At 34.0% G+C, this 57,671-nt stretch carries 59 protein-coding genes and 3 pseudogenes (2 of these 62 only partly in view); 40 read left to right on the forward strand and 22 right to left on the reverse strand.

Translation table 11 applies throughout. The features are described from left to right. Positions 1–1,155, reverse strand: partial view of a helix-turn-helix domain-containing protein gene (locus JFT95_RS06735; protein WP_201051782.1) — the 5' portion only. Its footprint begins 60 nt before the window's first position; 1,155 of the gene's 1,215 nt are visible here — the first part of the coding sequence; its start codon is at positions 1,153–1,155; its stop codon lies off the left edge, out of view. A gap of 118 nt (positions 1,156–1,273) precedes the next feature. Here JFT95_RS06735 and JFT95_RS06740 point away from each other — a divergent pair, with 118 nt between their 5' ends. After that, entirely contained in the window at positions 1,274–2,542 is a 1,269-nt protein-coding gene (locus JFT95_RS06740; protein WP_201051784.1) for an MFS transporter, read from the forward strand. A 109-nt stretch (positions 2,543–2,651) separates the two neighbouring features. Continuing rightward, a complete protein-coding gene (locus tag JFT95_RS06745; RefSeq protein WP_061688915.1) occupies positions 2,652–3,176 on the forward strand; it encodes an outer membrane protein assembly factor BamD in 525 nt (174 codons plus the stop codon). A 40-nt stretch (positions 3,177–3,216) separates the two neighbouring features. Here the strand turns inward: JFT95_RS06745 and JFT95_RS06750 are convergent, their stop codons facing one another. After that, complete coding sequence (locus JFT95_RS06750) at positions 3,217–4,110, reverse strand: LysR family transcriptional regulator (RefSeq protein WP_002086428.1); 894 nt, start codon at positions 4,108–4,110, stop codon at positions 3,217–3,219. 161 nt (positions 4,111–4,271) lie between these two features. Here JFT95_RS06750 and JFT95_RS06755 point away from each other — a divergent pair, with 161 nt between their 5' ends. From JFT95_RS06755 to JFT95_RS06775, 5 genes are read left to right on the forward strand one after another with little or no spacing between them, the layout of a single operon-like run. Next, the gene (locus tag JFT95_RS06755; RefSeq protein WP_098636146.1) at positions 4,272–5,264 is read left to right on the forward strand and encodes an ABC transporter ATP-binding protein; all 993 of its coding nucleotides are present in this window, start codon (positions 4,272–4,274) and stop codon (positions 5,262–5,264) included. Continuing rightward, positions 5,242–6,267 (forward strand): ABC transporter substrate-binding protein, encoded by a 1,026-nt coding sequence (locus JFT95_RS06760; RefSeq protein WP_002086426.1) that lies wholly within the window; start codon positions 5,242–5,244, stop codon positions 6,265–6,267. Before JFT95_RS06755 ends, JFT95_RS06760 begins: the two co-directional genes overlap by 23 nt. A 12-nt stretch (positions 6,268–6,279) precedes the next feature. Further along, the gene (locus tag JFT95_RS06765; RefSeq protein WP_201051785.1) at positions 6,280–7,950 is read left to right on the forward strand and encodes an ABC transporter permease; all 1,671 of its coding nucleotides are present in this window, start codon (positions 6,280–6,282) and stop codon (positions 7,948–7,950) included. Then, positions 7,947–9,209 carry an MBL fold metallo-hydrolase gene (locus JFT95_RS06770; protein WP_201051786.1) on the forward strand — a complete coding sequence of 421 codons (1,263 nt, stop codon included), beginning with the start codon at positions 7,947–7,949 and terminating at the stop codon, positions 9,207–9,209. The genes JFT95_RS06765 and JFT95_RS06770 overlap by 4 nt, the downstream gene beginning before the upstream one ends. 20 nt (positions 9,210–9,229) lie before the next feature. Then, positions 9,230–10,063, forward strand: a complete 834-nt coding sequence (locus JFT95_RS06775) for a hypothetical protein (RefSeq protein ID WP_201051787.1) — start codon at positions 9,230–9,232, stop codon at positions 10,061–10,063. Between the two features lie 53 nt (positions 10,064–10,116). Here JFT95_RS06775 and JFT95_RS06780 read toward each other — a convergent pair whose 3' ends face one another. Continuing rightward, complete coding sequence (locus JFT95_RS06780) at positions 10,117–10,539, reverse strand: YfmQ family protein (protein ID WP_002011948.1); 423 nt, start codon at positions 10,537–10,539, stop codon at positions 10,117–10,119. 131 nt (positions 10,540–10,670) lie between these two features. Here JFT95_RS06780 and JFT95_RS06785 point away from each other — a divergent pair, with 131 nt between their 5' ends. From JFT95_RS06785 to JFT95_RS06810, 6 genes are all read left to right on the forward strand, one after another. Next, on the forward strand, positions 10,671–10,787 hold the full coding sequence (locus JFT95_RS06785; protein WP_002031004.1) for a hypothetical protein: 117 nt from the start codon (positions 10,671–10,673) through the stop codon (positions 10,785–10,787). A gap of 65 nt (positions 10,788–10,852) precedes the next feature. Continuing rightward, entirely contained in the window at positions 10,853–11,014 is a 162-nt protein-coding gene (locus JFT95_RS06790) for a hypothetical protein (RefSeq protein WP_000109008.1), read from the forward strand. Between the two features lie 161 nt (positions 11,015–11,175). After that, positions 11,176–11,811 carry a cupin domain-containing protein gene (locus tag JFT95_RS06795; RefSeq protein WP_061675762.1) on the forward strand — a complete coding sequence of 212 codons (636 nt, stop codon included), beginning with the start codon at positions 11,176–11,178 and terminating at the stop codon, positions 11,809–11,811. Positions 11,812–11,911: 100 nt separating this feature from the next. Then, a complete protein-coding gene (locus tag JFT95_RS06800) occupies positions 11,912–13,003 on the forward strand; it encodes a serine hydrolase (protein WP_201051788.1) in 1,092 nt (363 codons plus the stop codon). 123 nt (positions 13,004–13,126) lie between these two features. Next, positions 13,127–13,702 (forward strand): histidine phosphatase family protein, encoded by a 576-nt coding sequence (locus JFT95_RS06805; protein WP_002030998.1) that lies wholly within the window; start codon positions 13,127–13,129, stop codon positions 13,700–13,702. A gap of 89 nt (positions 13,703–13,791) precedes the next feature. After that, the gene (locus tag JFT95_RS06810; protein ID WP_000461762.1) at positions 13,792–14,163 is read left to right on the forward strand and encodes a hypothetical protein; all 372 of its coding nucleotides are present in this window, start codon (positions 13,792–13,794) and stop codon (positions 14,161–14,163) included. 39 nt (positions 14,164–14,202) lie between these two features. Here JFT95_RS06810 and JFT95_RS06815 read toward each other — a convergent pair whose 3' ends face one another. Genes JFT95_RS06815 through JFT95_RS06825 form a run of 3 tightly spaced genes read right to left on the reverse strand, consistent with a single transcriptional unit; the run spans position 14,203 to position 15,798 of the window. After that, on the reverse strand, positions 14,203–15,123 hold the full coding sequence (locus JFT95_RS06815; RefSeq protein ID WP_088039143.1) for an alpha/beta fold hydrolase: 921 nt from the start codon (positions 15,121–15,123) through the stop codon (positions 14,203–14,205). After that, complete coding sequence (locus tag JFT95_RS06820) at positions 15,075–15,404, reverse strand: DUF3147 family protein (protein ID WP_002086410.1); 330 nt, start codon at positions 15,402–15,404, stop codon at positions 15,075–15,077. Before JFT95_RS06820 ends, JFT95_RS06815 begins: the two co-directional genes overlap by 49 nt. Then, on the reverse strand, positions 15,388–15,798 hold the full coding sequence (locus tag JFT95_RS06825; RefSeq protein WP_088039144.1) for a MarR family winged helix-turn-helix transcriptional regulator: 411 nt from the start codon (positions 15,796–15,798) through the stop codon (positions 15,388–15,390). Before JFT95_RS06825 ends, JFT95_RS06820 begins: the two co-directional genes overlap by 17 nt. Positions 15,799–15,922: 124 nt before the next feature. On the opposite strand from JFT95_RS06825, the gene JFT95_RS06830 reads away from it, so the two are divergent. Next, positions 15,923–16,750, forward strand: a complete 828-nt coding sequence (locus tag JFT95_RS06830; RefSeq protein WP_033710115.1) for a PP2C family serine/threonine-protein phosphatase — start codon at positions 15,923–15,925, stop codon at positions 16,748–16,750. 46 nt (positions 16,751–16,796) lie between these two features. Here the strand turns inward: JFT95_RS06830 and asnB are convergent, their stop codons facing one another. Continuing rightward, positions 16,797–18,620, reverse strand: coding sequence for an asparagine synthase (glutamine-hydrolyzing) (asnB, locus tag JFT95_RS06835; protein WP_088039145.1), 1,824 nt, complete (start codon positions 18,618–18,620; stop codon positions 16,797–16,799). A 269-nt stretch (positions 18,621–18,889) separates the two neighbouring features. Between asnB and JFT95_RS06840 the strand changes: the two genes are divergently transcribed. Both JFT95_RS06840 and JFT95_RS06845 read left to right on the forward strand, forming a co-directional pair. After that, a complete protein-coding gene (locus tag JFT95_RS06840) occupies positions 18,890–19,456 on the forward strand; it encodes a sigma-70 family RNA polymerase sigma factor (protein WP_016103094.1) in 567 nt (188 codons plus the stop codon). Further along, positions 19,453–20,559 carry a DUF4179 domain-containing protein gene (locus JFT95_RS06845; RefSeq protein ID WP_201051791.1) on the forward strand — a complete coding sequence of 369 codons (1,107 nt, stop codon included), beginning with the start codon at positions 19,453–19,455 and terminating at the stop codon, positions 20,557–20,559. The genes JFT95_RS06840 and JFT95_RS06845 overlap by 4 nt, the downstream gene beginning before the upstream one ends. A gap of 39 nt (positions 20,560–20,598) precedes the next feature. On the opposite strand, the gene JFT95_RS06850 is transcribed toward JFT95_RS06845, so the two are convergent. Further along, entirely contained in the window at positions 20,599–21,672 is a 1,074-nt protein-coding gene (locus tag JFT95_RS06850; protein WP_201051793.1) for a WD40/YVTN/BNR-like repeat-containing protein, read from the reverse strand. Between the two features lie 268 nt (positions 21,673–21,940). Here JFT95_RS06850 and JFT95_RS06855 point away from each other — a divergent pair, with 268 nt between their 5' ends. Beyond that, complete coding sequence (locus JFT95_RS06855; RefSeq protein ID WP_201051794.1) at positions 21,941–22,840, forward strand: cation diffusion facilitator family transporter; 900 nt, start codon at positions 21,941–21,943, stop codon at positions 22,838–22,840. Positions 22,841–23,033: 193 nt separating this feature from the next. Beyond that, on the forward strand, positions 23,034–23,204 hold the full coding sequence (gene fbpA / locus JFT95_RS06860) for a Fur-regulated basic protein FbpA (RefSeq protein WP_002012091.1): 171 nt from the start codon (positions 23,034–23,036) through the stop codon (positions 23,202–23,204). Positions 23,205–23,256: 52 nt separating this feature from the next. On the opposite strand, the gene JFT95_RS06865 is transcribed toward fbpA, so the two are convergent. Next, the gene (locus JFT95_RS06865; protein ID WP_002030983.1) at positions 23,257–23,928 is read right to left on the reverse strand and encodes a GntR family transcriptional regulator; all 672 of its coding nucleotides are present in this window, start codon (positions 23,926–23,928) and stop codon (positions 23,257–23,259) included. Positions 23,929–23,944: 16 nt separating this feature from the next. Then, a complete protein-coding gene (locus tag JFT95_RS06870; RefSeq protein WP_201051796.1) occupies positions 23,945–24,910 on the reverse strand; it encodes a DMT family transporter in 966 nt (321 codons plus the stop codon). 368 nt (positions 24,911–25,278) lie between these two features. Between JFT95_RS06870 and JFT95_RS06875 the strand changes: the two genes are divergently transcribed. After that, on the forward strand, positions 25,279–25,938 hold the full coding sequence (locus tag JFT95_RS06875) for a class I SAM-dependent methyltransferase (protein ID WP_201051799.1): 660 nt from the start codon (positions 25,279–25,281) through the stop codon (positions 25,936–25,938). 395 nt (positions 25,939–26,333) lie between these two features. Beyond that, positions 26,334–27,737 (forward strand): Na+/H+ antiporter NhaC, encoded by a 1,404-nt coding sequence (nhaC, locus tag JFT95_RS06880; RefSeq protein WP_002135474.1) that lies wholly within the window; start codon positions 26,334–26,336, stop codon positions 27,735–27,737. A 40-nt stretch (positions 27,738–27,777) separates the two neighbouring features. Here the strand turns inward: nhaC and JFT95_RS06885 are convergent, their stop codons facing one another. Both JFT95_RS06885 and JFT95_RS06890 read right to left on the reverse strand, forming a co-directional pair. After that, positions 27,778–28,167 (reverse strand): MerR family transcriptional regulator, encoded by a 390-nt coding sequence (locus JFT95_RS06885; RefSeq protein WP_080019756.1) that lies wholly within the window; start codon positions 28,165–28,167, stop codon positions 27,778–27,780. Between the two features lie 7 nt (positions 28,168–28,174). Next, entirely contained in the window at positions 28,175–28,885 is a 711-nt protein-coding gene (locus tag JFT95_RS06890; RefSeq protein ID WP_088039152.1) for an SDR family NAD(P)-dependent oxidoreductase, read from the reverse strand. 189 nt (positions 28,886–29,074) lie between these two features. Between JFT95_RS06890 and fumC the strand changes: the two genes are divergently transcribed. Continuing rightward, positions 29,075–30,463, forward strand: a complete 1,389-nt coding sequence (fumC, locus tag JFT95_RS06895; RefSeq protein WP_201051801.1) for a class II fumarate hydratase — start codon at positions 29,075–29,077, stop codon at positions 30,461–30,463. A 95-nt stretch (positions 30,464–30,558) separates the two neighbouring features. Here the strand turns inward: fumC and JFT95_RS06900 are convergent, their stop codons facing one another. Beyond that, complete coding sequence (locus tag JFT95_RS06900; RefSeq protein ID WP_002141207.1) at positions 30,559–30,981, reverse strand: PH domain-containing protein; 423 nt, start codon at positions 30,979–30,981, stop codon at positions 30,559–30,561. A gap of 132 nt (positions 30,982–31,113) precedes the next feature. Here JFT95_RS06900 and JFT95_RS06905 point away from each other — a divergent pair, with 132 nt between their 5' ends. Next, positions 31,114–31,305 carry a hypothetical protein gene (locus tag JFT95_RS06905; RefSeq protein WP_002141208.1) on the forward strand — a complete coding sequence of 64 codons (192 nt, stop codon included), beginning with the start codon at positions 31,114–31,116 and terminating at the stop codon, positions 31,303–31,305. A gap of 38 nt (positions 31,306–31,343) precedes the next feature. On the opposite strand, the gene JFT95_RS06910 is transcribed toward JFT95_RS06905, so the two are convergent. Next, on the reverse strand, positions 31,344–32,129 hold the full coding sequence (locus JFT95_RS06910; protein WP_002141209.1) for an MBL fold metallo-hydrolase: 786 nt from the start codon (positions 32,127–32,129) through the stop codon (positions 31,344–31,346). A 220-nt stretch (positions 32,130–32,349) separates the two neighbouring features. Between JFT95_RS06910 and JFT95_RS06915 the strand changes: the two genes are divergently transcribed. After that, positions 32,350–33,114 carry a DUF2087 domain-containing protein gene (locus JFT95_RS06915; RefSeq protein ID WP_002141210.1) on the forward strand — a complete coding sequence of 255 codons (765 nt, stop codon included), beginning with the start codon at positions 32,350–32,352 and terminating at the stop codon, positions 33,112–33,114. 99 nt (positions 33,115–33,213) lie between these two features. Continuing rightward, entirely contained in the window at positions 33,214–34,623 is a 1,410-nt protein-coding gene (locus JFT95_RS06920) for an MATE family efflux transporter (protein WP_002086395.1), read from the forward strand. A 53-nt stretch (positions 34,624–34,676) separates the two neighbouring features. Here JFT95_RS06920 and JFT95_RS06925 read toward each other — a convergent pair whose 3' ends face one another. Next, positions 34,677–35,375: a peptidase E gene (locus JFT95_RS06925; RefSeq protein WP_002031081.1), complete on the reverse strand. Its 699-nt coding sequence runs from the start codon at positions 35,373–35,375 to the stop codon at positions 34,677–34,679. 545 nt (positions 35,376–35,920) lie between these two features. Between JFT95_RS06925 and JFT95_RS06930 the strand changes: the two genes are divergently transcribed. The 6 genes and pseudogenes from JFT95_RS06930 to JFT95_RS06955 all read left to right on the forward strand — a co-directional run bounded on the left by JFT95_RS06930 (position 35,921) and on the right by JFT95_RS06955 (position 39,713). Then, entirely contained in the window at positions 35,921–36,319 is a 399-nt protein-coding gene (locus tag JFT95_RS06930) for a DUF3942 family protein (RefSeq protein ID WP_002031084.1), read from the forward strand. Positions 36,320–36,444: 125 nt separating this feature from the next. Beyond that, complete coding sequence (locus tag JFT95_RS06935; protein WP_002031086.1) at positions 36,445–36,861, forward strand: BlaI/MecI/CopY family transcriptional regulator; 417 nt, start codon at positions 36,445–36,447, stop codon at positions 36,859–36,861. Position 36,862: 1 nt separating this feature from the next. After that, a pseudogene (locus tag JFT95_RS06940) lies at positions 36,863–37,674 on the forward strand (M56 family metallopeptidase). Between the two features lie 54 nt (positions 37,675–37,728). Then, positions 37,729–38,442 (forward strand): cytochrome c biogenesis CcdA family protein, encoded by a 714-nt coding sequence (gene ccdA / locus JFT95_RS06945; RefSeq protein WP_201051805.1) that lies wholly within the window; start codon positions 37,729–37,731, stop codon positions 38,440–38,442. 18 nt (positions 38,443–38,460) lie between these two features. Further along, positions 38,461–39,015, forward strand: a complete 555-nt coding sequence (locus tag JFT95_RS06950; RefSeq protein WP_002031090.1) for a TlpA family protein disulfide reductase — start codon at positions 38,461–38,463, stop codon at positions 39,013–39,015. Positions 39,016–39,029: 14 nt separating this feature from the next. Beyond that, entirely contained in the window at positions 39,030–39,713 is a 684-nt protein-coding gene (locus JFT95_RS06955; RefSeq protein WP_061688932.1) for a prolipoprotein diacylglyceryl transferase family protein, read from the forward strand. Positions 39,714–39,761: 48 nt separating this feature from the next. Here JFT95_RS06955 and JFT95_RS06960 read toward each other — a convergent pair. Continuing rightward, positions 39,762–40,306 (reverse strand): annotated as a pseudogene (locus JFT95_RS06960) (helix-turn-helix domain-containing protein). Positions 40,307–40,455: 149 nt separating this feature from the next. On the opposite strand from JFT95_RS06960, the gene JFT95_RS06965 reads away from it, so the two are divergent. Both JFT95_RS06965 and JFT95_RS06970 read left to right on the forward strand, forming a co-directional pair. After that, complete coding sequence (locus tag JFT95_RS06965; protein WP_002141216.1) at positions 40,456–41,793, forward strand: D-serine ammonia-lyase; 1,338 nt, start codon at positions 40,456–40,458, stop codon at positions 41,791–41,793. Between the two features lie 154 nt (positions 41,794–41,947). Then, on the forward strand, positions 41,948–43,195 hold the full coding sequence (locus JFT95_RS06970) for a DUF445 domain-containing protein (protein ID WP_002086386.1): 1,248 nt from the start codon (positions 41,948–41,950) through the stop codon (positions 43,193–43,195). Between the two features lie 30 nt (positions 43,196–43,225). Here JFT95_RS06970 and exsE read toward each other — a convergent pair whose 3' ends face one another. The 4 genes from exsE to JFT95_RS06990 are packed head-to-tail and all read right to left on the reverse strand — an operon-like array spanning position 43,226 to position 46,227. Then, the gene (gene exsE / locus JFT95_RS06975) at positions 43,226–44,182 is read right to left on the reverse strand and encodes an exosporium protein ExsE (RefSeq protein ID WP_002141220.1); all 957 of its coding nucleotides are present in this window, start codon (positions 44,180–44,182) and stop codon (positions 43,226–43,228) included. After that, a complete protein-coding gene (locus JFT95_RS06980; RefSeq protein ID WP_002086382.1) occupies positions 44,179–45,249 on the reverse strand; it encodes a hypothetical protein in 1,071 nt (356 codons plus the stop codon). The genes exsE and JFT95_RS06980 overlap by 4 nt, the downstream gene beginning before the upstream one ends. Continuing rightward, complete coding sequence (locus JFT95_RS06985) at positions 45,242–45,685, reverse strand: hypothetical protein (RefSeq protein ID WP_002086380.1); 444 nt, start codon at positions 45,683–45,685, stop codon at positions 45,242–45,244. The genes JFT95_RS06980 and JFT95_RS06985 overlap by 8 nt, the downstream gene beginning before the upstream one ends. Then, on the reverse strand, positions 45,682–46,227 hold the full coding sequence (locus JFT95_RS06990; protein ID WP_307838321.1) for an RNA polymerase sigma factor: 546 nt from the start codon (positions 46,225–46,227) through the stop codon (positions 45,682–45,684). Before JFT95_RS06990 ends, JFT95_RS06985 begins: the two co-directional genes overlap by 4 nt. A 219-nt stretch (positions 46,228–46,446) precedes the next feature. Here JFT95_RS06990 and JFT95_RS06995 point away from each other — a divergent pair, with 219 nt between their 5' ends. The 5 genes and pseudogenes from JFT95_RS06995 (at position 46,447) to JFT95_RS07015 (ending at position 51,557) form a co-directional block, all read left to right on the forward strand. Beyond that, positions 46,447–47,085 (forward strand): response regulator transcription factor, encoded by a 639-nt coding sequence (locus JFT95_RS06995; protein ID WP_002012250.1) that lies wholly within the window; start codon positions 46,447–46,449, stop codon positions 47,083–47,085. Between the two features lie 4 nt (positions 47,086–47,089). After that, positions 47,090–48,189, forward strand: a pseudogene (locus JFT95_RS07000) (sensor histidine kinase). Positions 48,190–48,325: 136 nt separating this feature from the next. After that, positions 48,326–49,264 carry an ABC transporter ATP-binding protein gene (locus JFT95_RS07005; protein ID WP_002148977.1) on the forward strand — a complete coding sequence of 313 codons (939 nt, stop codon included), beginning with the start codon at positions 48,326–48,328 and terminating at the stop codon, positions 49,262–49,264. A gap of 36 nt (positions 49,265–49,300) precedes the next feature. Continuing rightward, on the forward strand, positions 49,301–50,410 hold the full coding sequence (locus JFT95_RS07010) for an ABC transporter permease (protein WP_002141223.1): 1,110 nt from the start codon (positions 49,301–49,303) through the stop codon (positions 50,408–50,410). 1 nt (position 50,411) lies between these two features. Next, positions 50,412–51,557 (forward strand): ABC transporter permease, encoded by a 1,146-nt coding sequence (locus JFT95_RS07015; protein WP_002086373.1) that lies wholly within the window; start codon positions 50,412–50,414, stop codon positions 51,555–51,557. Between the two features lie 44 nt (positions 51,558–51,601). Here the strand turns inward: JFT95_RS07015 and JFT95_RS07020 are convergent, their stop codons facing one another. Beyond that, on the reverse strand, positions 51,602–52,540 hold the full coding sequence (locus JFT95_RS07020) for an esterase/lipase family protein (RefSeq protein ID WP_002141224.1): 939 nt from the start codon (positions 52,538–52,540) through the stop codon (positions 51,602–51,604). 119 nt (positions 52,541–52,659) lie between these two features. On the opposite strand from JFT95_RS07020, the gene cls reads away from it, so the two are divergent. Further along, positions 52,660–53,871: a cardiolipin synthase gene (cls, locus tag JFT95_RS07025; protein ID WP_201051807.1), complete on the forward strand. Its 1,212-nt coding sequence runs from the start codon at positions 52,660–52,662 to the stop codon at positions 53,869–53,871. 53 nt (positions 53,872–53,924) lie between these two features. On the opposite strand, the gene pyrH is transcribed toward cls, so the two are convergent. Next, positions 53,925–54,668 (reverse strand): UMP kinase, encoded by a 744-nt coding sequence (gene pyrH, locus JFT95_RS07030; protein ID WP_002012233.1) that lies wholly within the window; start codon positions 54,666–54,668, stop codon positions 53,925–53,927. A 380-nt stretch (positions 54,669–55,048) separates the two neighbouring features. On the opposite strand from pyrH, the gene JFT95_RS07035 reads away from it, so the two are divergent. Together JFT95_RS07035 and aspA are read left to right on the forward strand one after the other, a co-directional pair. Next, on the forward strand, positions 55,049–56,320 hold the full coding sequence (locus tag JFT95_RS07035; protein WP_002012230.1) for a cation:dicarboxylate symporter family transporter: 1,272 nt from the start codon (positions 55,049–55,051) through the stop codon (positions 56,318–56,320). A 24-nt stretch (positions 56,321–56,344) separates the two neighbouring features. Further along, positions 56,345–57,671, forward strand: partial view of an aspartate ammonia-lyase gene (aspA, locus tag JFT95_RS07040; protein ID WP_002012229.1) — the 5' portion only. The gene runs 113 nt beyond the window's last position; only the first 1,327 of its 1,440 coding nucleotides appear in the window; its start codon is at positions 56,345–56,347; its stop codon lies beyond the right edge, outside the window.

Consider the following 57,671-nt stretch of genomic DNA (forward strand, 5'->3'; position numbering starts at 1 on the left):
ATAGCTATCTATCGCTTGAACTGCTTCTTTTGCTTCTTTCAGAGCAGATTTTTTATCTTGAAGTTCTATATAGCAAAGAGCACGATAAGATCCAGCTGTTAATAACCACGATTGATCAAGTGGATGACTCATATAATCCGGTATGATAGCATGCTCTAATACTTCTAAAGCTTCCTCGTAACGTTTTAAACCATACAAATATTTTCCTTTTTCAAGATAATACAATCCATCGTCTTGAAAAATTGGTTCATCTTTTAGTTTTTCTCGAAATTGTTCTAAATGTTTTAATGCGATTGTATATTCATTCGTAATTGTATTGTAGTAATAAGCTTTTAATATATCTATATTTGCAGCGGATAAAGTATCTTCTGTAAAAATAGCAAATTGCTCAGATTTTTTTATGTAATATAAATATCTTTCTTTATCCGCCGTAATGATTTTTTGATAAGATAAAATACGATAAAAATCATCTGTTTTATAATACACTTGATGTTTTTTGGAAAAGGCAAGTGCATCTAAGATGACTCTTTCACATTTTTCATAATTGCCATATGCGAGTAAAATAATTGCTTCTTTTAAGTATAACTGTATATGTGTAATAAGATCCATTTCTAAATTCTTCGTTTTATATTCATCACGAATAATGGTAATCATCTGTAAACATTCTTTATATTTTTTACGTTTGAAGAGCATATAGTAAAACAGTAGTTTCGTTTCAGTGCTTTCTCGATATAAAGTATATTTTTCAAATATAGAAATAGCGGTTTCGACGTAATATTCAATATTATAATCGTTCATAATAGCTGCCCCAGTTATGAACTGTTTATATATACGAGCCGTATTTAAAGTAGAAGGTAGCTCTTTTTGAACGATAGGTAGTAAAGTATCATATACTTCATCGCATTTATTTGTCTTTATTAGTTCCTCCATTTTTTGAATGAGTTCTACAATTTCTCCATCATCTTCTTCTAGTAAAAAACTCATTTCACATCCAAGTTTATTAGCGATGTATTGTAATGTTTTCATGGAAGGTGTAGCTTTTCCGTTTTCAATTTGACTTAGCATACTTTTTGTCAGTTCTGAACCTGCTAGCCCAGTTTGAGTAAGTTTTTTTTCTTTTCGTAACGTTTTAATTTTTTCACCGAGAGTAGCCATATAATTGCTCCTTTATAACCGAAAAGTTAAATATAATTAAACTTTTTGTTGTAAAAATTGGAAAGATGATTATATAATAAGTTTAACACAGTTTAACTTTTAAGGGGAGAGTGTCATAATGGGGGATGTAAGTATAGTTCCAAATGATTGGAAAATGAAGATTGCAACGAGAAATATTATTTTAATGATGATTGGAAAAATGACGTCCTTGTTAGGGGCGGGTATTTATACGTTTGCAATGGGATTATACGTATTAAAGACAACTGGTTCAGGAATGGGGTTTGCAACTACTCTTATTTGCGGATCAATACCAAGAATGATCTGTGGCCCAATTGCAGGTGCTGTAGCTGACCGTGTGAACCGAAGATGGCTTGTAATTGGCACTGATTTATTAAGTAGCTTAACAATGCTTATCATGTTTATTCTTGCTACTATATTTGGACCATCACTTCTGTTTATTTATGTATCAGCGGCATTATTATCAATTTGTGCAAGTTTTTATTCTGTTTCATTAACTTCGTCTATTCCTAATTTAGTAGATGAGGAGCGTATTCAAAAAGCGAGTGCTTTAAATCAGACGGCATCATCTTTATCGAATATTTTAGCGCCGATTATTGGAGGAGTTGTATTTGGTTTCTTTTCAATCAAAATATTTTTCCTGTTAAATAGTATTACATTCTTTTTAGCAGTTATTGTACAATTATTCATCGTATTTGATTTATATAAAAAAGAATTGGCCGAAAGTAAAGAGCATTTCTTGACGAGTATAAAAGAAGGTTTTTCATATGTGAAACGACAGCATGAAATATATGGTTTAATGAAAATTGCAGTAGGGGTAAACTTTTTTGCGAGTGCACTTTTCGTTTCGCTTCCATATATTATTATTAAAAATTTGCATTTATCCTCGAAGCAACTCGGTGTTGTAGAGGGAATGTTAGCAGTCGGGATGCTAATTGGTGCAATTGTTTTATCAGTACGTAAAGAAGTGAATAATCCGTTTCGCTCTGTTTATATTGGACTGTTTTTATTTGCGGGCTTGAGTTTATGCACAGTCTTTCCGTTGTTAGTGATCATTCCGAAAGTAGCAAGTTTTATTTACTATATCACTTTTATGATTTTAACTGGTATATCAATGATGGTTGTAAATATCCCGATGCAAGTACATATGCAAAAGACGACAGATCCAAACTATTTAGGACGTGTATTCGGTCTACTTGAAACAATTTCTACTGCAATCGCACCGCTTGGAATGATTGTATATGGATTATTATTAGATATGTTGCCAACTAGCATTGTTATGATGACATTAGGTGGAGGATTATTGTTAGTTGTATTAGTTGGAGTAAAGCAGCATATGGCGAAAAAACAAGTGGATGTATCGGTTTAAAAGAAAATTTTAACAATATAAAAATGACCATATTAGTATTTTAGTTTTTGAAACTATTTTTCATGTATGTTACAGTAAAGTAAGCAGGCAAAGAAAAGGAGAAAACATCATGAGAAAATTAAGTTTTGTAATGCTTTTTCTGTTAGTCGTAATGGCTGGATGTAGTAATTATGACACGTATATTGAAACAGGTATGCAATCATTGAAAAATGAAAAATATAGTGATGCGATTATGTGGTTTGAAAAAGCGGAAAAAGAGAAATCAGGGAATGAAGCAAAGGCATATAAAGAAGTCGCTCAGTTACTAGATCGTGGTGCGACAGCATTAAAAGACGGTAAGTATTTAGAAACGAAAGATATTGCAAATGAAGTGTTACAAAAGAAAAAAGATGATGCACTTGAAAAAGCTGTGACATCAAATGCAGAGAATATGCTTCAAAAAGCAAAAGATGTGGAAGAGAAAGTAAATGAAAGAGTAGCGAAACGAAAAAAGGTAAATGAAGAAGGAATCGATAAATTAATTAAAGCTGTTGATAGTATAGATGATGTAAAAGAAAAAGAGAAAAAAGTTTCAGAAGCATTAGATAAGGCTGAAGAGGCACAAGCGAAAATTGAGGATAAGAAAAACAAATAGAGTTATAGTTTAAAAGGCTGTCGTGTATAACGACAGCCTTTTAATTTTTTTCTGCAAAAGAAGTAATGCTATGTAGTAAAAAAGAAATTATTTTAGAATTCCATCTGTCCTCATGATGAATGGTATAAATATTACGCTGAAATTCAAAATCAGGGATCGGTATATAGCATAGCTCATTTCGTTGTACTTCTTGCTCAATAGCAAGTTTTGAAATAAAGGCAACCCCATTACCATATTTTAAAATTTGTTTCATCGTTTCTAATGAATCTAGTTCAATTTCTGATTGGAATGTAATGTTATGTTCTAACGTCCATTGTGTAAGTAAATCTCTCGTTGTAGATGGATTACGATGCAATAATATACGTTCTTTTTCGATATCTTGTAATGATACATTTGTTCTTTTAGAAAGATGATGTTCTTTGGAAAAGGCAAGAACAAGTGTATCAGGCATTACATTCATTTGTTTTAGAAGTGGTTCGTCAAACGGTGCCGCAGAAATTACCCCGAGATCAATTTCATGATTTTGTAGCATCGTTCGAATTTCAGGAGCTGTTTTTACTATGAGTGTTATTTTTATATTTGGAAATTCGCATTGAAATTGGTGAACAACTTCTGGTAAAAGATAAGTCGCTGGTACATAACTAGCACCAATTGTTATAGCGCCTTTATTAAAATCTTTAAACTCTTGTGTGACCCGCCTAGCTTCTTTCATAAGTGCATCTATTTTACAAGCATAATGATGCAACGCCTCACCAGCTTCTGTTAAGAAATACCTTCCAGAACGTAATTCAAATAAAGGTACACCAAGTTCCTCTTCTAAGCTTTTTATATGAAACGTAATAGTAGGTTGTTTAACACCAAGTTTTTCTGCAACGATAGTAAGCTTTTTGTATTTCTTAATAAGCACTACAATTTCTAATTTTAAGAGATTCATGATAAGTTGGCCCCTTTTTCTTCTAACTATAGAAAAAATCTATAGAAATAAATAGTTTATTAGAGATTTTTTAATTTAATCTTTACAGTACATTAACATTCAGTATAAAACTTCCAGATAGAATGAAAGCAGGTTAAGAATGAGGGGAGAGAGGTGAAACGATGGATATTAAAATTCATGGATTAGAAAAGGCATTTGGGAAAACACAGGCGTTAAAGCCGTTACAGATTGTAATGAAAAAAGGGGAATTCACCACACTTTTAGGACCTTCAGGATGCGGGAAAACGACTTTACTTAGAATGATTGCAGGGCTTGAGGAACCGGATAAAGGTGAAATATATTTTGGAGATAAGTGCATGTATTCTTCTGCTAAAAAGATAAAAACATCTCCTCATGAGCGGAATATCGGCATGGTATTTCAAGATTTTGCTTTATGGCCGCATATGACTGTATTTGAAAATGTTGCATTTGGTTTAAGGGCTACAAAGCAAACGAATCACTTAAGAGAAAAGGTAGAAGATGCGATAAAGCGAGTTCGTTTGCAAGGTATGGAGAAAAGATATCCGCATGAACTCTCAGGTGGACAGCAGCAACGTGTCGCATTTGCTAGAGCAATTGTAACGAAACCTCATTTTATTTTGTTCGATGAACCGTTAAGTGCACTCGATGCAATTTTGCGAGAAGAAATGCGATTAGAACTTATGGACATCGTTCATTCAATTGGTTTAACGGCATTGTATGTAACACATGATCAAACAGAAGCTATGTCAATGTCAGACCAAATTATTGTCATGAAGCAGGGTGAAGTATTACAAAAAGGAACACCAGAAGACATTTATGTGAAACCGTCTCATGAATTTGTTGCAAAATTTGTTGGTAAGGCAAATTGGCTTGTAGAGGGGAAAAAAATGATTCGTCCAGAGCATGTGAGCTGGACAAAAAATGACTTATGCGAAATGTATACAGGTGAAGTTCAGCACGTTACATATGTAGGAGAACGTTATGAAGTGAAAGTAAACATGGGGACACTCGGTGTATGGACAGCTTATTACAATAGTAAGCTAAGCGTTGGTAAACCGGTATCGTTATATGTACCAAAAAAATGTATTCATCATATAGGGGGAGAATCGTATGAAGAAATTCAGTTCGCTTAAGTCTTTATTTGTATGTACTTTACTATTTTCTGCTGTAGTAACAGGTTGTAGCTCAAAGACAGGCAGTGTAGATGCAAAAAATAAAAACGCTAATGAAAAGAAAATTGTTGTATATAGTGCAGGACCAAAAGGATTAGCAGAAAAAATTCAAAAGGACTTTGAAAAGAAAACAGGGATAAAAGTAGAAATGTTTCAAGGAACAACAGGTAAGATTTTAGCAAGAATGGAGGCTGAAAAGAAAAATCCAGTCGTTGACGTTGTCGTACTTGCTTCTTTACCAGCGATGGAAGGATTAAAAAAAGATGGGCAAACGTTAGCTTATAAAGAAGCAAAACAAGCTGATAAGCTTCGTTCTGAATGGTCGGATGATAAAGGACATTATTTTGGATATAGTGCTTCAGCATTAGGAATTGTGTATAACACAAAAAATGTGAAGACAGCACCTGAAGATTGGAGCGATATAACAAAAGGAGAATGGAAAGGGAAAGTGAATCTTCCAGATCCAGCACTTTCAGGTTCAGCTTTAGACTTTGTAACAGGATATGTGAAAAAGAATGGACAAGATGGATGGAATTTATTTGAACAGCTTAAGAAAAATGAAGTTACAGTAGCTGGGGCAAACCAAGAAGCGTTAGACCCAGTTGTAACAGGTGCGAAAGATATGGTAATTGCGGGTGTTGACTATATGACGTACAGTGCAAAAGCAAAGGGTGAACCGGTTGATATCGTATATCCAAAAAGCGGAACAGTCATTAGTCCACGTGCAGCAGGCATTATGAAGGATAGTAAAAATGTAGAAGGTGCAAAAGAGTTTATTGATTATTTATTATCAGATGATGTGCAAAAACAAGTTTCTAAAGCGTATTTGTTGCCAGGTAGAAAAGATATAAAAGCTGAAAATAGACCGAATGTAGAAGAGATTCCAGTATTAAATATTGATTGGAAAACAGTTGAGAAAGAACAAGATGAAATAGCAAAACAATTTAAGAAAGTATTTCAATAAGATGGTGATTACATGGTAAATCGATTCGTATCAGTAAGACAAGTTGGAATGACAGTAGCGTTGTTACTTGTGGCGATGTTAATCGTCATTCCGCTTTTTCTCATTTTATTTTCTAGTGTATATGAAAATAGCAGTTGGAATTTTTTAAAGCCTTTTGAAGTCATGCAGAGTGGTGGATTAGCTGGAATTTTTCTGAATTCGATGCTTCTAGGTGTACTCGTTGTAATAGGAGCTACAATATTTGCGTTTCCATTGGCGTTCATTATGAGCAAAACAGATGTAGGAAAGTATAGTAAGTTAGATATTGTTTTTATGATCCCATTTATGACCCCGCCCTATATCGGATCGATGGGATGGATTTTGTTCATGCAACCTAACGGTTATTTTGAACAATTTTTTCCGGCTTTAAAGCCGATTTCATCATCGTTTTTTAGTTTAGGCGGTATGGTTTTAATTATGAGTCTGCATTTATTCCCATTCCTTTACTTCATGTTGAAAAACACGTTACTTCAGATTGGGAGTAGTAAAGAAGAAGCGGCAGCAGTTCATGGCGGAAGTTTTTTCTATCGTTTAAGAAAAATAATACTACCGTTATTGTTATCAAGTTATGTAATGGGTGCTTTACTCATTTTCGTAAAGACGATTGCTGAATTTGGAACACCAGCTACATTCGGACGTAGAATAGGATTCCATGTGTTAACATCTGAGATTCATAAATTTATCTCTAGTTGGCCGATTGATTTTGGCAGTGCCACAGCACTATCTTCTTTATTACTTAGTGCGTGTATGCTCATTTGGTATATGCAAAATGTATTGAATCGAAAGTATACATATGCAATGGTTAGTGGAAAAGGTGTGAAATCTAAAAGGTATACTTTGTCTATATTTGCGCGCGTTATAGCATGGGTTTATGTAATTGGCCTACTAATAGTAGCAATTGGAATCCCATACTTTTCTATACTTATTGCTTCTTTGTCGAAGTTAAGAGGCGGTGGCTTACATTTTAATAACTTTACAACAAGCCATTATGAAGCATTATTTACAATTGGTTCTCCGGGATTAGAAGCTTTATGGAACAGTTTTCTTTTTTCACTCGTAACGGCGATTGTTGCTGTAATTATTGGCGTATTTTTGGCGCTTATGATTCAAAAGGGGAAAAAGTCCTCTGAAAAATGGCTTGATATGTGCGGCATGTTACCGAATATGGTACCAGGAATAGTGATGGTTGTAGGGCTTATTTTATTTTGGAATTCACCCTATATGCCTATGTCAATTTACAATACACCAGTCATGGTTATCGTAACGTATGTTGTTCTCTTTTTACCTTATACGGTGCAGTATGTAAAAGCATCGCTCGGACAAATTGATGATTCTCTTGTACAGGCAGGAAGTATTTTTTCTGGGAATTATATTTATATTTTTAGAAAAATAATATTGCCGCTTATTATTCCAGGAATTCTTGCTGGATGGGCGATGACATTTACGATTTCGATAAGAGAGTTAGTAGCATCGCTTCTCGTACTACCTCCATCAGTAGAAACGTCAGCAACGTTTATTTTTGCTCAATTTGAACAAGGAGAAGTATCTATAGGAATGGCAATGGCTGTTGTTTCTGTTGGGCTTACAACAATGTGCTTATTACTTCTGCAACATATGGAGCAAAAACGAAAAGGGGTAGCATGATGAGGATGGAAGTATGGGGAGGAGCGGGAGAATACGGTCGTTCCTGCTATTTTGTAAAAAATAAAGAGACAAAAATAGTATTTGATTGTGGTATTAATCGATCATATGAGGATAGTTATCCAAAAATAGAAAGAGAAGTTGTTCCATTTTTGGATGCAGTATTTTTATCACATATTCATGAAGACCATACGATGGGTTTACCTTTATTGACGAAGTATGGATATAAGAAAAAAATTTGGACGACTCGTTATACGAAGGAGCAACTTCCAGCTTATTTTGAAAAATGGGGAAACTACAATCTTTCAAAAGGGTGGAATTTACCTTATAACGATCAAAATATTAAAGATCTAAATTATGTATGTATTGATGAGATTAGTAATCCAAATGAATGGATACAGATTACACCAACGCTGCGGTTTCAATGGGGGTATAGTGGGCATGTATTAGGAGCTGTTTGGTTTTTAGTGGATATGTGTAATACATACGTATTTTATTCTGGTGATTATTCAGCAGAATCTAATATACTACGAGCTAATTTACCTGAAAATTTGCGAAGCGATATAAAAATTGCAATTGTAGATGCCGCTTATCACACTGATGATGTTTCACAAAAGGAACGAGTAGACGAATTATGTGCAGAAATTGAACGAGTTGCTCAAAATAAAGGAACAGTATTACTACCACTGCCCTCACTTGGTAGGGCGCAAGATATAGTATTGTATTTATATGAACGATATAAAGAACTTCCAATTATAGTAGATAAAGAAATTTTTGCTGGATTTGAAGAGATGTTCGTATATAAAGATTGGTTAAAAAATAATGAAAAACTTGAACGGGTTGTGGAGGATTTAAAAAGAAACATAATAGTTATGGATAAGGACATTTGTATGCAAAATAGTTACGGAATAGTTGTAATGAGTGATGCGAATATGCAAACAAAACGAGCACAGTTGTATTATGAACAACTTCGGCATAAAGAACGAACTTCCATTATCTTTACTGGACATATTGCTAAAGGAAGTTTTGCAGAAAAAGTTTTGAAGGAACGTGTAGGTAAAGAATGTAGGGTGAAGCGAGTTCCATATAAAGTTCATCAAAGTATAAGTGACGTTAAGGAAATGTTAAATACACTATTACCAGAACATACGGTGTTAGTACATGCTTTGAAAGAGGATACGGATCGATTACAACAAAAGCTTAGCATAGCAGGATATGAAAATGTGTATTCGCTTACTCTGGAACGTATAGAAGTAATTTAAAATGTAAAGGAGATCGGTATATGAAAAAGGTATTTGTATTCGTAAGTATTTTCTTTTGTTGTTTCCTTTATCATGTTAAGGAAGGGTTTGCTGCTAGTCCAATGAAACCTAGTTTTGAAGTGAAGTTATTATTAAAGCCAGAACAAGTATTAGGTTATAACAAAGAGATGAAGCAAGAGGTACTAGAACATTTCCAGGCTGGTACAAATTATGAAAGAATACAAGTGCAATTTTTAGATACGGCGAATAAAAGTTTAAGTAATGAAGGTTGGTTTACGAGGATTCGAAAGAAAGAATTTAGTAAAGATTTTGAGCTAACATATAAAAAGAGATACCCGATTCAAAATGGTATGATTCAAGATGCATTAGAAGTAGCTAAGAAGGATGGATTTGATAGTCAAACTGATAATTATGAGGCGGAAATAGATTGGGGATTTGAGAAGAAAACGTTAAGTATTTCAAATAAGAAAAGTTACAGTGCTAAAGGATATGGAGTACTTGATTTACCAAACGAACGAGTTGCTCAAAACATGTTAATAGAAAAGTTGCCAGGGAAAATGAACAAATGGTTGTATACGAATTGGGGAGAAGAAATGCTCAAGAATTCTCGTATTTATGGTCCTGTATTAATGAAACGGTATACAGGTGAATTTGAAAATATAAAAACGAATATTGAAATTTGGCCATTAAGTAATACCGGGAAAATAGAAGATGACTTCGTAATAGAAGTGTCGTTTAAAACAAATGAGGAAAGTATCGCGACAAAACAAAGAGAATTATTAATGGCGAGTATAGAGAAAAAAGGATGGTTGTTACCGAAAGATAGTTTGAAGACAGAGCTTATTTTTCAGTAAATAGGAAAGAAGGAATCTATGTGCCATGGATTCCTTCTTCTAATATATGAGCATTAAGCTAAATCAGCTGACACGAACATATCATTATTTTGAAGGTTTTTAGAGCGTAAACTATAAGCAACTACCTTCTTTTTATGTTGTTTTACTACATCAACATGCTCTTCATGACTATAAATATAAAATGTAAAATCTTTTTTGCCACGTTTTGCATTGATAATTAAAGGAGTGCCTTCATTGTGTGGTGGTGCATAATAGCGATCTAAAAATAATCCTTCGTTAAAATCATGAATAATTTTGGATTTCTTTTCGCCTTCTAAGTTATTTCCATTGATTGTAACAGTCACATTCTCTTCTTCAAGTTGTGGATGTGTTTCGTACTTGCTAATAATGGATTCAATAGCAGAGTTAGGAAGGCTAGAAACAATAATTTTAAATGCTCCAAATACAACTAACATTACAATAAACCAAGTCGTCATAGTATTTCATCCCCTTTATCCCACAGTAACGGTCCGTAAAATCCTGGTTGGTGCGGGCTAATAATCAGTGTGGGACAGATACCCCGTACTGACTAAAATTTCACTTTATCCTATTTAACAATATAACTCATGTGGCAATAGTACATATGGTGAAGTTTTGTATAATTTGTGAAAAATATTCCATTTTTATGAACGAAATATTAGAAAAATCAATTTTGTTACAAAAAGTTGAAATCGAAGTATTTTAAAAGAAAAAGGTTTATAATAAAAATATAACTAATAACAACATTACTAATTATAAGGAAGTGTAACTATGAGTACTGTAACAATCGTATATGGTATTATTCTTTCTACAATTATTGTTTTATTTATTGTCGGGGTATCGCGTTATATTCATAAGTGGAAAGAAGGAGTTGCGAAATTAAATCACATTGAAGAAGAACTTAGTGATTTAATGTTACATCATGGTAAGTAAAAAGTTTATTTTTTAACTAAATAATGTGAAAAAAATCACAAAACATGCTCTCATAATGAAAGCATGTTTTTTTGTTATGTTGTTAATAGGCACATTTATAAAATTTCCCCATACGATACAGTGTAAAATCAGAAATGTTCGGAGCGGGAAAGAGGGATTGAATGAGTAGTTCAGGTTATGTTACAGATAATAAAAATTTAAAGAAAAGCTCAGGAACGCCAAATCTTTTCTTTGATTCGAGAAAAAATGTCTTTTTTAAAAGAGATGAGAAAAACGTTGCATATGAAGTTACCTCAACACAGTTACCTGCGATGATAGGAGGGGCGTTTGTTGATTTATTTATGACGAAAGGGCATATGCGGGAACCACATTGGCATCCGAATGCATGGGAATTAGATGTTGTTGTATCAGGAGAAGCAGTTACATCCATTTTAAATCCCGAAACGAATCAATTGCAAAATTATCATGTGAAAGCGGGGCAAACTGTCTTTATTCCAATGGGATGGTGGCATTGGATTACAGCGGTAACAGAAGAAGTACAATTACATTTGTTCTTTAATAACGATCAGTTTGAAACAGCAGAGGGATCAGACATACTTAGATTAACACCGCCAGAAGTATTTCAAGCTGCATACGGTGTAAGTGCAGAAAAATTAGGAAAGGACCTTTCGCCAATTAAGGAGTCAGTTGTAATTGGTCCTCCTAACTCAAATCGACTAAATAGAGTTAAAGAAAGTGACGACTCAAATATAGTTGTTACGTTAAATGGACAAATAACATCATGTGAAATAGAGTAACTCTTCCTTTTTTTAGGAAAAGTTACTCTGTTTTGTATAATTTTGTATTTTTATTCGTTATAATTATTATATAGAAGGGAATTTATAGAGGGGGCATATTGTGAACATATTAAAGATTATAGGAATTGTTGCAGGAGTCATTATAGTAGCCGTTATAGCTTTCTTTTTTATTATGAAGTACTATTTGTCAAAAGAAGATCCTGATTACGTATTAAAGTACATAAAAGAACATAAAGGTGATGAAACATGTTCATTACTTATTAGAAAAAACGGTGAAGTAGTAACATCTGTAAATGAAAATAAAAAATTACCATTAGCAAGTACGGCAAAAATCGTAATAGCAGTTGAATTTGCTAAGCAAGTGTCAGAAGGAAAAATAAGTCGAGATGAACAAATTTCATTGCAGGATTTAGAAAAATATTATGTTAAAAACACTGATGGTGGAGCGCATCCTGACTGGTTAGAAGATTCAAAAGTGAGAGAGTTAGTGCAAAATGGACAGATTACTTTAGAAGAAGTGGCTAAAGGGATGATTCATTATAGTTCTAATGCGAATACAACATATTTGTTAGATAAGCTTGGAATAGAAAGAGTAAATGATAGTTTAAAAGAGTTAGAACTTACTAGTCATGACAAGTTCTCTTCGTATACTGCTTCACTATATATGAGAGGGTATGTAGAAAAAGAGCTTAATGAGCCAGAAAATCAATCGTTAGAAATGATACGTAACATGTCTAATGATGAATATAATAAACACGTGTTACAAATACATGAATGGATGAAAGATGAAAGTGAATGGAAGAAACGTGATATACCATTAAAAATAGATATGGAATTCCAGCGTATTTGGTCAGATCGATTAGTGAGTGCAAATGCTAAAGATTATTTGAGTTTAATGGAAAAGATAAATAGTAGAAATTATTTTCCAAAATCAATGCAAGATGAAATTGATAATGTTTTTAAAGGAACAGTTGAAAATAGTAAGTTGGAATATGCTGGTCAAAAAGGTGGTTCTACCGCATTCGTATTGACAAAAAGTTTGTATACTACAGATAAGAAAGGGAATAAGGTAGAAGTTGTAATTATGTTTAACGATATAGAAGATCAAGTTGCATATCAAAAGCTGAGAAATAATATAGATTATTTTATTCAAGATGCTATAACAGATGAAGAATTCAGAAGAAAGTTATAATGAAATAATTTTATTATGTAAACAAAAGAGCGCTTTTTAAAAGGCGCTCTTTTCTATTCATGATACAGGATTTCCTATTTACTGCATGGAATATAGATTGAAACTAAGAAAGGAAGTTGAATAATGACTACAGTATATTTCGTTCGCCACGCTCACTCTACATATACAAAGGAAGAAAGGGAACGTCCCTTATCTGAAGAAGGAGAGATTGATGCAGGTAATGTAACAAGTTTGTTAAAGGATAAAAACATTGATGTTGTTATTTCTAGCCCGTATAAAAGGGCGATTCAAACCGTGCAAGGAATTGCGAATACATATAATTTATCAATACAACTGGAAGAAGATTTACGGGAAAGGTTATTAAGTAAAGAGCCAGTAACAGATTTTAACGATGCTATTCAGAAGGTATGGGAAGACTGGACTTTTGCATACGAAGGCGGAGAATCAAATGATGTAGCGCAAAGACGCGCTGTAATATGTATGCAAAGTATATTAAAAAAATATAAAGGTAAGAATATTGTAATAGGTACTCATGGGAATATTATGGTATTACTAATGAATTATTTTGATTCGAAATATGGTTTTCAGTTTTGGAAAACCCTTCATATGCCTGATGTGTATAAATTAACTTTTGATAATAATTGTTTCAGTTCTGCTGAAAGAATACAGTCTACAGATTATCAGATAAATAATTTGTAAAAGTTTATCAAAAAAAGAGGAAAGGGAGAAGGTATTGTAGAAGTATGACTTTGTAACATAAAAAATATTTGTTAAAGGAGGCTGTTTACATGTTTGAGAAAGAGAAAGAAGGGCTTATTGAAGTTCACAACGTATATGAAATCGCACCAGCAGATGGAGCAATTATAGGTATGGCAACGGAAGAAGAAATGGAGATTGCTGCTGAACTAGAGTTACAGTACTATGCCCATTCTCGTTTATTAGAAGCAAATATTCAGTTAGACGGTTCCTCCTATAAAGAGTTACTTCAGGAGTTCCAGGAGTACGAAAGAAAATCAATGAACTTTTGGAGAGCAATACATAAACGTTTAGCTGTGCCATGGGCATGGGTACTACGTATTGATGTTGCGAACGGTCCTATATATGTAAGCAATGGGAGTTCGTATTATGAAGAAGTCGATGATGAAGAAGACTATGAATAGATAAGTAAGGAAGCAGCTTTAGTTGCTTCCTTTTTTTATTTACAATAAGTGAATGGCTTCAATGATAGCATCTGGACGATCGTTTTCTATCCCGTGACTAGCATGTTCAGCCAAAATGTATTGGCTGTTTATTGAGAGATTTAATTGTTCACGAATAAGTTCTTGCCACATATCTTCAAGTTGTGTAGCTTCTTCTTTTGGCATACCGCCCTCAATCAATTGAGCAATAGAATATTGAGGATCTCTACTGATAACAATTAATGGTATTTCTAATGTTTTATGTTGTTTTTTTATTGAGCGAGCACAATTTTTCCACTCGGACAGTTCAGAAGCTGTCGCTTTATATAATGAAGGAGAGGTAGAAAATTTGATATGCTGTTTTGTTGTATTGACGAGCATAGATTTTAGTTCATTATAAAGTGCGTCTGCATCCATGTTGGAGTAAGTATAATATTTTTGTAGCCACATATCATCAGAATCAGTTTGATCAGAAACTGGTAAATGAAGCTCATCTAATCGGTGTAAGTTCATGGAAGTAGAATCAACTAAAAGAAGTGCTTGCAGCCTATCTTCATGTAACATTGCAAAATGTTGTGCACATAACCCTCCATAGGAATGGCCGATTAGAATGATTGGCTTGTGAATATGGAGTTTGTTTAGTAACATATGTAGTTCCTTTGTAACTTGCCTTGCTGTACGTGGAGTATTTCCTAGCTCACTTTTTCCGTAACCTGGGCGATGGTATGAAACAACTGTAAAGTGTTGTGAAAGCTCTTCTATAATAGGGAGCCAATCATAAAATGAGCAACTCATTCCTGTTTGAATGACTACAGTTTGTTTACTGTTACCTCTTATATATACTTCTACAGTTTGTCCAAATATCTCTATTGATCTATTAATAGTAATTCCCCCTAAGCTTGAAATACTTTTTGGCAAGTAAAGACGATACACCAGGCACATATGCCGAAGAGTATAGATGTACTAAGTGAAAAGGAGTTCTTTAAACCGATATAAACAATAAATAATAGTAGTGCGGATGCAGGAAATCCATATAATACGCCTAAAGCGAATTGACTTAATTCTTGTTTACTCCCACCTTCGAAAGAAATCCAAAATAGGCTTAGTAAACTAACGAGTGGAAGGGCAGCGATAAAGCCGCCTATCGTACTATAATGTTTAGCGACTTCAGTAATAACGCCGATAATAAGTGCCGAAACGATTACTTTAACGAGGAAATGCATATTTTGCCTCCTTCGCTAATAACGAAAAGGCTTTTTCAATTAATTGTTGTTCTTCTTTTGATAACTGTGATTCTAATATTTTTATCTTTTCTTTATCTAGTAAAGTATGCTTTTCTAATACTCCAATGCCTTCTTTCGTTAAAGTAAGGTTTACAACCCTTTCATCGTGTTTGTTTCTTTCTTTTATAATAAATCCTTTTTGAATAAGGCGCTTTACGTGTTCAGACGCTGTGTTATGAGAGAGACTAAGCTCAGTAGCAACTTTTCCAATTGTTATATCTTTCTCACGAGAAACGATTTGTAAAATACGAATAGCTTGGTGAGAAAGGTTGTCTTCATATTCATAGCGTAAGTGATAGTATATTGTCTCCCAATGTGGATTAATGTCTTTCATATTATAATTCCCCCTAATTTTTATATCGTATTATAAGATATATTCGCTTGGTAAGAATTAAAATCCTGTTATTTTCATAATAAATGTTGAAAAAGTTTATTTTTATTGAAATATAAGGTAATCTATGTGTAAAGGTATACATTTAGCAAGAGAGAGGATGATAGCTGTGAATACATTTAAATGGATTAGTCATGAAAAGATGTATGTAAATCAAATACATGTTGAAAAATGTGGTCCTCTTTCAGTCGGCGTATATGGAGGAAATCAAGAGAGTGATGCATATGAAAGAGGAGATGCAGTGCTAGCTTGGTGGGATCCGAAATTAGAATTTGAATTTGTTATGATTTTTGATACACATCATAAAACGAAAAATATACATTATATAATAGAAGCGATTTCAGAAAGAGAAGAAAAACTAAAAGAGTTATTTTCATACCCAATCCATTTAGCTTTTCATCATACACATATGTATTTATTAGCGTTATTTACAGATGAGCTATTTATCGAGAAATGTGACCAAGATGATGAGGAACTTGCATGTTTAATTTGTTTACGAAAAGGCGAGTTCTTATATTGGCTATCAGTTGGTGATTGCTTCGCGTATTTATTCCATTCAGAGCAAACGAAAAATGGAAAAGGTAGGCTAAATAAGCGTAAGAACTATGAGTATATCGGAAGAAAAAATGTTTTTGCAGCGAATACACCTTGTTTTACATCAGGGGTAAGGGGATTAGAAAAAGGTCAGAATCACATTGTAATGGCAACGGATGGTATTTTAGAGTGTGATAAACTAAAGTTTGATGATGATCAATCTTTAGTAGAAATATTACACGACGGATCTTGTTTACAGATTGAGCCTGTATTAACAAATGTACTTCAGTGGAAAGGTAGAGATTGTGCCACTATTATTGGATGGTCCATCGATACTGAAAATAGACAATGTGCCAATTAATAAATGAAAGGGAGTTCAAGGGTTTTTGTCCTTGAACTCCTTTTTGTTAAGCAATATGAATATGATACGTTTTTAACCATTCATTTACTTGTAGCATATACTCCATAGCACTTCTTGCTTCAAAATTGGTAATCTCTTTGTTACTTTGATCAGCAATTGCAAGTAATATGGAATGGTTAATGAGTGAGAAAACAGGATTGTTTTTATTACTGCACATATCAAGCGTTAAATTGCGGATTGTTTGTAAATAGTATGGATCCTGTGAAGTAGGGTAAGCGCTTTTTCTTCTATTTCGCACATCATCAGGTAAAGCTGGTTTCAGCGCTCTACGTAAAATTCCCTTTTCGATATTATCAATACTTTTTATGTTGAAAGGAACGTTCCATAAATATTCAACTAATCTATAATCGCAAAACGGTACACGAACTTCAAATCCTACAGCCATACTCATACGGTCTTTACGGTCGAGTAAGAACGGAAGGAATCGTGTTAAAAATAAATAAAACATTTGACGTTGTTTCGCGGATTTTTTACTTTCACCTTCAAGAGTAGGTACTTCAAGAGCAGCTTCATGGAATCGTTTATTAATATACTGCTCAGGATTACATTGAGTTGTTACGTCGTTTAATAATAGAGAAGATGTGTTTTTCCAGTTTGTTAACCACGGAAACTTATCTACATATAATAGTTCTTCTTGATGAAACCAAGGATATCCCCCGAAGACTTCATCAGCAGATTCTCCAGATAAAGCTACGGTTGCATCTTTTTTCATTTCGCAAAATAGTAAATAAAGTGAAGTTTCCATTTCACCAGCACTGGGTAAATCTTTCGCGTGAAGGGGAACGAATAAGTGATTTGCTAACTCTTCAGCATTCACAATAATGTCATGATGCGACGTCCCTACATGTTCAGAAACACGTTTTACCCAAGGAGCATCTAGACCAGTTCGAGCAAATGTCAGTTCGAAATCTTTCGCGCTATTTAAAAAGTCGATTGAATATGTGTGAAGTGTTTTGTGTTCCTCTCTAAATTCTTTACCTGCCAGTGCAGTAATACCACTAGAATCTAATCCGCCTGATAACATACAAACGAGAGGAACATCGGCAATTAATTGTCTTTTTACTGTATCTTGTAAAATAGATAAAATATGTGATGATGTATCTTCAGTAGAATCTGTATGAATCTTACTTTCTAAATTCCAATACTTCTTAACTACTTTTTTATCACGTGTGAATGTTATAGAATGTCCAGCACGAACTTCTTGAATATGTTTAAAGACGCCACATCCTGGAGTTCGAAATAAGCCTAATCCAAATATTTCATTTATGCCGTCCGCATCAATTTCAGCAGGAACAGATGGATGAGCTAATAATGCCTTTATTTCAGATCCGAAAATAATACTGTCATTTCTTTTTGTATAAAAGAGTGGCTTTACGCCTAAATGATCACGTGCTAAAAACAGTTGTTGCTTCTGATCATCCCATAAGGCGAAAGCGAAAATTCCGTTTAAATGTTGTACGCAGTCTTCTTTCCATTCTAAATAAGCATGTAGTAACACTTCTGTATCTGAATGAGTTTCAAATGCATGCCCACATTTTTGAAGCTGTTCTCTCAGCTCACGAAAATTATAAATTTCTCCATTATAAGTAAGAGCATACGTATAATCACCGGCACGGAATGTTTTTGGCTGCGTCCCGCCTTCTGGGTCAATAACAATTAAACGTCGGTGTGCAAAAGCCGCATGAGGTGAAAACCAAAATCCTTCAGCATCAGGACCGCGATGCTGAATACTATTCGCCATCTTTTCTAAAATAACATGTTCATTTGAAAGATCTTTCTTCCAATCTACCCAACCTGTAATTCCACACATACAAATCTCATCTCCTAATTTAAAATTATAAAAGTAGATTAATTAAATGAAATGTACACCAGGTTAAAGAGTGTCTGCATAAATAGTGTACTACACTAATTGAATTACAGACTTGAGAAAATTTTCTTTGAATACATAGTTATATGAGACAATGGTTAAGGAAAAGTATTCCATTACATACAAAAAATAAAAAAAGATGAGAGAAAAAAATTTCCAAAACGTTATATAGGGTGTAAAAGCTTTTACAAAAAAATAAGGGGAATCGCTACATGAAATCAAATGAGAAAAATTTTATAAAAAGATTACAGCGGCAAAAAGAAGATGCGCTAGAATTTGTTGTCGATACATACTTACCACTCATAAAAGGAATCACGCACAAAGTACTTCTTCCAGTTCAAAATGATGGATTGATAGAGGAATGTGTAAACGATATATTTCTTTCCATTTGGAATAACGCAAATAAATTTCATGGAGAGCCGAGTGACTTTAAAAAATGGATAGCGGCGATTGCAAAATTTAAGGCGATTGATTATTACCGGAAAGCGACTAGAAAAGTAGAAATTATTTCAGATGAGTTTCATATTAGTATGGAAAAGTCAGCAGAAGATGAATTAATCGTTATGGAAGATAGGGAAGAGTTATTGAAGCTTATTAATCAATTAGAACCGTTAGATCAAAAAGTATTCATTATGAAATATCTTCTCGGTATGAAGACAGAGGAAATAGGTGACAAATTAGGATTAACTCGGGCAGCAATAGATAATCGTGTGTACCGTGGGAAAAAGAAACTACAACAAAATGCTACGAATATTAGTTTTGGAGGTAGTGCAATATGAAAGACATTTATGAACTATTAAATGACATTGATATAGATGAAAAAGAACTTGAGGAAATTGAGGCCTCTGAAATTGAAAAAGGAAAAGTAAAACGTAATGTAAAACAATCGATACGTATGAAGAAAAAGATGAAAAGTTGGAAAAAGGGTGTCGCTGCTGCATCTATTTTAGTAGGGTTATCAGTTGCAACGCTTGGTATCGGGTTTCCTACATATGCTGGAGGATTGCCAATTGTAGGTGATATATTCCGATTTTTAGATAATGGTAGAACAGGACTATATGAAAATTATAAAGAGTTTTCGACTGAATTGAATATGACGAGAGAGAGTAATGGGGTTAAAGTTACAATTAATGATGCTGTGTTCGATGGTAGAACAATTACAATCACATATTCTATTGAGAGTGATAAAGATTTAGGGGAGAAGCCAAATATATTTGGATATCCGCAGGTGATGGGGTTTAATGGCGGGGGAGGAAGCTCTCAAGTAACAAAAGTTGGAGAGAAAAAGTATGTAGGTATGACTACGATGAGTGGTAATAGTAGTAAAAGGTTAGATATTGCAAATGTTTGGTGGGATATAGAGGCAATTGAGTTGGATTATGAAGGTAATGTAATAAAGGGGAACTGGAATTTCGCGCTTAGTTTAAAAGCAATGGATAGTACGGAAGTAAAGGTTAATAGGGTTTCTGAAAATGAATTAATAAAAGTAAATATAGACAAAATGGAAGTAACCCCAATGTCATTTATCGTTTTTTTCAATCAAGAAGAATCTAAGGCATTAAGAAGTATATGGGATAGTGCGGATGTTGAGTTAGAAATAAAAGATGATTTAGGAAATCATTATGCTGGTGAAGGAAATGGCGGAAGTAGTACAGTAGCAGAGCCACATAAAAGTAGTTGGAGTGCTACCTTCCAAAAGTTGAACGAAAATGCTACAAAGCTTATCGTTACACCTCGTGTGCACTTGCGAGTTCATACACCTGAAAATCATGGTGGAGTGGAGTATGTGAATGGGAAAGAGAAGAAAATAGAAGTACCGAAAAAAGAAGCGAAGAGTAAAGATATAGTGTTAGATGATATTGTCATTGATTTAAAGAAATAAATAAAGAGACTGCCTTAAATGAAGGCAGTCTCTTTTGCGTTAAGAATTAGTAACGAGTAACGCATGCGGATGCTGCGTTTTATATTCCTCTTTCCATGTAATGTTTAGTTGTTCCCACGTTTCACCGCTATCAGTGGATTGAAAGATGCCATTGTTATTTAAAGTGTAAAACGTATGTGGTTCGGCTGGATTTGTAGCAAACATCGAAATGACTGTACCAATTGCAGATGGTAGACCTTGCTGTACTTGCTGGAACGGAGTCTCTTTCGTTTTACGATAAATATAAGATTCATAAGGAATACGGTGATGAGCTAAATCAGCACTCGGTGCGGCAGAAACGAGAATTGTATCGCAATCAGCTGGATCGATAGCCATACTGTATAAATAATGATGCTCAAGTCCGTCACTACATGAGATCCAGCTGTTTCCACTGTTATAACTTTCAAGATATGCGCGATCAGGTCCGCCCATAAATCCGTCACCACATGATGCATAAAGGCGATTTGGGGCTTCAGGGTGCATGAGTAATTGATGAGCATCGATAGGAGCACCGAATTTTTTATCAATCCATGTATGCCCTTTATCATTACTTTGAATAACAGCACCAGCTTCGATTGAAACATGGAGTGTATTTGGATTGTTTGGATCAACTGTAATCCAGCGTACGTGATGGGTAAAAGGTCTAGGCGGAAAAGCCCACGTATAGGAAGATAATAATGATTTCATATTTTTAAGTTCAGTCCACGTTTCACCACCATTTTCTGAACGGAATAAAGCACTCGGTTCTGTACCGACATAAACGACATCATATCCGTTAACTTGTTCATTAGGGCTTATCGTAATGGAAGTAATCGAAGAATGTAAAATACCATCCTCTTTAGGGAAATCAAAGTAACGATATGAATCACCAATTGGTCTCCACGAATCCCCGCCATCGTCACTTAGCCATAAACCTCGTCCAAATGTGCCGCAATAAACACGATTTGTTTGGAATGGATCAACCACAATACAGGTAGGTTGCATATTTTGTAAATGATATGTGGTTTCATAGTTACCATATTGTTCTTTTACTACAACAAGTTCACGCTCCATGCAGAGAAATAGTCGTTTCAATTTTGGAACCCCCTTAAAAATTCTTTCATTAGTAAACAATATGAAAATAAAAAAGAAGTAGTCTTGTTTTTAGTTGAGAAAAAGGACTTGTTTGAAAAGTAGCGAAGTTTGTATACAGAGGAAGCGGGATAAAGTGAAACTTTAATCAGTGGGATATTGTTCATCTTCTACGGATTAGTAGCATTCACTATCGGGCGTTAATGGGGGATAAAGATAGGGAATTTGTTTTATAATAACATACAGATATTGCACTTAAAGGAGCATTTGTATGGGACACTCACATGATCACGGTCATTCAAAAAATAAAAAAGCGTTATTAATTGCCTTCTTATTAACAACAAGCTTTATGATTGCTGAAGTTATTGGCGGATTTGTAACAAATAGCTTAGCACTATTGTCTGACGCAGGGCATATGTTAAGTGATGCAGTATCCTTAGCTTTAAGTTTACTTGCGTTCAAGCTTGGGGAAAAAACGGCGACGGCTGCGAAAACATATGGGTATAAGCGAGTCGAAATGTTAGCGGCATTATGTAATGGTGTCGTTCTTATTGTCATTTCAGTATATATTTTTATTGAAGCAATTCGTCGTTTTAAGGAACCAGTTGAAATCGCTAGTAATGGAATGCTCATTATTGCTGTGCTTGGTCTGCTTATTAATATTGTATCAGCTTGGATATTAATGAGAGGCGGAGATGTGAAAGGCAATTTAAATTTAAGAAGTGCGTTCTTACATGTACTAGGCGATTTATTAGGTTCAGTTGGAGCGATTATTGCTGCGTTACTTATTAAATTTTTTGGATGGACTGCTGCAGATGCGGTTGCTAGTATTCTTGTGTCTATTTTAGTCATTATAAGTGGATGGCGTGTATCACGTGATACAGTTCATATATTAATGGAAGGTGCACCGCAGCACATAGATGCTGAAGAGGTGAAAAATACATTATTAAATATTACTATTGTAAAAGAAGTTCATGATTTACATATATGGTCTGTAACATCAGATTTTCAAGTATTAACTTGCCATCTTATTATCGAAGGTAATGAAACGCAAAGCGTATTGAAAGAAGCAACGGATGTATTAAAGGGGAAATTTCATGTAGAACATGTCACCATTCAAGTTGAAATAGAAGGTGAATTTAACCATAATGAGACAACTTGCAAAGTATGAAAGAAAAAGGGTATGAAAAAGTGTCATAACATTTTTCGCGTGGCATACATATATATAATGTGGCCACAAATACTTTGTAAGGTAAATATTTCATAAGATTACTTTACTTATTAAGAATCATCTTTTATAATCAAAAGTGGTAATTGATAAAGATTATCATTTTCAATGATCGTAGAAAGGAGTTTTTTAAAAGATGAGTAGTCAACTCCGTTTTGCTGTTGAAAATCGTAAGAGACATTTAATTGATGAGTTAATTGGAGCAGGGGTGTTTAAGATTCGCGACCGACAATTATACGAGCTGTCTTTAGAGGAATTGGAAAAAGAGTACGAGCATATTGAAGATTACGCAAATATTCAGGCATAGCATATAGATTATTAAAGAAGGAGCTGGTTACACTTTTGTGTAACCAGCTTTATTATTTCATAGAAATTATTTTTTGTATTTCTTTCATTGGACGGAGCCAGTTTTGAGACATCATTTGTTCCATTCGTTTTTCATCCTGTTTTTGTAGTGCTTGAATTATAGAGTGATGTTCTTTAATAGATTGACTTGCAGGCACGAAGTTTTGGAAAAATAAATATTCAAGGCGTAAAATGTGAAGTTGCATATTTTCTAGAAAAGGTTCAATATATCGGTTTTTAGCAATAGAAGTAATTGTATTGTGAAATCGTATATCTAGTTCTAAAGCTTTTTTTGAATCTTTTTCATGTATAGATTGTTGAAAAGCATCATTTATCTCGGAAAGTAGTTTAATATCAGCGTCTGTAACTTTTTGAAGTGCTTGCTTTCCTATAATTGAGTGAAGACCAGCTATCGTCTCATAAATGATAGATACGTCGTCTAACTTAATAGGCGCGATTTTCGTTTTTTGCCCAGGTACCATTTCAACTAATCCAGAAAGCTCTAAAATTTGTAAAGCTTCTCTAACAGGTGTTCTGCTTACTCCTAGTGCTTCTGCCAATTCCCCATCATTTATTTTTTCATCAGGTCGTAAAACACCTTCTATAATCCAATCTTGCAGTTGATTTAAAACGAGTGACTTTGCTGAGACTCTTCCTGGTTTTTTATAATTTTGAGGGACAGGCATAGTGAATTCAATCCTTTCATTGTATATGTTTCTTTTTCGTATTAACAAGCTTTAATTTTGGTTTTCCTTTATCTGGTTTTTGGCTTAATATGAGCACCATTACAATTACACAAAAAGCACCTAATAACTGAAAAGATTGAAACGGTACGTGCAAAATAAGCACAGAAGAAATAATAGCTGCGAGTGGTTCTGTACAGCCAAATAATGTTGTTTCTTTAGGCGTAAGGTATCTTATGCTATCTAAGTATAAATAAAATGCGATGAGTGTCCCGAAAATGACGACAAATGTAATGAGCGGGAGGGTACTTAGTTTTACATATTTCATAGTTGATAATAAAATGAATTCGTTTGTGGAAATAAAGTGTAAAATCGTTACGCCAATCCCCCCAATGATCATCCCCCATCCAACGATAACGGATGAAGACCACTTTTCTAACAATTCTTTTGAATACAAACTATAAAATGCAAGAGATAGTCCAGATAAAACGCCCCAAATGATAGCAGGTGTAGATACAGCTAAGTTATGAACAGAACCGTTTGTTAATAGGAGAAAAGTCCCTACTAATGAGAGGGTAATTGAAATATAATCAATTTTTGATGGACGAACGCTCCATTTGAAAAGTAAGTATACAGTGATAAATATAGGGGCTAAATATTGTAACAAAGTTGCAACAGCAGCGTTTCCTTCTTTAATAGAAGCGAAGTACGTGTACTGTACAGCAAGCATGCCTAAAAGACCGAACAAAATTATCTTATTTGCATCAGACTTTTGTTTCCAAATTCCAAATATTTCTTTTTTGTTCGCTCCGAATGATGACATAATGAGCAACATAGCACCGGATATAAGCAAACGGATTGTAACTAACCATTCAGTAGAAACGTTTTCATATTGAAAAAGTTGTTGCGCAGCTGTTCCGGACAATCCCCATAAACAAGCACCGATTATGACCATTATAATTCCTTTTAATCGATTTGGATCCATAAAATATATAGTCCTCCTTTTTTAAAAAAATATATTGAATACAATATGCAATATATCACAGAATGGAATATCAATAAACTGAAATTTCTAATTTAAAATAAAATTGTTTATCCCGCATTAACGGGCAGTAAGACTCCCACCTTGAAATTCGGCGAATGCGAGGAAGTTAGGTGGGAGTCGTGCTGCTCGTAAAAGTCCAATTGGTGAGGCTAATAATCAGTGGAGGATGGAAAAACCCCCACTGATTAAATTTTCATTTTATTAAGAACGATCATCTTTTTATGAAATATAATCATAATCGTGACGCCAAAAAAATAAAGATAAGAGTAATTTGGTTTGTTAAAAATATGTGTATAAGGAGATACGTGATGAACTGGGTTACTCATAAACCATCGTTTGAATTTGAAAATTTTAGTCCTATTATTCGGTCACAATCTGCGTGGAGTGGGCATTTAGATTTCGCATATGATTTAGTAAGATTTGAAGAACCAGCAACTTTAGTTGAGTTAGGTACGCATTTAGGTGCTTCCTTTTTTAGTTTTTGCCAGGGGGTAAAAGATGGTGGGTTAGCCACAAAATGTTTTGCTGTAGATACTTGGGCTGGAGATGGGCATACAGGTCCATATGGAGAAGGGGTTTTTCAAATAGTAGAAAAAGTGGTGAGGGATAACTACCTGAATATAGGGAATTTAATTCGGTCTACTTTTGATGATGCTCTGGATGAGTTTCAAGATGAAACGATAAATTTTTTGCATATTGATGGCTATCATACGTATGAAGCTGTTTCTCATGATTATAAAACATGGTTACCTAAAGTTGCGAAAAATGGTATTGTATTATTTCATGATATTGAAGTTAAAAACGGTGATTTCGGTGTGTATAAGTTTTGGGATGAGGTCAAGGTGAAATACCCTCATTTTCAGTTTGGGCATTCATATGGACTCGGAGTTTTATTTCCGAAAGGTTGTAGCGATAAGTTTTCGGAAATACTTAAAAATAAAGAAGAGATACAAAATATGTATAAATAAAAGAGGGGCATGCATCGATTAAATGATGTGTGCTCTTTTTTTATGTGGAAATATATTATTACATATGAGGTGAAAGCGGTAGTAAAAAGTTTTGTTGAGGCAAATATTAAAAAGGTTATTATGGGTTAATAATTAGTGGGGATGGATAAAACCCTCATTGATTAAAGTTTTATTTCATTAGGTGTTTTTATCTAAATAAATAAAAATACAACATTTTTTATATTTTTCATTGCGAAAAGCGCAATCTACTTTTACAATAGAAAGGGTTGTGAATATATTATACTGGAAAAATAAATCGAAATAATATGAAAATTTTGTTTTGTCTTCGCTAATTGTATACTACATACACGTAAGACTACATACATCATGTTATCGACTTGTAAGGAGAGAAAAAAATGAAAAGTGTAAGATTACCATCGATGCTAGAAATTATTATTCTTTTATGCCTATTTCTTGCTGTCGTCTTTTCCTTCCAAACGATTTTTGATCTCCCAATTCAATTAGCGCTATTTATTTCATGGTTTTTAGTTATTGCGCTTGGATTAAGATTAGGATTTCGTTATCAAGAATTGCAAGATGCAATTACGAAAGGGATTTCTAATGGATTAGAAGCAATTCTTATTTTAGTTGCAGTTGGGGCTTTAATTGGAACGTGGATTGCTGGTGGGGTTGTACCTACATTAATTTATTATGGATTAGAATTCATTCACCCTAGCATATTCTTATTGGCAACTTTAATTATTTGTTCAATCACTTCTATCGCGACAGGAACATCATGGGGAACAGTTGGAACTGCAGGTATTGCTATGATGGCGATAGGTGAAGGGCTTGGATTACCACTTCCGCTTGTTGCGGGGGCAGTCCTTTCAGGAGCTTATTTCGGAGACAAATTATCACCACTTTCTGATAGCACAGTTCTTGCAGCTTCTATGGCGAAAGTAGATGTTATTGCTCACGTTCGAGCTATGCTCGTCTTAGACGTTCCAGCTTATATTATTACCAGCATTATGTTTACTGTTGCTGGATGGATGTATGGCGGGGATAATGTAGATTTAAATAGAGTTGAGTTTTTAAAAGAATCTTTATTAAAGCACTTTGATATTAAAATATGGATGCTTGTTCCAGCGGTAATTGTTATTGTGCTATTGGCGATGAAGAAACCATCTATGCCAACAATTGCTATGGGAGCTTTAATTGGTGCAATTTGGGCAACACTTTTCCAAGGAATGAACTTTGGAGAGGCAATTGGAACAGCATATAACGGATTCTCAATTCAATCTGGTGTCGAGTTTGTCGATAAGTTATTAAATCGTGGTGGAATTAATGGTATGCTTGGTTCAGTAGCCGTTATTATTTTCGGCTTAGGTTTTGGTGGATTACTTGAAAAGCTAGGTGTTCTAAAGGTAATCGTATCGAAATTTGAGAAGAAATTAAATTCTGCAGGTAATGTAACATTGTCTACACTAATCGTTGCATTTTTAGCTAACATATTTGGTTGTGCGATGTACGTATCACTTATTTTAACACCAAAAATTATGGAAGAAAGCTATGATAAATTAAAAATAGATCGCCGCGTATTAGCACGTAACTCAGAAGTAGGTGGAACTTTGACTTCTGGTATGGTTCCATGGTCTGATAATGGTATTTTTATGGCTGGTATTTTAGGTGTATCAACATTATCATACGTTCCATTTATGTGGCTAAGCTTCGTATCACTCATTTTAGCAGTTATTTATGGATATACAGGCAAGTTCATTTGGTATGTAGATGATGCAGATAAAGGAAAGCAAGCATCATAAAATAAAAAATCACCTTCTACAATATGTAGAAGGTGATTTTTTATTTTATAATAGGAGTTGAAGAAGTTATTTCGTCCTCATATTTAGCAATTTTTTGTTGTATCTTTTTTAAGTTTTTTTCAGTGTCTTGAATGAGCTGTAAGACATTGGTCTCCTGTTGTTTCATTAATTCCAACCGTTGAAGGATGGTAGATTCCCCCACCATAGACCAGTCGATAAATTTTTTTATTTTTTGAATTGGCATACTGGTGTTTTTTAAACATAAAATCATCTCTAAATATTTCAGTGCTTCTTCATCAAAAACGCGATCTCCTTTTTCATTTCTTTTAAGAAAAGGGAACAGTCCTTGTTTATCGTAATAACGTATTTGAGAAATAGTTAAGTGGTGCATTTTGGCGACTTGCCCAATTGTATAATACATATCATTCATCCCTTTATTACCAAGGTATAATGCCGTCTTTATTTAGTATTTTACCATTATAGTTTGTTTCACTTAATGCATATTTAATAATAATTTTAGCACTTTCATTGGTCGTATGGCCACCTGGGGAATTTCCATTTAGGTCAGTAGTTGTAAAACCAGGGGTTACTCCGAAAATTGCTGGACCGTTAGTACCAAATTCTTTGCTAAATGCTAATGTTAAAGCATTAATAGCTGTTTTTGAAGAATTGTATCCTAATGTATTAATTGGGTGTGTTTCACCGCTAGCAAACATTGTTAGTGAGGCCATGTCAGTTGTTACATTTATAATTTTACTGTTGCTTGATTTCTTTAATAATGGTAAAAAAGCTTGCACCATTTGGAATGTTCCAAAAAAGTTAACTTCAAATCCTTGGCGTAAAGTTTCAATATTTAATTCACTAGGTAGCGTATGGAAGTCGAGTGCTATGCCTGCATTATTGATTAATAAATCTAAGTGGTCAGTCGTTTCATGGATTTTTTTGATTGCTTCTTGAATGGATTGAGCACTAGAAATGTCTACTTGAATATAGGAAACGTTTGAAACATTTAAAGATTCTACGGCTTGTTGTCCAAGTTGTTTATTACGAGCACCTAAAAATACGTGATAGTCTTTTTCTGCTAATTGACGAACCAATTCATATCCGATCCCTTTATTCGCACCTGTTATGAAAGCATATTTTTTCATTTTGAATTCCTCCAGTGTCGTTATAGTAGGTTACAATGGAAAGGATACAGCCTAAACCTAAGTTTAGGTCAAGAGGAATTTATGAAAAAATATTGAATATTTGTATATATGAGTGAGAATTCTTATCATTTGATTAAAAGTCTGTTAATATAAGAGATGTAGGTATTATATTTTCAAGGGGATGAAAAAATGGAGTACAGAATTGAAAGAGATACATTAGGAGAAATAAAAGTTCCAGCTGATAAATTATGGGCAGCACAAACGCAGCGTAGTAAGGAAAATTTTCCGATTGGAACAGAGCATATGCCGCTTGAAATTGTAAAAGCATTTGCGATTTTAAAGAAGAGTGCAGCGCTTAGTAATCAAAATTTAGGAAAGCTATCAGAAGAGAAGACGCAAGCAATTGTGGAAGCTGCTGATGAAGTTATCGCAGAAAAATGGAATGAACATTTTCCACTTGTCGTATGGCAAACGGGTAGTGGTACACAATCGAATATGAATGTAAATGAAGTAATTGCAAACCGCGGTAATCAAATTTTGAAAGAAAAGGGATCTGACGTACATATTCATCCGAATGATGACGTGAACATGTCTCAAAGTTCCAATGATACGTTCCCAACAGCACTTCATGTAGCGTGTGTAATTGCGGTAGAAAATCATGTATTGCCAGCTATTACGAAATTAAAAGAAACATTAGCAGAAAAAGTAACTGCATTTGAACATATTATTAAAATCGGTCGTACACACTTACAAGATGCAACACCGTTAACATTAGGACAAGAAATTAGCGGATGGCACCGTATGCTTGAAAAAACAGAGCGTATGATTGCAGAGAGCAATACATATATGAAAGAACTTGCAATTGGTGGTACTGCAGTTGGAACAGGTATTAATGCTCATCCTAAATTTGGTGAGATGGTGTCAGAGGAAATTAGCCAATTTACAGGTAAGCAATTTATTTCTGCACCAAATAAGTTCCACGCATTAACGAGCCATGATGAAATTGTATATACGCATGGTGCATTAAAGGCATTAGCAGCTGATTTAATGAAGATCGCTAACGATGTACGCTGGCTGGCAAGTGGTCCACGTAGTGGTCTAGGAGAAATTATTATTCCGGCAAATGAGCCAGGAAGCTCTATTATGCCAGGTAAAGTAAATCCAACGCAAAGTGAAGCGTTAACGATGGTTGTAGCGCAAGTGATGGGAAATGACGCAACAATCGGATTTGCTGCGAGCCAAGGTAATTTTGAGCTAAACGTATTTAAACCAGTTATTGCATATAACTTCTTACAATCCGCTCACTTATTAGCAGATGCAATTGTTTCATTTAATGATAATTGTGCAGTTGGCATTGAAGCGGATGAAGAAGTAATTAAAGAGAATGTGAATCGTTCATTAATGCTTGTTACTGCATTAAACCCGCATATAGGATATGAAAATGCAGCGAAAATTGCGAAGCATGCTCATAAAGAGGGGTTAACTTTAAAAGAAGCAGCATTGCAATCGGGCCTATTAACAGAAGAGCAATTTGATGAAATTGTAGATCCGAAAAAAATGATTGCTCCGAAAGAGTAATAGAAAAAGCCAAGGTTCTTAGTTTAGAATCTTGGCTTTTTTTGATATTTATTTTATGTTTCCGCCACTTGTACTACTGCAAGCTCCAAAAGATATTATTTGTTAGAAGACGTATTCATTACTTTCATATGTGGGCAGTTCTCTTTTAAGAGTGAAATGAATTTTTCTTCTTCTTGTGGTACGAAAGTTGTCACAGAGTCAAATAAATTATAATCAATTTCTAATTGCTGCCTAGTCCATTTTTCTGAACGGAGTGTTTTGCCAGAGTATTTAATGTGACGAATATCTTCAAATGGAATTTCAGTACGTAATATGAAACCGTGTTTTACAATAAGAGAAGATTCCGTTATGTTGTAGTGAGAGAAATAGAATGAAGAGAGATTCACGATATTTAACAGCATCATAAGAGTGAAAAAAATAGAATTTTCGTTTTGGAAGAATAGCGAAATGAAAAAAAAAATTATAAATAATGTAATAAAAATGACGTGAAATGGATTTTTTTTCGCTTTAAACTTCAAGTTAGTCACCTCGTTATACGTGTTATTTAACTAAATTAAATCACAACATCGTAATAAACCGAAAGAATATGCAGAATTGCATATTCTTTCGGTTTATTATTCGTGTAAAATTTTTTGATAGGATAAATTTAAATGAAGTTTTTAATAGTGGAGTGGCATAAAGTGACTAACAAGAATAGAAGTGTAGTGCTAGTCATAATTAGTTGTATGATGATTATGAATGGCTGCTCAAATAGATTCGCTGAGGATGGAAAGCGAAAACATGTATTTGTACAAGCGAGTAAAGTTTTAGTGGAAGTTGTTTATAAAATATATAAAGGCTAAAAAGGGTGTTTCTATATGTGGAAACACCTTTTTTGTAGTTAAAATTGAATACTGAAGTTTTGGAATGAGTGAATGTTGGTTCCATGTTGAACGAGGTTGTTATCACTTAAATATTGAATAGCGTATTTTACTTCTTTCAATATAGTAGGAGAAAGACCAAGTGTATGATGTGAACCGTAAATTTGTTTAATAGGAGAGAAGTTTGTAATTTTGTTTAGAGACTGAACTAAGTCTACAGGATTTGTCGATGGATAAAACGCAAAAATCGTGCCTTCATAAAGTAAATCTCCTGTGAATAAAAACGCAGTTTCATAATCGTATATACAAATATATCCTGGTGAGTGAACTGGAGTATGTATAATTTGAATTTTCCTATTTCCGATATCAATAATGTCTCCATCCTGTCGTAATTTTGTTGGTGTTCCTTGAAATGGATTGAATGTTTCAGGTTGAAATGTTTTAGGTGTAGGTTTAGTAATGTCACGAGCGATGTCGTGTCTAATTTGAGTAATAGGAAGTCCTTTTATGCCGTTAATGAGCCAATCTTCTTCTAAAGCATGTACATAGATTTCTTCATATTGTGAGTGACTACCGATATGATCCCAATGAACGTGTGTTGTGACAACTGTAATTGGTAAGTTTGTTAGTTGGTCCGTTATACGTTTCATCTTATCGATACCTAGTCCAGTATCGATAAGGAGTGCGGTGGTATCGCCTACAAGTAAGAAGGAATGTACTTTCTCCCAATGTCCATATTCACTAATCGCATATGTATTTCGAGCGATTTGTTTAACAGTAAACCAAGGGTCGTGCAGAATAGTCATGTTTTGTTTCACATCCTAAATTCATTTATTAAACACATTCGCTTTTCGTTGCTTTAAGTCCTTTTTTAATTTGTTTAATAGATTTTTTTGTAAAAGTTTATAAAATGGGTAAACGGAACGTTGAAATGTTTGTTTGTGCTATGTTAAGATGGTGAAGTGGTAATAAACGTTATTGTGATTTGTTTGGTTTTTGAATAAACGTTTTGAAGGAGTGTTTAGTGTGAGTGATATTTCAGAGAAATTTTGGGATGCATCGGTTGAGGAATTGAAGAAAGGGTATGTGTTTGAAGCGGAAGCAGAGGAATATATTTGTTTAGCTTGTGGAGAAGCGTTTATTAAGGGGGTTATTTATCAAGATAATCAAGTTTTGTATGAAGCAGAGAAGTTTGTGCAATTGCATGTGCAAAATGAACATACGTCTATGTTTGATTATTTATTAAATCTTGATAAGAAGTATACGGGTTTAACGGATTTGCAAAAGAAAATGGTTCAGTTTTTCCATATGGGGCTAAATGATAAAGAGATTGTAAAAGAGATGGATGGCGGAAGTACATCAACCATTCGTAATCATCGATTTACACTTCGAGAAAAAATGAAGCAAGCGAAAGTGTTTTTAGCGTTAATGGAACTGTCAGAAAAAAAATCAAAAGTACAAACGAAATTTGTACCCATTCATAGAACAGCAACGATGGTGGATGATCGCTACAATATTACGGAAGAAGAAAATGAGGAAGTATTAAAAGCACATTTTACAGAAGGATTAGATGGACCGCTTTCTAAATTTCCGAAGAAGCAAAAGCGTAAATTAATTATATTACGCCATTTAGTGACGAAGTTTGATAGTAATAAAAAGTACAATGAAAAAGAAGTAAATACTGTCATAGAAAGTGTATACCCGGATTTTGTAACTTTAAGAAGATATTTAATCGAATATGGGTTTTTAGATAGAACAGCTGATGGAAGCCAATATTGGGTGAAGTTATAATAATACGGAAAAGAAAATGAATGGAAGCACATCGTTATAACAACTATACAAAGAGATAGAAGTTGAAAAACAGATTTTTAGTAAAAGGAGAAATGAAATTTGAAACCACCTACAGATAACAATAAAGAAGGTGTAGAGTCACAGAAGTCAGAAACGGAACATAAGCCGATATGGAAATCGATGTCCATGTTTTTAGTGCCGTTACTTTTAAGTAATGTATTACAGTCAGTTGGACAGTTATTTGGAATGGTAGTAGTAGGAAGATGGCTTGGCGTAAATGATCTAGCAGCTATATCGGCATTTTTCCCGTTATTTTTCCTACTCGTTTCATTTGTAATTGGAATTGGTTCTGGTAGTTCAATTTTAATTGGTCAGGCATTTGGTGCTAAAAATGAGGAGCGCTTAAAAGCTATCGTTGGTACGACGCTTACGTTTACTTTTATTATCGGAGTCGTGTTGGCGATAATAGGTAGTATTTTTGCGATGGATATTATGCGTCTTATGGGAACGCCAGAAAATATTATTGAAATAAGTGTGCATTACGCAAGAATTTTATTTATATCTATGCCAGTATTATTCTTATATTTTGCATATACAACATTTATGAGAGGTACAGGAGATTCAAAAACGCCATTTTACTTTTTAATCGTAAGTACAGCGCTAAATATGATTTTATTACCAATTCTTATTTTTGGCTGGTTAGGAGCTCCGAAATTAGATGTTTATGGAGCAGCATATGCTTCTGTTATATCTACAGTTATTACGTTTATTGTCATGCTAGTGTATTTAAAGAAGAAAAATCATCCACTACAATTAGACGGGACAGTAAGAAAATATCTTCGTATGGACTGGGAGTTATTAAAATTATTGTTACGCCTCGGTATTCCAGCGAGTATTAATATGATATTAGTTTCATTATCAGAGATCGCGGTAATCGCATTTGTAAATCGGTACGGTTCAGATGCAACAGCGGCGTATGGTGTTGTGAACCAAGTTGCAAGTTATGTACAAATGCCAGCGGTTAGCCTCGGCATTACCGTATCAATTTTTGCAGCGCAATCAATTGGTGCGAACCAATTTGATCGATTACAGAAAGTTGTTAAGGCCGGAATTATTATGAATTACATCATTGGTGGTGTATTAATATCTCTTATTTACTTGTTCTCAAGAGATATTTTAGCACTATTTTTAACAAGTCAAAATACAATTGACATTGCTCATAGTCTAATCATGATTACATTATGGAGCTACTTAATTTTCGGTCATGCACAAATTATTAGTGCGACAATGCGAGCAAGTGGTACTGTATTATGGCCAACTGTAATCAGTGTTGTATCAATTTGGCTTGTTGAAGTACCTGTGGCGTATTATCTTTCTTACCATACGAGCCTTGGAATAGAAGGGATATGGATTGGGTATCCAGCTGCATTCATCGTCAGCTTAATATTACAGTATGCATATTATAAGCTTTCATGGCAGAAGAAACGAATTACACGATTAGTGAGTTAAAAGATGAAAATGTCCCTAAGTCATTATACTTAGGGACATTTTTTTATGAATGCTTATAAATAACTTTTTAAAGTTATGTCAAAATGTTGTCTAATGAGTTCTCCATTATTCATATAAAACTCCCAAGCTGTATCTGGCTCACCGATAATTTCAAATGAACCTTCTGTAATATATAAAGCACAATTATCTTCTAATGCAATACCTTCTATATTACCTTGGTGCGTTTGTAAAAACGTATGGAAGGCATTCATTCTATTTAATTGATTGTAATGGGGGCAAAATCTTTTGTTAACAATACCCCAGCCACTACTTTCTATATAACCGGAACCTTCATAATCTGAACGAATGCTAGATGTGAACCAGCACATAGCACCGGCACTATATCCTGCAATAAGTGTTCCACGTTTTAAAGCAAATAGTAACTTTTCATCTAGTTTATGTTCTTTCCATTGTTCAAGCATGTGAACGTAATTTCCACCGCCAAGGTAAATTAAATCGGCAGAATGAATCATCTCATCTATTTCATATTTAGTAGGTGTTTCGGTTGAAATGCGTAAAATTTGAACCTCACAATGTAATTGCTTTTCAAATGTTGCTAAAAATAACTTTATATATCCTTCATCATCACGACTAGCTGTAGGAATGAATAATACTTTTGGGTATTGTTTATTCGTTAATTCTATAAGTCGTTCATTAATATGCAAGTGATTTGGATCTTGTAAATCACCGCCACCAATGACAGCTAATTTCATAGTAAAGCACCACCTAATAATATTTGTTATGTAAAAATTCGATAGTGGGGAGTTACATTCCTTCTGTGATTTAATGAATAAGGGGAAATAAAGTGAACAATATATTGAAATAGCATAAGGAGTCGATAGCTGTGGATAGAAAGGAATTAGAAGCAGTTTATCCCGCTATTTGCGGGCAGTAAACTCCCGCCTCAAAATTCGATTGGAGCAAAGCAGTTAGGTGGGAGCCCTGCTGCCCGTAAACGCCCGATTGGTGTGGGCTAATAATCAATGGGGGATGAACAAAATCCCCATTGATTAAAGTTTCACTTTATTGATATATATAATACTGGAAAATATTGTTTCAAAATATGGGGACAATATGTTTAAATGAATATAACGACGTACTAATGAATGTTGAAAGAGTATTTATATTTAAAAAGTACAGGGAATACCAAAAGTTTTACAAAAGTGTTTTTTACTTTTTATAGGAACTTATTTTATAATATAGTTAAATTATATTAATATATTTATTAGCGTAGACTAAAAAGAGGGAGCGTGAAAGAGTGGATTTTCGATTTGAGTTCGCAGCGAAGGTGAAAGAATATTTAGATGATGAAAAAGATGAAAAAATAATAAAAGATGGACACAGAGATATAATTTATAAATATTTATATCCGTTAGAGAGTGAAATTGGAATTTTTAAAAACCCTAACTTTACTTTTTTTGCATCAGGAAGACGTTCACATATAGTATTAGAAAATATTGAATTTAAAACAGAAGTAAACGTAGAAAGTAATATAATTGAAATTACAAAAATAGTGGATAATGTGGTGATTCCATTAGATACTATCGTAGCTAAAGATCGGGAATTATTTGCACTTGGGCGTAACGAGAAATTTAGTGTGCAAATATTAGAATATTATCTCTATGATACATTTGGAGAGAAGTTAGGTTTACAATGAATCGAACGTGGTACAGATAACTAATTAGTGGAGATTAGGATTCATTTAAGTATCAGTTAATATCATTTATGTTTGACCTTCTATATATTTTATACTACAATCTGTAGTGTGAAAGGGGCCATATGATGTTTACTCAAAACTACAAGTTAAATGAGCAAGGGTTAAATCACTTTTTCGGACCGCTTGAAGCGAAAATAATGGAAATTGTTTGGGCTACTGAGGGTATTACCATTAAAGATGTGCAACAGAGATTAAGTGAAGAATCCCCGGTGAATTTTAATACTGTAATGACAGTTATGAACAGATTAGTAGAGAAAGCACATTTAGAAAAGCATATTGTGAAAAGAAGTGGTATGTATCGTACTACACAAACGAAGGAAGAATTTTTATCTAATCAAACGAAGAAAATGACACAGGAATTAATGGGTGAATTTGGAGATCTTGTTGTGAACCATATGATAGATGAGTTAGAACAAGCTGATCCATCTTTAATAAAAAAATTAGAAGAGAAATTAAGTCGGCTAAAAAAAGAGGACCGATAAAATGAAGTGGCAAATGCGTAAAATCGTTTTGTTAGCAGTGACTATTAGTGTGCTTTTTTAAGCATGTTAGTATACTACGTTACATACCCATTTCTTTTTCAAAATAAAGCATTTTTCCTTTCTCAATTTTGTTTATTTGAATTACAAAAACATATGAGGGAACTATCAATACTTCGTATAATGATAGCCGGATTACTGTTATTTACTGTAATCATTATGAGTAAAAGAATTTGGAAGCAATTTTTTTATAGTAAAAGATTGAAAAGAAATCTCGTGTCTATTACTAGAAAAGGAAAGCAAGTGTACGTATTATCAACGTTACAGATTACGGCATTTACAATTGGATTATTTCGACCGAAAATTGTCATTTCAGAAGGAATGTTTCAGGCATTTTCTGAGGAAGAAATTGATGCGATTGTATTACATGAGGAATATCATCAAAAAAATCGAGATCCATTAAAGTTATTTTTCTTTACATTGTTAGCTGAGGGAATGATGTATATTCCTATATTAAAAGGGATGTTGCAGCGTTATCATGTATATCAAGAGCTATCAGCAGATAAATATGCGATGCAAAAAATGAAATCTTCATTTGAGCTAGGTAGTGCATTATTAAAGTTAATTAAAATAAAGACGATGGAAAATCAATGTATTACAGCGTCGTTTGCGAAAACCGCAATTAATTTACGAATTGAGCAAGTGTTGAATGAGAAAGTTGTTAAGCTGAATATGCCATTACATACAAATTCAGTATATGTAACGTTAGGGCTATTTTGTATGTCGATTGTACTTATTGTCGGAGAGTGCATATAGCCTCTTTTTTTAATAATTAACACTACGCATTGTAGTGTGTTTAGGAGGGATAAAATGAATGCGGCGGATTTAACAATTTGGCTAGTAGTAGGGGCTGGGATACTTTCATTTATATCACCATGTTCTTTACCGCTATATCCATCTTATTTATCATATATTACAGGTGTGTCTATTCAAGATTTAAAAGAAAATCGTGGGATTATGCAAAAGTCAGCGATTATACATACAGTATTTTTTATGATCGGTTTCTCGGTTATATTTTATGCGTTAGGTTTATCGGTGAGTTGGATTGGGATTACTTTTTCATCTAATCAAAGATTGATTCAGCAAATTGGTGGGGTTTTTATTGTTTTGATGGGGTTATTTATGACTGGATTGTTTCAGCCTAAGTGGCTTATGGCAGAGAAAAAAGTGCAGTATAGAAGTAAATCGACAGGATATATTCGCTCAGTTTTGGTCGGCATGGCATATGCAGCAGGATGGACACCGTGTGTTGGTCCGATATTTTCTGCAGTGCTTATGCTCGGGGCGACCAATCCGGAAAGTGCGCTTCTTTATATTACGGCATATACTCTTGGCTTTGCAGTTCCGTTTTTCGTGATGGCATTTTTTATTGGAAAAGTAAAATGGATTGTTACTTATGCCAATGTCATGATGAAAATCGGCGGTGGAATGATGATTTTAACAGGGGTTTTATTATATACAAATCAAATGACGAAAATTACAGCGTTCTTTATTCGTCTATTCGGCGGATTTACGGGATTTTAGAAATGAGGAGGAAAAAAAGTGAAGAAACTAATTGCTATTATACTAGCTGGGGCACTAATTTGGGCAGGAGTTAACTTTTATAATACTAAGAAAGAAGAAAAAGAAAGAAAAGCGAAACAAGCGGAGTTACAAGAGAAGGAAGTATTACCACAAGTGGGATTTAAAGCGCCGAACATAACATTAAAAGGATTGGACGGGAAGCTTTATTCGTTAAATGATGCAAAGGGAAAACCATATGTTATTAATTTTTGGGCATCATGGTGTGGTCCATGTGAAATGGAGGCTCCTGATCTAGTTCGTTTGTATGATAAATATAAGGAGGATGTTGAAATCTTTGCGGTAAATGCAACAATCGGGGATCCAGTACAAGAAGCGAGCGCATTTGCAGATCGTCACGGATTTAAATTTCCTGTTCTATTAGATATGGACGGAGTAGCTGGAATAGATTATAAAGTATTTTCTTTACCAACGACATTTTTTGTTAATAAAGATGGAATTATTGTAGATCATGCACGAGGGGTATTACCTCCAGATCAATTAGAAGAGAAGTTTAAGAAAATAATTGAGAATTAAGAGGGGATTTCATAGTGATGGAGTGGATGGTGAGGTTACAACCCGTTTCTCTTATAATAGGAAGTTTATTTGGATTTACTCTAATGAAACTAAGGATGAAAAAGCAAAATATTCAATATGAAAAAATGATGGATGCAGTAACGAATGGCTTTCTTATCATTGTATTAGTATGGAAATTCGCACCGGCAATTTTAAATCCGGTATGGGCCATTGGGGCGCCAATGCCAGCATTATTAGCTGTAGGAAGTATTCAGCATATTATAGTAGGGTGCGTAATTGCGAGTATATATATTGTTTGGAAAAGTAAAAATGAGCAATTTTCTCTTCGGATTTTACTTGATACATTACCTTTTGGATTTTGCGTGAGTATAATCTTTTATTTTATATTCCATCAAGAAGTAGGTGCACAAACGACACTGCCGTGGGGGATGAAAATATATGAATCAAAATTTTTGTATCATCCTATTTTCATGTATGAGATTATACTCGCGCTCGGTATAATTGGCTCGTTATGGATTAAAAATGAAAGATTAGGAAATGGAAAGAATATAAGCTTTTTTCTAATTTGCGAGGGAATTGCTCATATCATTATTTCACTTATTAGTGAACAAAATTCAGTTCTATTTGGTCTTTCAATACAGCAAATACTCAGTTTTTTTATTATTAGTTTAGGGATTTTATTAGTACCAAAAAAATAAAAGTAGCCATGCACGGAGAGCATGGCTATTTTTGTATCATCATATGAATTAAAAAATCGGCGGAGTAACAGAAAATAAAACAATCGCATTTTTTTCGAATTGATTTACCCATTTATGTTTTAAATAAGCTGGTATTTTTACGCTATCACCAGTTTCTAATGTGTATTCTTCTTCATTTAAGTGCAATGTGATTTTTCCGTCTAATACTAATGCTAATTCTTCACCTTTATGTTCTAGAACATTTTCTGATGAAGCAGTATTTGGTGGGATAGTCATAATTGCTGTTGCTAAATTTCCTGTGAAATCAGGTGATAACAATTCATATGATAAATTATCGATAATCATTTTTTTCTTTTATGAGAACGTACAATTAAATCGTCTGTATTATTTTCTTCAAGTAAAAAACTAAATGTTGGAACATCAAGAGCTTTTGCAAGTACCTTTAATGTTTGAATAGAAGGGTTAGCAGAACCACGTTCAATTTGACTAAGCATTGATGGTGTGATTTCGGCCATCTTTGCTAATTCTTTACTAGTTAATCCTTTTTCTTTTCTTTGTTTTTCAATCTTTTTACCAATATCTATATTTTCCATAATAAATGCTCCTTAATAATTATTAAATTATATTTAAATAAATTAAATTTAAATTAACTAAAATGAATTATTTATGTTAAACTATATTAAAATTAATTTAATTATAATTTATTATATGGCTATCTACAAGGATATGAGGAGGAAGAGGAATGAAGGAGATAGAGGCATTAAAAGAGCAATATCCACTAGTAAATAACTTAATCGCAACAGAAGAAGTATTTTGGATAAACCCGAATATGGAAAAGTATGAAACAGCAATAAAAAATTCGCCACTTAATGAAGAACATGTAAAAGACGCGGAAGAGAGATTAAAGCGTTTTGCACCATATATTGCGAAAGTATTTCCTGAAACGAAAGAAACAGGCGGTATTATAGAATCACCTTTAGTGAAAATCTCTTCTATGAAACAATCTTTAGAGAAAAGTTATGGGAAACCTATTTTAGGGGAATTACTATTAAAATGTGATAGCGGGCTTCCGATATCAGGATCAATAAAAGCTAGAGGCGGAATATACGAAGTGCTGAAACATGCAGAGCAACTGGCACTTCAGCATGGAATGTTAACAGGGAAAGATGATTATTCAATTTTAGATAGTGATAGATTTAGAGATTTTTTTGCGAAGTATTCAATTGCAGTAGGTTCTACTGGGAATTTAGGGCTTAGCATCGGTATTATGAGTGCGAAATTAGGTTTTAATGTGACTGTTCATATGTCGGCAGACGCAAAAGAATGGAAAAAAGATTTATTAAGAAGTAAAGGTGTAAACGTTATTGAATATGAAGCTGATTATAGTAAAGCAGTAGAAGAAGGAAGACTGCAAGCAGATGCAGATCCTAGCTGTTATTTTGTTGATGATGAAAACTCGCATGATTTATTTTTAGGATACGCAGTAGCAGCGTCACGTTTACAAAAACAATTAGAAGAGTTAGAGATTGTAGTAGATGAAGAGCACCCTTTATTCGTTTATCTTCCGTGCGGAGTAGGGGGCGGACCTGGCGGAGTAGCATTTGGTTTAAAGTTATTGTATAAAGACAACGTACACTGTTTCTTTGCGGAGCCAACGCACTCTCCATGTATGTTACTCGGTTTAATGACAGGGCTTCACGATAAAATCGCCGTTCAAGATATCGGGATTGATAATGTAACTGATGCGGATGGACTTGCGGTAGGAAGACCATCTGGATTTGTCGGTAAAACGATGGAACCATTTTTGAGTGGAAATTACACAGTAAGTGATGAGGAGTTATATAGATTATTAAAAGAACTGGCTGATACTGAAAATATTTATTTAGAGCCTTCTGCATTAGCGGGTATGATAGGGCCGTTGAATGTATGTAAAGCTGAAAATGAGTATTTACAAAAACAACAGTTAACAGAGAAGGTGAAGAAAGGTACTCATATTGTGTGGGGAACTGGTGGGAGTATGGTTCCGGAAGACGTGATGAATGGGTATTATAAGAAAGGTTTGGAATTAACGTTAAAATAAAAATGAGGCTATTTACAGCCTCATTTTTTTCATGTGCATAAAATTCTTTGTTATTTTCGCATTAGTTCATTATAGTATAGATATAAAGGATTGCTAATATCGAATAAATATAACAAAAAAGCTTTATTTTACATAATAAGAGGATGTGTATACGATGTCATTACAGACTAAATATATAGCGGGTATTTCGCTTGGGGTTATGGGCGTAGGTTTTGCGGCTTCAATCCCTTTTCAAGGAACGGTAGCTGGAGAAATTATACAAGGTGGATTTGAAGCTGGGTTAGTTGGTGGACTTGCGGATTGGTTTGCGGTTACAGCTTTATTCCGTCATCCGTTGGGAATCCCAATTCCACATACAGCATTATTACCGAAAAATCGTAAGCGGGTAACAAAGGGACTCGTTTCTACGTTAGAAAATGAATGGCTGACGAAAGAAAGTATTACAAGTAAAGTAAAAGAAATGCAGCTAGCGCAAATGGTACTGCAAATTGCTGAGAAAGAGTTACAGTCTGATGCTGTGAAAAAAGGGATTGTAACAATTGCTGAGAAAGCGATTCTTCAAATAGATACGGAAAAATTAGCAGTTATTATTGAAAAAGAATTAAAAACGTATTTGCATACAATTAATACAAGTAACATATTACAAGTTCTCGTGGATCAATTAGTAGTGCAAGAATATGATGAAAAAACACTTGATTACATATTAGTAAAAGTGAAAGATTGGACAGCTCAAGATGAAGCACGTTATCAGCTCGGAAGCTTAGGCATGAAGGCGATGGAAAACATAAAAGTAGATGGATTCCTACAGTTTACTTTGAAATCGTTTATGAATATTGTTGATGAGGATAAAATCGGCGGCATTTTGCAGAAGTTTATCATTAGCAATATTAACAGCTTACAAGATGCAGATAATAGCACAAGGCAACTTATATTAGCGAAAATTCGTCAAGAGATTATAAATGTAAAAGAAAATGAATCTTTATTACAGGAATTAGAGAAGTGGAAAGAAAAATGGATTGCAAATTGGGATGCTACTGACAAAATAAAAGAGATGCTAGAGCAAGTACAGAGTAGGGCAGTTACTTTTGTGAAGAATGAAGAATTTGCTGATAAATATGTTGTTCCATTCTTACAAACACAAATGAATAAAATAAAAGAAGACGAATTGACTGTTCAAAAAATAGAAGATTGGTTACAAAAACAAGTTGTTACTATTGTTGAAAAGAATCATTCGAAAATTGGAAAGCTTGTGCAAGAAAACCTTGATAAGTTAGATGATAAAACATTAATCGAAATGATTGAAAATAATGTCGGTAAAGATTTGCAGTGGATTCGTGTGAACGGGGCTGTTTGTGGTTTTATGATTGGATTAATTTTAGAAGGAATAAAAGCGATTATATGAGAAAAACCTTCCACAATTGTGGAAGGTTTCTTATTTTTCGATAACGCTCATATTTAAATTATAAGCTTTCTCAATATTTAATTTGTACGTTCCATTTCCTGTTTTTATCGAGTTTTTATACCAATGTTCTTGCCCATTTAATTCTGGATTTTCTTCTGAAGAATTATTTTCTTTTTTCGCTAAATCTTCTACTTGTTCCCAAGGTGTGTTTCCGTGAGTTTCTTTTTGATTTGTTACGGCTGTTAAAGAAACATCACTTTCTTTAGTTAAATGAACAGATACGTTTGAACTGTTTTGTACAAACCAATTATTTTGTAATTGACCTGGATAAAGAGATAGTTCGTTATTCGAAGCGCGGATCTCTACATTTTTATTTTGCGGAAGAACGAGTGTTTGTTTCACCTGTGGTGCGAAGTTAAAAAACGTATGCTGAACCGGTAATGGTTTTAACGTTATATACATCGTTTCTCCAGCCGTTTGAACTGAAAGGAAATCATCTCTTTTTAAATTAGGTTTTTCATTTGTTTTTGTCGTCATTTCATATGTTCCAAAAAGATGAATTTGATTTGTATTATCACCCTCTATCGTTAGAGGGTGATGCCCCGCATCCACTACGATTTTTTTGATAGATTCAGGTATATCAAGTTGTCCGTCTGGAATATTACTCGTTTGTCTAGTTGTGTTAATAGAATGACGAACTTCTTCTAGCAATCCAGTTGATAATAAGCAGTAAAAAGCAATTCCAACACTTCCTAAAACTCCGATAAAGAAAATACTAAAAATATCATATTTAATAAATGAATGTTCCTTCTTAGAAAATAGAAGGTATAGTAAAATTTCAGCGCCAAGTATGATAAGTAAAACAGGCCACCAGGCTGTTAATGTATCTAATGCTTGAACTCCTTTTACGACTGAAAATAGTAAAAAGCAACCTAATGTAATAATGGAGAGCCCCATTGAGAATGTTCCAACGCGCCATGTTCTCATTCGTTTGTACCACCTTTGTTTTCTTTATTTCCAAGTAACAATTTAAAGCCGCCACCAATTAAAAGGAGAGCAACGATAGATGTTTGGAAATAGCGATAATATAGTTCGCTAAGATGAATATTAAATATAGTTGCAAAATAGTCATTCAAAATAGGAAGGACTGTTTGATCTAATAAATAATAACCACCGAGTGTAATTAACCCAATACCGATCCATCTTTGATGATTGATAAAATAGTCAATGATAGGTTCGTCATTTACACGTTCTTTTCCGTATTTTGCAGTTTGCTGTAACGCATCAAAAAAGCTATAGAACCAAATGATTGGTACTAAAAATAAAAACGCAGAAAGTCTTAATAAGTCGAGCAAATAAATAGATAGTAAAAAGGCTGCCATAAGCTGAAGGCCACGGCGCTGTAAGCCTAAATACATATGTCCTGCTCCAGGAAACATTGCTAAAATGGAAGCGAATGTTTTATTTTTCTTTCCTTGTTCTCGGTGCTCTTCAAATTCTTCAAAAATAGTACGATCCACTAATTGCTCGCCGCGTTCTTTTTTCTGTAGTTGTTGAACAACATCGAAGAAATTATAAATCCATAAAACAGGTAATGTAATAAGAAAGATAAGGAAACTTCCTTGAGATGTTAAGAGTGCAACGAATATAATCATACTTCCGATTCCTGTGCAAGCGACTAAAAATGTAAGTCCGCGTTGCATAAGTCCTAATTGAAAATGACCAAGCCCAGGAATGATTGATAGAAGAATGATATAAAATCGTTCGCTTTCTTTAGAGGACTCTGTAAATTCTCCGGCTGCTTGTTTTTTCGATTGATTAATAATAGTGATAACTAAATCTAATAAATTGATCGCCCATAACACGACTAGTAAAAATAGAGAAAGAAAAGCAATATCACGCGCTCCTAATGCTATTGTACAAAATGCTGCAAGGATAAATAGAAATAAAGCCCCGCCGCTATATAAAATAAATCGTCCAAATTTCTTTAAATATAAATGTCCAAGCCCAGGAATTAGCCCTAACACAAGTGCTAAAAAGGGATTTTTATTCATGCTTTGAACCTCCGTCCTTTTTTGATGTGTCTACCGATTTGTTTACAATTTGTTGTGAGATAGAAGACTCGTTATGTTTTGAAGATTTCTCGAAATTTGATGTCGCTGTGAAAATATACTGGAATAAACCACTTACCATAAAAATAATTGTAGCCGCAGTCGCAATTATGTAGTGAATAATTGTGCGCTTTAGTGAGTTTGTTTTTATATTTTCATTAGATTGTAGTGTTTCAAAATTAATTTGCGTCATAACTTCGTTCGTAAATGAATCATCATTTATCATTGGAAGGTTTTCATGTTGTTCATCAATACTTTCCATATAAAGTGCTAAACAATGATCACATTCATAAAGATGTTCTTCCATAGATTCACGTTCATTGTTTGATATAACATCTAATGTATAATTGCGCCAATCTTCTTTTGAATAATGCATCATAGAAACTCTTCCTCCTTCCAATGTTTTTTAATCCATTTTCTTGCCCGATACAGTTTCATTTCGACTGTTTTCACTTCAATATTTTCTTGCAAAGCAATTTCTTGATAACTTTTTTCTTCTAAGTAATGTGCGAGAACGACGTCACGGTAATTGTCGGGAAGTTCTCTCAGTTTTTGAGCAATGAGTAATTTTTGCTCTTTCGTCAATAATAAAGCCTCAATATTATGAGAGGATTTTATATTTTCCGCAGTTTCTTTACATAAGGAGAGTTCTTCGTTTTCTCTAGCTTTTTTTCTCTTATAATCAATAGCGTGATTGGTGGCAATACGTGCCATCCACGTTTTTAATCCGCGAAATTGATAATTTGGGAGAGAGGCGTGAATTTTTACGAATACTTCTTGTGTAACATCTTTAGCATCTTCTTCATGTCTTAAAATAGAAAAGATAACTTGAAAAATATAATGACGATATGTTTGTACAAGGATACGAAAAGCATGTTCGCTTCCTTGTTGTGCTTTTTCAACTAATTGTTTTTCCTCAATCGGTCTCTCCCTCCTTTTTGACGCATTCTATTATATAGACGTAAGAAATGATAAGTCACCCTACACATGTTATAAAAAAAGAATAATATATTTTTAGCAGGAGGGCTATATGAAAAAGGTGTGAAAAAATGGTAAAGAGAAGTATATAATGAGCAAGAAGGAAATGTTACACAGAGAAAGGATGTGAATGTTAGTAGGGGAAGGTCCATACTAATAAACATGAAAATTAAAATATTAATAGCGGACGATAATTCTTTTATTAGAGAAGGCATGAAAATTATTTTAAATACATACGAAGAGTTTGAAGTATTAGATACTGTAAATGATGGGAAAGAGGCTGTAGCGTATTGTAAAAAGTATGAAGTTGATATCGCGCTTTTAGATGTTCGTATGCCAAACATGAACGGGGTAGAGGCGACGAAGTTAATTTGTGAAGAGACAAAAACGAAGCCTCTCATTTTAACGACGTTTGATGATGATGAATATATTTTGGATGCAGTAAAAAACGGAGCGAAAGGTTATTTGTTAAAAAATAATGATCCGGAGCGTATTCGTGATGCGATAAAAGGAGTTTATAACGGTCAAACTGTTATGCAAGATGTAGTGCTTGATAAAATTAAGTCTAATTTAATGGAAAGTAAAGAGGAAGAATCTAAAATTGATAAGAGTCTTTTTACAGAAAGAGAGCTTAGTATTATCGCATTAATTGCGAAAGGCTTTTCGAATAAAGAAATTTCGAAGCAACTTTTCATATCTGAAGGAACGATTGCAAATTATATTACATCAGTTTTAGGGAAAACTGGACTAGAACATCGCACGCAAATTGCGATTTATTACTTAACAGGGAAAGTAGATTAATGTTATGGAATTTTGGTTAACTGTAAGTAAACTTATTGTCTTTTTATATATAGTGTTTAGCTACATTCATTTAAATGTTACGAACTTACCGTGGATTATACTTACTTTGCTTTTATATCTTTCTGTCAATGTGTTGATCTCTATATTTAAAAAAGATACGTACAAAAACATATTAACTTGTGTGTCAATTGGCGTAGTTATGTTATTTACATGGAAGGTTCATCCGTTTTTTATTTTGTTTTTACCTTTGAACTTATATGAAATTGCAAATTATTACATAAAAAAGAAATGGTTAATCTTTTTCATTATGATTCTTCCTATTATTTTTATAGGTGAAGGTATTCAAATGACGTATGGACTTATTAGTGCATTTTGTTTTTTTCCTTAACGATAGCTCATCGCTATATAGCACGATTATTAAAACTAGAAATGCAAAATGATAAAATGAGAAAAGACATACAAAGACTTACGAAAAGTTTAAATGAAAATAAAGATTACATAAGGCAATCTGAATACACATTTAAATTAGAGGAAAGAAATCGACTATCTCAAGAAATTCATGATAAAATCGGTCACTCAATGACAGGTGCACTAATTCAAATGGAAGCAGCAAAGAGATTAATGGAAATAGATAAAGTGAAATCTGCTGAGTTATTACAAAATGCAATTCATATTTCAAAGGATGGAATTGAAAGCATTCGGATTACATTAAAAAATATGAAGCCACCAACTGAGCAAATTGGTATTCATCGTATGAAATTATTCATAGAGGAATTTGCCGGTAAGCATGATATAAATATTCCTTTCGTATATAAAGGGAATTTAGATATGATTTCACCGATTCAGTGGAAGATTATTGGTGAAAATGTTACGGAGGCACTAACAAACGCGATGAAATATGCTGATGCGACAGTCATTTCAATAGATATTCATGTACTGAACAAGATGGTGAAAGTACAAGTGAAGGATAATGGTAAAGGTGCAGCTCTTGTTAAGAAAGGCCTCGGTATTATGGGAATGGAGGAGCGAACAGCATCAGTAAACGGAAAAATTATTGTAGATGGAACAAGTGGTTTTTCAGTAACAATGTTATTGCCGATATAAGAGGATGAGACGAGGATGAATCATCTCATATGAAAAAAGTGAATAATCTCATGTGAAAAGGGTGAACTTCTGCACTGAGCAGGTTCATTCTTTTTGTTTATAATAAAAGCAGAGAAACCGAAATAGGGGTGAAATGATGAATACATTGGAAATTAAAAATTTAACGAAAAAATTTGGTGACTTCATCGCAGTAGATAATATGTCTTTATCTATTAAAGAAGGAGAGATATTTGGCTTTTTAGGATCAAATGGTGCTGGTAAAAGTACAACGATTAATATGATTGCTGGTTTGTTAAGAAGTAATGAAGGTGAAATTAGCATACTAGGAAAAAATATAAAGAAACATAATCGATTTGCGAAAATGAATATCGGTATCGTTCCGCAAGATATTGCGATTTATGAAGAGTTAACTGCCTATGAAAATGTGAAATTCTTTGCTGGATTGTATGGATTACGAGGAGCCGAGCTAAAAGCGAGAGTAGAGGAAGCACTTCAATTTGTAGGCCTTAGTGATAAACATAAAAGTTATCCGAAAAACTTTTCTGGCGGGATGAAACGAAGACTGAATATCGCTTGTGCAATCGCTCATAGACCGAAGTTAATTATTATGGATGAACCGACAGTTGGAATTGATCCGCAGTCAAGGAACTACATTCTTCAGTCTGTCCGAAAATTAAATGAAATGGGAAGTACGATTATTTATACGAGTCACTACATGGAAGAAGTAGAAGAGATTTGTACGAAAATAGCAATTGTCGATCACGGTAAAGTAATTGCAGAAGGAACGAAAGAACAGTTAAAAGCAATTATTACAGATACGAAAGATATTTGGATTGAAGTGAAGTCAGTAGAAAATCTAGACGTTGAAAAATTAAAAGAGATAAACGGTGTGAAAGCTGTCCAAATTGAAGAGAACGTAATTAAAGTAAATTCTGATGCAGGATTAAATAATTTAAATAAAATTATTCAACACTTTATTAATCATGACATTGAAATTCGTTCGTTAGAGGAGCAGGCTCCAAACTTAGAAACAGTATTTCTTACGTTAACTGGAAGAAACTTACGAGATAAATAAAGGTAAATGAAGAAAAGGTAAAGGGAGGTTCATCAATTGAACATCTTTAACATTGCAGTGATGCACATTAAAAGAGATTTCAGGGACGTAAGAACTTTAGTTTTTATGTTAGCATTTCCGATTGTACTTATGCTTGTGTTAGGAACAGCGTTAACGAATGCATTTAATAGCGATAGTCAATCGTTTAAGGATATACAAGTGCTATATAAAGATGAAGCAAGTAGCACGTTTTCTCAATCATTTGAAGCATTTACGAAAGAAGTCGATAAATCAGGTATTCATTTTAAAAAAGCTTCCGAAGGTATAGATGGGAAAGAAGAAGTGAAGCAAAATAAATATGCTGCTTATGTAGAGTTAAATAAAGATGGTGCAAAATTTTATGGAAGTGACAAAAGTAGTATTGAGGGAAGTATTGTGGAAGGCATGCTTACAACATTTGTTGATAAGTACAACGTAGTGGCCGAAGTTGCAAAAGTAGACCCGAGTAAGGTTAGCGCAGTTATTTCAAACGGAAATCATAATGATTATATTAAAGAAACATCTTTACAAGCTGCTAAAAAACCAGGTTCTATGGATTACTATGCGGTTGTAATGACGACGATGATTGCACTGTACGCTGCAATGGGGGCGAGTTTTTTAATTCGAGGAGAACGAATACGTAAAACAGGAGATCGTTTAATTGCAGCACCTATAAGTAAGGCTGAAATTTTCATTGGGAAAGTGCTCGGTAGTCTTGTAGCGAATGCACTTTGTCTATTACTTGTCGTTTTATTTAGTAAATTTGTTTTTCAAGCGAATTGGGGCGACCATATTGGAATCATATTTATTATTTTACTAACAGAAGTCTTTTTAGCAATTAGCTTCGGTTTAGGAATCGGATATATTACAAAAACAGGTGAGGCATCTAGAGCGATTATTATGGTTGTTGTGCAATTAGCGTCTATTTTTGGTGGTGCGTATTTCGTAGTGGAAGAAAATTTCGTTACGAATTTATCACCATTAACGTGGGCAAACACAGCTATTATGAAAATTATTTATGCAAATGATGTAGGGGCGGCACTGCCGGTAATATCTTTAAATCTTGGGATTTCAGCAATCTTCTTATTAATTGCGATTATTGCATTACGTAGACGGGAGGGGCTATAGTATGAAAGATATTTTATGGCTCATACAAAAAACGTTATCTGTGCTTCTGAAAAATAAAAAGGGGTTACTCATTATTATTAGCTTGCCGATAATAGGAACGCTCATTTCCTTTTCGATATATGGGAATGTAGGGCAAGGAACGTTAAATATTGGGGTTATAAATAAAGAAAATCAACCTATCGCAAATGATACAGTGAAATTTTTAGAAGGACTCAATCATGTAAATGTTAGTAAAATTAAGGAATCTGAAGTGGAAGATAAACTCACTTCAAAAAAACTTGATGGTGTTATTACATTACAGTCTGGTTTTTCTGAAAGTGTTCGAGAAGGGAAACCGAGTCATATTGAGATTTCATCGATTAAAGGCGATCAAGTAACAGGATTTATAAAATCGTATTTATATAACTATGTTGATAACATCGCTGCGATTAGTAAAGTGGCAGGGGCCGATCAAAGTACGTTTAATAGTATGTACGCGGGTTATCAAAAAAGTTCATTTAAAGTAAAGTCTGAGACACTTGAAGATACTTCAAAAAATAAAGATATGACAAATCAAACGATGGGTTATCTTATTATGTTTATGTTATTTTCAGCAGTGAACTTATCAGGATTTATTTTAAAAGAAAAAGAGAACAGAACGTATTTTAGATTATTATCAACGCCGATTGACGGAAAGAAATTTATATTATCTAATGTCGCAGTAAATATGATGATATTAACAGTACAAATTGTAATTGCAGTATTCTTTATGACGAATGTTTTTCACACAACTATAAATATGCCTTTCATAGTTATGATTGGTGTGCTTATGATATTCGCTTTAATTGCAATTGGTTTATCATTAGTCATTGTGTCTTTTTCAAAAAGTTCAACTGCTTCAAATGCAATGCAAAATATAGTAATAGTACCAACATGTTTACTTGCTGGATGTTATTTCCCGTACGACATTATGCCGAAAGCAGTACAAAAAGTAGCTGATTTCCTTCCGCAGCGTTGGTTACTAGATACGATTTCAAAACTACAGCAAGGCATTCCATTTTCTGAGTTGTATTTAAATATTTTAATTTTATTCGCTTTCGCGATAGCATTCTTCTTAATTGCTATTTATAAGTTTGGAAGAAATAATGATGCGAGGAACTTCATTTAATGAAAAGGTGTGGCGCAATGCCACACCTTTTTTGTATTCGTAATTTAAAGTATCTTTTGTAATATAGGAATGCTTTTGTAGAGCACTTCGTTATGTGAAGCATGCACAACATATTTATTTCCTTCTAGAAGAAAAACGCTATGTAGAACAGCGTTACCGTCACCATGTTTTGTAAGTATATCACCGACGACTTTTCCGTCTGTCCATTCTAGTTTTGAATGTGAAGGGACGACTTGTAAATATTGAATCGTTTCTACTCCATCTCCTGCAATAAGTGTAGTTTCAATATTTCTTTTCTGTATAATAAATCTATTTTCATTTAATGTATCGAGGAAAGGGTTTTTCATTTGCATCTTACTATAAGGAAGAAATGTAATAGAAGAGCCTGATCTTATAAATAAATAATTTCCATAATCTTTACAAGGAATAACATCTTGTAATCCTGGAAAGTAACGGTGTATCGCTTCGACTTTATTCATTTTATACAAGGTACTTACGTAGTGTATGTACTGTTCCATATAGGAACGAACAATATTTATTTTAGAAGATGCATGTACTGGGAGACTACCTCCAGTCCAATAACTATAATTGGGGGGAGATCCAGCGTTTGGTGTACAAAGTATAATAAGTTGCTCCACATCATTTTCATATTCTTCACTTTGAACGTAAGAACGTGCAAGAAGTCCACCCATACTATGACAAACTAAATTTAGTTTATCGCACCCTGTAAATTCTTTAACATAGGCAATTGTTTTTAATAAATATTTTTGAGTGGAAAAAGCAATACGCTGACGCCAGTCATAAAAACAGATAAACAAGTTTTTATTTCGTTCATAGCCGATACTTTCTAACATCATAATGAATGGTTCATAAATAAACGAAGAAAGCCCAAAGTTCCAATTACCGGTACCAGGAATAATAATATTACTCATTGAACCGAAAAGACCTGGGATAAAAATAATAGGAGTTTTTGCTCTTTTCATAGTCTGCTCTCCTTTAAGTTTTTAACAGCCGACAAAAAGTAAGAAATACATTTTGTATGAAAACATACTTTAATGAAACACTACGAAATAGTAAGTAATATGAGTGGAAGGAAATCAAAATGATTAAAAAAATATTGCGAGTCACTTCTATTATTATTGCTATTTTCGTTGTTATTTTAATTTGGATGCATATTGACGTTACGCTCGGAAGGAAAATGGAAGCCGGGAAAAATATGCCGACAGAGTATGCGCCTCATTATAGTGACTTTCAATTATATGTGGAAGGGAAGTCGTTTTATAAACAGTTGTTTACTGATATAAGAGAAGCGAAGCGATCTATTTACACTTATTTTTATATTTTATCGGATGATAAAAGTAGCCATACTTTTTTAAACTTATTAAAGGAGAAGGCGAAAGAAGGAATAAACGTATATTTATCGGTTGATTTAATTAATGATTTATCATTTGAAAGAAAGATGAAAAATGAATTGCGGGAAAGTGGTGTTCATTTTACATATAGTAGAAAACCGGAATTGCCATTTGGATTTTATTCACTTCACCATCGTAATCATCGTCGTATTACGACGATTGATGGGGAGATTGGCTATACGGGTGGCTTTAATATGGGGGATGAGTACTTAGGGGAAGATAAGCGATTTGGATATTGGCGTGACTATCATGTGCGGCTTAGAGGAGAAGGAGCAAAAGATTTAGAAGAGCAATTCGCTTTAGATTGGAAACGAGATACGAAAGAACATATAAAAAGAAGTACGAATAAAGCGAGTAAAGGGAATACATTACATACGATGGTTAGCTACAATGGACATCACGTCGCTGAAAAATATATAAAGTTAATAAAACAAGCGAAACATTCAATTGTAATTACAACACCTTATTTTATAGCGAAAAATAAAGAATTAATGAATGCTTTAATTGGAGCGCAAAAACGTGGTGTTACAGTAAAAATACTATGGTCATATAAACCAGATATTCCTCTTATTAAAGAGGCAGCGTATCCTTATATTCGTCAAGCTGTTAATAACGGGATTACGGTATACGGTTATAAAAAAGGTATGTTTCATGGAAAGTTAATGCTGATTGATAATGAACTAACTGTTATCGGTACTACAAACTTTACTGCGCGTAGCTTCTATATAAATGATGAGATGAATTTGTATATTCATGGTGGTCCTATCGTAGCGCAAGTAAATAAGGCGTTAATAGAGGATTTTAATGATTCGAAAGAAATGAAGAAAGAGTTTTTTGAAAACTTATCTTTTTGGGAGCGTTTTAAGGAGAGGTTGGCGGGATTAGTTGATTTTTATTTATAATAATTAAGGAAGAAAGGGTGTCTATAAAGGACACCCTTTTTTGATGGGAATAACTATTTTTCATGCACAAGCATCGAAACATCATCATTAATCAACGTCCCAACATGTTCACCTAAACAAATTCTTTTCATAACGCCAGGCTCATCAAAGTTAAAGACGTGTGCCGGTAAATTATAATCTCGAGCAAGTAATAAAGCGGCTTGATCCATTACTTGTATGTTTTGCCTAACAATATCGTTATAGTTCAGTTTACTGTACATTTTCGCTGATTTGTTATGTTTCGGATCACTTGTAAAGACACCGTCTACTCCTTGTTTTGCGACTAAAATGGCGTCGCTATTCATTTCAATGGCTCTTTGTACACTTGGGTAATCTGTTGTAACGAATGGTTGCCCGTTACCACCACCGAATATGACAACATAACCGTTATCTAAATGATGTACTGCACGTAGGCGAATATATGGTTCAGCTACTGCATTAAAAGGGATGGAAGTCATAACGCGTACTTCTCTATCTGTTTTACTTGTTAAAACGCCGCGAAGCATTAAGCTGTTAATAATCGTACCTAGCGTACCGATATTATCAGCTTCTACACGATCAATTCCCCATTCTTCAGCTAGATGACCTCTGAAAATGTTACCGCCGCCGATGACAATGGATACTTCGATATCTAGGTCAATAATGGATATTATTTCGTTTGCGATATGTTCTAATCGTTTGGAGTTAAAGCTATTTCCAGATTGATCAGCAAGTGCGCCGCCACTTAGTTTAATTAGGACGCGTTTATATGGTTTCATAACAATTCCCCCTATATAGATTGCAATAAAAAAGGAACAAAGGCGAATGCCTTTGTTCCTTCGTAAGAAAATGAAATAGAAAAGAAATAGATATGATGAACTTCTTCACGTGATTTTTCATAACATCCACTCCTTTTCATCCCCATTTATTTAGAATACGTATATCTTTTAGATTATACGAAATAATCTGATGTTTTATCAAGGTTATTTTATTTCTTTTTTATAAAAAAGTGTCAATGAATATTATAAGAAATAAATTTGAATTTTTTGTGACGAACTTGTAGGTTTTTGTATGATTTTGTAGGTTCGCCTATATGATGTGTGAGTAAGCTTTTATAAATACGAAATGAAAGCGTTCGCATAAAAGGGGATGAACATAAATGAAAAAATTCGGATTGGCAACACAAATTTTTGTCGCACTTGTTTTAGGGATTGTAGTAGGGGCAATCTTTTATGGCAATAAAACGGCGATTTCTTATATCACACCAGTTGGGGACATATTTATTCATTTAATTAAAATGATTGTAGTACCGATTGTTATTTCAGCATTAATTGTTGCGGTAGCTGGTGTAGGTGATATGAAAAAGCTTGGGAAACTGGGCGGTAAGACAATTCTTTATTTCGAAATTATTACGACGATTGCTATTTTAATGGGATTACTTGCAGCAAATATATTCCAACCAGGTACTGGCGTTGATATGAGTAATTTACAGCAAAGTGATATTTCTTCTTATAAACAAACAGCAGATGCAACAGAGAAGAAAGGCTTTGCAGAAACGATTGTTCATATTGTACCGAAAAATATATTTGAGTCTATTACACAAGGTGACTTATTACCGATTATATTCTTCTCAGTACTATTCGGTTTAGGAGTTGCAGCAATCGGAGAAAAAGGAAAGCCTGTTTTTAACTTTTTTGAAGGTGTGCTCGAAGCGATGTTCTGGGTTACAAATCAAGTGATGAAATTCGCACCATTTGGTGTATTCGCATTAATTGCTGTTACGGTTGCAAAATTTGGTGTAGCAACACTACTTCCTTTAGGAAAACTAGTGCTAGCTGTATACGTAACTGTTATACTATTCGTTGTGATTGTATTAGGTATTAATGCGCGAATGGTTGGAGTAAATATTTTTACATTAATGAAAATTTTAAAAGAAGAACTTATTCTTTCATTTACGACAGCAAGTTCAGAAGCTGTTTTACCTAATATAATGAGAAAAATGGAAGAGTTCGGTTGTCCAAAGGCAGTTGCCTCTTTCGTAATTCCGACAGGTTATACATTTAACTTGACTGGATCAGCTATTTATCAAGCGTTAGCGGCATTGTTTGTTGCACAAATGTACGGTGTACACATGTCACTGACGGAGCAAATAACGCTATTATTCGTTCTCATGTTAACATCCAAAGGTATGGCGGGAGTTCCGGGTGCATCATTCGTTGTTGTATTAGCGACGTTAGGATCAATGGGCTTACCGCTAGAAGGCATCGCATTAATTGCGGGAATTGACCGCATTTTAGATATGATTCGCTCAGCTGTCAATGTATTAGGAAATGCATTAGCTGCCATTGTTATGTCGAAGTGGGAAGGCGAATTCGATGATGAGAAAGCAAAACAATATGTAGAAACGGTCAAACAAACAAAAGCAGCGTAAGAGATTGTTAAGGAGTGAGTAATCATGGCAACATTAACTGAAGTTAAAAATGGAGTACGAATTGAAAAAGATTTTTTAGGTGAAAAAGAAGTACCAAATTATGCGTACTACGGTGTACAAACAATGCGTGCAGTAGAGAATTTCCCGATTACAGGATACAAAGTTCATGAAGGTTTAATTAAAGCGTTAGCAATTGTAAAAAAAGCGGCAGCACTTGCTAATGCAGATGTAGGAAGATTGGAATTGAAAAAGGGTGGTGCTATCGCAGAAGCATCACAAGAAATCCTTGAGGGGAAATGGCATGATCATTTCATCGTTGATCCAATTCAGGGCGGTGCAGGAACTTCAATGAATATGAACGCAAATGAAGTCATTGCCAATCGTGCCCTTGAATTATTAGGAATGGAAAAGGGAGACTATGATTATATTAGTCCAAACAGTCATGTAAATATGGCACAATCAACAAACGATGCATTCCCAACAGCGATTCATATTGCAACATTAAATGCATTAGAAGGCTTATTACAAACGATGGGTTATATGCATGATGTATTTGAATTAAAAGCAGAACAGTTCGATCATGTTATTAAAATGGGTCGTACACATTTACAAGATGCTGTGCCAATTCGTCTTGGACAAGAATTTAAAGCGTATTCTCGCGTACTTGAACGTGATATGAAACGTATCAAGCAATCACGTCAACATCTATATGAAGTAAATATGGGAGCAACTGCAGTTGGTACAGGCTTAAATGCGGATCCAGAATATATTGAAGCAGTTGTAAAACATTTAGCTACAATTAGTGAATTACCACTTGTTGGTGCAGAAGATTTAGTAGATGCAACTCAAAATACGGATGCGTACACTGAAGTATCTGCAGCACTTAAAGTATGTATGATGAACATGTCTAAAATTGCGAACGACCTTCGTCTAATGGCATCAGGTCCACGCGTTGGATTAGCGGAAATTATGCTACCAGCTCGTCAACCAGGTTCATCTATTATGCCAGGGAAAGTAAACCCTGTTATGCCAGAAGTAATTAATCAAATTGCGTTCCAAGTAATTGGTAACGACCATACAATTTGCCTTGCTTCAGAAGCAGGACAATTAGAATTAAATGTTATGGAACCAGTACTTGTTTTCAACTTACTTCAATCTATTAGCATTATGAATAACGGTTTCCGTGCCTTTACAGATAATTGCTTAAAAGGAATTGAAGCGAATGAAGATCGCTTAAAAGAGTACGTTGAGAAGAGTGTAGGAATTATTACAGCCGTGAACCCTCATATCGGCTATGAAGCAGCAGCTCGCGTTGCGAAAGAAGCAATTGCGACAGGGCAATCCGTTCGAG

It is taken from the genome of Bacillus sp. TH17 (assembly GCF_016651125.1).
Taxonomy (GTDB): Bacteria; Bacillota; Bacilli; order Bacillales; family Bacillaceae_G; genus Bacillus_A; species Bacillus_A mycoides.

Bases quoted from the DNA above. Each gene is read 5' to 3' on its own strand.
- JFT95_RS06825 (WP_088039144.1), bottom strand. From the start codon at position 15,798: ATGAAAGACATTAATCCACATTGGGAGACAATATACTATCACTTACGC.
- JFT95_RS06875 (WP_201051799.1), top strand. From the start codon at position 25,279: ATGAACTGGGTTACTCATAAACCATCGTTTGAATTTGAAAATTTTAGT.
- JFT95_RS06870 (WP_201051796.1), bottom strand. From the start codon at position 24,910: ATGGATCCAAATCGATTAAAAGGAATTATAATGGTCATAATCGGTGCT.
- JFT95_RS06795 (WP_061675762.1), top strand. From the start codon at position 11,176: ATGAGTAGTTCAGGTTATGTTACAGATAATAAAAATTTAAAGAAAAGC.
- JFT95_RS07015 (WP_002086373.1), top strand. From the start codon at position 50,412: ATGAAAGATATTTTATGGCTCATACAAAAAACGTTATCTGTGCTTCTG.
- JFT95_RS06815 (WP_088039143.1), bottom strand. From the start codon at position 15,123: ATGTGCCTGGTGTATCGTCTTTACTTGCCAAAAAGTATTTCAAGCTTA.
- JFT95_RS06805 (WP_002030998.1), top strand. From the start codon at position 13,127: ATGACTACAGTATATTTCGTTCGCCACGCTCACTCTACATATACAAAG.
- JFT95_RS06840 (WP_016103094.1), top strand. From the start codon at position 18,890: ATGAAATCAAATGAGAAAAATTTTATAAAAAGATTACAGCGGCAAAAA.
- JFT95_RS06780 (WP_002011948.1), bottom strand. From the start codon at position 10,539: ATGACGACTTGGTTTATTGTAATGTTAGTTGTATTTGGAGCATTTAAA.
- JFT95_RS06790 (WP_000109008.1), top strand. From the start codon at position 10,853: ATGAGTACTGTAACAATCGTATATGGTATTATTCTTTCTACAATTATT.
- JFT95_RS06965 (WP_002141216.1), top strand. From the start codon at position 40,456: ATGAAGGAGATAGAGGCATTAAAAGAGCAATATCCACTAGTAAATAAC.
- cls (WP_201051807.1), top strand. From the start codon at position 52,660: ATGATTAAAAAAATATTGCGAGTCACTTCTATTATTATTGCTATTTTC.
- JFT95_RS06970 (WP_002086386.1), top strand. From the start codon at position 41,948: ATGTCATTACAGACTAAATATATAGCGGGTATTTCGCTTGGGGTTATG.
- JFT95_RS06925 (WP_002031081.1), bottom strand. From the start codon at position 35,375: ATGAAATTAGCTGTCATTGGTGGCGGTGATTTACAAGATCCAAATCAC.
- JFT95_RS06995 (WP_002012250.1), top strand. From the start codon at position 46,447: ATGAAAATTAAAATATTAATAGCGGACGATAATTCTTTTATTAGAGAA.
- JFT95_RS06775 (WP_201051787.1), top strand. From the start codon at position 9,230: ATGAAAAAGGTATTTGTATTCGTAAGTATTTTCTTTTGTTGTTTCCTT.
- JFT95_RS06830 (WP_033710115.1), top strand. From the start codon at position 15,923: ATGTGTAAAGGTATACATTTAGCAAGAGAGAGGATGATAGCTGTGAAT.
- JFT95_RS06740 (WP_201051784.1), top strand. From the start codon at position 1,274: ATGGGGGATGTAAGTATAGTTCCAAATGATTGGAAAATGAAGATTGCA.
- JFT95_RS06980 (WP_002086382.1), bottom strand. From the start codon at position 45,249: ATGAATAAAAATCCCTTTTTAGCACTTGTGTTAGGGCTAATTCCTGGG.
- nhaC (WP_002135474.1), top strand. From the start codon at position 26,334: ATGAAAAGTGTAAGATTACCATCGATGCTAGAAATTATTATTCTTTTA.
- exsE (WP_002141220.1), bottom strand. From the start codon at position 44,182: ATGAGAACATGGCGCGTTGGAACATTCTCAATGGGGCTCTCCATTATT.
- JFT95_RS07005 (WP_002148977.1), top strand. From the start codon at position 48,326: ATGAATACATTGGAAATTAAAAATTTAACGAAAAAATTTGGTGACTTC.
- JFT95_RS06750 (WP_002086428.1), bottom strand. From the start codon at position 4,110: ATGAATCTCTTAAAATTAGAAATTGTAGTGCTTATTAAGAAATACAAA.
- JFT95_RS06885 (WP_080019756.1), bottom strand. From the start codon at position 28,167: ATGAATGATATGTATTATACAATTGGGCAAGTCGCCAAAATGCACCAC.
- fumC (WP_201051801.1), top strand. From the start codon at position 29,075: ATGGAGTACAGAATTGAAAGAGATACATTAGGAGAAATAAAAGTTCCA.
- JFT95_RS07020 (WP_002141224.1), bottom strand. From the start codon at position 52,540: ATGAAAAGAGCAAAAACTCCTATTATTTTTATCCCAGGTCTTTTCGGT.
- JFT95_RS06770 (WP_201051786.1), top strand. From the start codon at position 7,947: ATGATGAGGATGGAAGTATGGGGAGGAGCGGGAGAATACGGTCGTTCC.
- fbpA (WP_002012091.1), top strand. From the start codon at position 23,034: ATGAGTAGTCAACTCCGTTTTGCTGTTGAAAATCGTAAGAGACATTTA.
- JFT95_RS06755 (WP_098636146.1), top strand. From the start codon at position 4,272: ATGGATATTAAAATTCATGGATTAGAAAAGGCATTTGGGAAAACACAG.
- JFT95_RS07035 (WP_002012230.1), top strand. From the start codon at position 55,049: ATGAAAAAATTCGGATTGGCAACACAAATTTTTGTCGCACTTGTTTTA.
- JFT95_RS06745 (WP_061688915.1), top strand. From the start codon at position 2,652: ATGAGAAAATTAAGTTTTGTAATGCTTTTTCTGTTAGTCGTAATGGCT.
- pyrH (WP_002012233.1), bottom strand. From the start codon at position 54,668: ATGAAACCATATAAACGCGTCCTAATTAAACTAAGTGGCGGCGCACTT.
- JFT95_RS06845 (WP_201051791.1), top strand. From the start codon at position 19,453: ATGAAAGACATTTATGAACTATTAAATGACATTGATATAGATGAAAAA.
- JFT95_RS06910 (WP_002141209.1), bottom strand. From the start codon at position 32,129: ATGACTATTCTGCACGACCCTTGGTTTACTGTTAAACAAATCGCTCGA.
- JFT95_RS06985 (WP_002086380.1), bottom strand. From the start codon at position 45,685: ATGATGCATTATTCAAAAGAAGATTGGCGCAATTATACATTAGATGTT.
- JFT95_RS06890 (WP_088039152.1), bottom strand. From the start codon at position 28,885: ATGAAAAAATATGCTTTCATAACAGGTGCGAATAAAGGGATCGGATAT.
- JFT95_RS06865 (WP_002030983.1), bottom strand. From the start codon at position 23,928: ATGCCTGTCCCTCAAAATTATAAAAAACCAGGAAGAGTCTCAGCAAAG.
- JFT95_RS06935 (WP_002031086.1), top strand. From the start codon at position 36,445: ATGTTTACTCAAAACTACAAGTTAAATGAGCAAGGGTTAAATCACTTT.
- JFT95_RS06810 (WP_000461762.1), top strand. From the start codon at position 13,792: ATGTTTGAGAAAGAGAAAGAAGGGCTTATTGAAGTTCACAACGTATAT.
- JFT95_RS06765 (WP_201051785.1), top strand. From the start codon at position 6,280: ATGGTAAATCGATTCGTATCAGTAAGACAAGTTGGAATGACAGTAGCG.
- ccdA (WP_201051805.1), top strand. From the start codon at position 37,729: ATGAATGCGGCGGATTTAACAATTTGGCTAGTAGTAGGGGCTGGGATA.
- JFT95_RS06855 (WP_201051794.1), top strand. From the start codon at position 21,941: ATGGGACACTCACATGATCACGGTCATTCAAAAAATAAAAAAGCGTTA.
- JFT95_RS06760 (WP_002086426.1), top strand. From the start codon at position 5,242: ATGAAGAAATTCAGTTCGCTTAAGTCTTTATTTGTATGTACTTTACTA.
- JFT95_RS06905 (WP_002141208.1), top strand. From the start codon at position 31,114: ATGAAGTTTTTAATAGTGGAGTGGCATAAAGTGACTAACAAGAATAGA.
- JFT95_RS06820 (WP_002086410.1), bottom strand. From the start codon at position 15,404: ATGCATTTCCTCGTTAAAGTAATCGTTTCGGCACTTATTATCGGCGTT.
- asnB (WP_088039145.1), bottom strand. From the start codon at position 18,620: ATGTGTGGAATTACAGGTTGGGTAGATTGGAAGAAAGATCTTTCAAAT.